The sequence below is a fragment of the Hominisplanchenecus faecis genome (assembly GCF_020687205.1).
Classification (GTDB): domain Bacteria; phylum Bacillota; class Clostridia; order Lachnospirales; family Lachnospiraceae; genus Hominisplanchenecus; species Hominisplanchenecus faecis.
The window spans coordinates 1-45580 of sequence record NZ_JAJEQE010000022.1; the positions used below are offsets into that span (position 1 = coordinate 1).

At 45.0% G+C, this 45580-nt stretch carries 49 protein-coding genes and 1 pseudogene; 7 read left to right on the top strand and 43 right to left on the bottom strand.

Features of this window, described 5'->3' with window-relative positions:
• Positions 1 to 141: 141 nt before the first annotated feature.
• From LKD42_RS07780 to LKD42_RS07855, 16 genes are all read right to left on the bottom strand, one after another.
• Positions 142 to 759 (bottom strand): hypothetical protein, encoded by a 618-nt coding sequence (locus tag LKD42_RS07780; protein WP_248835327.1) that lies wholly within the window; start codon positions 757 to 759, stop codon positions 142 to 144.
• Between the two features lie 193 nt (positions 760 to 952).
• Positions 953 to 1546 carry a hypothetical protein gene (locus LKD42_RS07785; RefSeq protein WP_248835328.1) on the bottom strand — a complete coding sequence of 198 codons (594 nt, stop codon included), beginning with the start codon at positions 1544 to 1546 and terminating at the stop codon, positions 953 to 955.
• 16 nt (positions 1547 to 1562) lie between these two features.
• Positions 1563 to 2855, bottom strand: a complete 1293-nt coding sequence (locus LKD42_RS07790) for a DUF3850 domain-containing protein (RefSeq protein ID WP_248835329.1) — start codon at positions 2853 to 2855, stop codon at positions 1563 to 1565.
• A 9-nt stretch (positions 2856 to 2864) separates the two neighbouring features.
• Positions 2865 to 4994: a PcfJ domain-containing protein gene (locus tag LKD42_RS07795; RefSeq protein ID WP_248835330.1), complete on the bottom strand. Its 2130-nt coding sequence runs from the start codon at positions 4992 to 4994 to the stop codon at positions 2865 to 2867.
• A gap of 9 nt (positions 4995 to 5003) precedes the next feature.
• Positions 5004 to 5492 carry a hypothetical protein gene (locus LKD42_RS07800; RefSeq protein WP_248835331.1) on the bottom strand — a complete coding sequence of 163 codons (489 nt, stop codon included), beginning with the start codon at positions 5490 to 5492 and terminating at the stop codon, positions 5004 to 5006.
• A gap of 39 nt (positions 5493 to 5531) precedes the next feature.
• Positions 5532 to 5966, bottom strand: coding sequence for a single-stranded DNA-binding protein (locus LKD42_RS07805; protein ID WP_248835332.1), 435 nt, complete (start codon positions 5964 to 5966; stop codon positions 5532 to 5534).
• A 131-nt stretch (positions 5967 to 6097) separates the two neighbouring features.
• Entirely contained in the window at positions 6098 to 6463 is a 366-nt protein-coding gene (locus LKD42_RS07810; RefSeq protein ID WP_248835333.1) for a hypothetical protein, read from the bottom strand.
• Positions 6460 to 6840, bottom strand: coding sequence for a ribonuclease H family protein (locus LKD42_RS07815; protein ID WP_248835334.1), 381 nt, complete (start codon positions 6838 to 6840; stop codon positions 6460 to 6462). The genes LKD42_RS07810 and LKD42_RS07815 overlap by 4 nt, the downstream gene beginning before the upstream one ends.
• A 140-nt stretch (positions 6841 to 6980) precedes the next feature.
• Positions 6981 to 7868 carry a rolling circle replication-associated protein gene (locus LKD42_RS07820; RefSeq protein WP_248835335.1) on the bottom strand — a complete coding sequence of 296 codons (888 nt, stop codon included), beginning with the start codon at positions 7866 to 7868 and terminating at the stop codon, positions 6981 to 6983.
• Between the two features lie 198 nt (positions 7869 to 8066).
• Positions 8067 to 8240 carry a hypothetical protein gene (locus LKD42_RS07825; protein WP_248835336.1) on the bottom strand — a complete coding sequence of 58 codons (174 nt, stop codon included), beginning with the start codon at positions 8238 to 8240 and terminating at the stop codon, positions 8067 to 8069.
• On the bottom strand, positions 8237 to 8443 hold the full coding sequence (locus LKD42_RS07830; RefSeq protein WP_248835337.1) for a hypothetical protein: 207 nt from the start codon (positions 8441 to 8443) through the stop codon (positions 8237 to 8239). The genes LKD42_RS07825 and LKD42_RS07830 overlap by 4 nt, the downstream gene beginning before the upstream one ends.
• Complete coding sequence (locus LKD42_RS07835; protein ID WP_248835338.1) at positions 8421 to 8558, bottom strand: hypothetical protein; 138 nt, start codon at positions 8556 to 8558, stop codon at positions 8421 to 8423. The genes LKD42_RS07830 and LKD42_RS07835 overlap by 23 nt, the downstream gene beginning before the upstream one ends.
• Entirely contained in the window at positions 8555 to 8788 is a 234-nt protein-coding gene (locus LKD42_RS07840) for a hypothetical protein (RefSeq protein ID WP_248835339.1), read from the bottom strand. Before LKD42_RS07840 ends, LKD42_RS07835 begins: the two co-directional genes overlap by 4 nt.
• Before the next feature lie 9 nt (positions 8789 to 8797).
• Positions 8798 to 8944, bottom strand: coding sequence for a hypothetical protein (locus LKD42_RS07845; RefSeq protein WP_248835340.1), 147 nt, complete (start codon positions 8942 to 8944; stop codon positions 8798 to 8800).
• A gap of 10 nt (positions 8945 to 8954) precedes the next feature.
• A complete protein-coding gene (locus LKD42_RS07850) occupies positions 8955 to 9143 on the bottom strand; it encodes a hypothetical protein (RefSeq protein ID WP_248835341.1) in 189 nt (62 codons plus the stop codon).
• Positions 9144 to 9156: 13 nt separating this feature from the next.
• Positions 9157 to 9315: a hypothetical protein gene (locus tag LKD42_RS07855; protein WP_248835342.1), complete on the bottom strand. Its 159-nt coding sequence runs from the start codon at positions 9313 to 9315 to the stop codon at positions 9157 to 9159.
• A 156-nt stretch (positions 9316 to 9471) separates the two neighbouring features.
• Here LKD42_RS07855 and LKD42_RS07860 point away from each other — a divergent pair, with 156 nt between their 5' ends.
• Positions 9472 to 9846 carry a helix-turn-helix domain-containing protein gene (locus tag LKD42_RS07860; protein WP_248835343.1) on the top strand — a complete coding sequence of 125 codons (375 nt, stop codon included), beginning with the start codon at positions 9472 to 9474 and terminating at the stop codon, positions 9844 to 9846.
• A gap of 298 nt (positions 9847 to 10144) precedes the next feature.
• Here the strand turns inward: LKD42_RS07860 and LKD42_RS07865 are convergent, their stop codons facing one another.
• Positions 10145 to 10318: a helix-turn-helix domain-containing protein gene (locus LKD42_RS07865; protein WP_248835344.1), complete on the bottom strand. Its 174-nt coding sequence runs from the start codon at positions 10316 to 10318 to the stop codon at positions 10145 to 10147.
• An 82-nt stretch (positions 10319 to 10400) separates the two neighbouring features.
• Between LKD42_RS07865 and LKD42_RS07870 the strand changes: the two genes are divergently transcribed.
• Together LKD42_RS07870 and LKD42_RS07875 are read left to right on the top strand one after the other, a co-directional pair.
• On the top strand, positions 10401 to 11183 hold the full coding sequence (locus LKD42_RS07870) for a 3'-5' exonuclease (protein WP_248835345.1): 783 nt from the start codon (positions 10401 to 10403) through the stop codon (positions 11181 to 11183).
• Between the two features lie 190 nt (positions 11184 to 11373).
• Positions 11374 to 12906, top strand: coding sequence for a recombinase family protein (locus tag LKD42_RS07875; RefSeq protein ID WP_248835346.1), 1533 nt, complete (start codon positions 11374 to 11376; stop codon positions 12904 to 12906).
• Here the strand turns inward: LKD42_RS07875 and LKD42_RS07880 are convergent.
• Positions 12903 to 13718 (bottom strand): exodeoxyribonuclease III, encoded by an 816-nt coding sequence (locus LKD42_RS07880; RefSeq protein WP_248835347.1) that lies wholly within the window; start codon positions 13716 to 13718, stop codon positions 12903 to 12905. The two genes, LKD42_RS07875 and LKD42_RS07880, sit on opposite strands and share 4 nt — an antisense overlap.
• A 179-nt stretch (positions 13719 to 13897) precedes the next feature.
• Between LKD42_RS07880 and LKD42_RS07885 the strand changes: the two genes are divergently transcribed.
• Positions 13898 to 14239: a DUF1292 domain-containing protein gene (locus LKD42_RS07885; RefSeq protein WP_022119471.1), complete on the top strand. Its 342-nt coding sequence runs from the start codon at positions 13898 to 13900 to the stop codon at positions 14237 to 14239.
• 123 nt (positions 14240 to 14362) lie between these two features.
• Here LKD42_RS07885 and LKD42_RS07890 read toward each other — a convergent pair whose 3' ends face one another.
• From LKD42_RS07890 to LKD42_RS07990, 21 genes are all read right to left on the bottom strand, one after another.
• Positions 14363 to 16531, bottom strand: coding sequence for a hypothetical protein (locus LKD42_RS07890; RefSeq protein ID WP_248835348.1), 2169 nt, complete (start codon positions 16529 to 16531; stop codon positions 14363 to 14365).
• A 122-nt stretch (positions 16532 to 16653) separates the two neighbouring features.
• Positions 16654 to 17415 carry a tRNA pseudouridine(38-40) synthase TruA gene (truA, locus tag LKD42_RS07895; protein ID WP_248835349.1) on the bottom strand — a complete coding sequence of 254 codons (762 nt, stop codon included), beginning with the start codon at positions 17413 to 17415 and terminating at the stop codon, positions 16654 to 16656.
• A 212-nt stretch (positions 17416 to 17627) separates the two neighbouring features.
• Entirely contained in the window at positions 17628 to 18434 is an 807-nt protein-coding gene (locus LKD42_RS07900) for an energy-coupling factor transporter transmembrane component T family protein (RefSeq protein WP_248835350.1), read from the bottom strand.
• Positions 18428 to 19291 (bottom strand): energy-coupling factor transporter ATPase, encoded by an 864-nt coding sequence (locus tag LKD42_RS07905; protein WP_022118616.1) that lies wholly within the window; start codon positions 19289 to 19291, stop codon positions 18428 to 18430. The genes LKD42_RS07900 and LKD42_RS07905 overlap by 7 nt, the downstream gene beginning before the upstream one ends.
• Positions 19282 to 20127 (bottom strand): energy-coupling factor transporter ATPase, encoded by an 846-nt coding sequence (locus LKD42_RS07910; protein ID WP_248835351.1) that lies wholly within the window; start codon positions 20125 to 20127, stop codon positions 19282 to 19284. The genes LKD42_RS07905 and LKD42_RS07910 overlap by 10 nt, the downstream gene beginning before the upstream one ends.
• A 94-nt stretch (positions 20128 to 20221) precedes the next feature.
• A complete protein-coding gene (locus LKD42_RS07915; RefSeq protein WP_331464836.1) occupies positions 20222 to 21997 on the bottom strand; it encodes a cobaltochelatase CobT-related protein in 1776 nt (591 codons plus the stop codon).
• The gene (locus LKD42_RS07920) at positions 21994 to 22950 is read right to left on the bottom strand and encodes an AAA family ATPase (RefSeq protein WP_248835352.1); all 957 of its coding nucleotides are present in this window, start codon (positions 22948 to 22950) and stop codon (positions 21994 to 21996) included. The genes LKD42_RS07915 and LKD42_RS07920 overlap by 4 nt, the downstream gene beginning before the upstream one ends.
• Positions 22947 to 24821, bottom strand: coding sequence for an ATP-dependent helicase (locus LKD42_RS07925; protein WP_248835353.1), 1875 nt, complete (start codon positions 24819 to 24821; stop codon positions 22947 to 22949). The genes LKD42_RS07920 and LKD42_RS07925 overlap by 4 nt, the downstream gene beginning before the upstream one ends.
• Positions 24822 to 24824: 3 nt before the next feature.
• On the bottom strand, positions 24825 to 26276 hold the full coding sequence (gltX, locus tag LKD42_RS07930; RefSeq protein ID WP_215659769.1) for a glutamate--tRNA ligase: 1452 nt from the start codon (positions 26274 to 26276) through the stop codon (positions 24825 to 24827).
• Positions 26277 to 26425: 149 nt separating this feature from the next.
• Positions 26426 to 27472 carry an NAD(P)H-dependent flavin oxidoreductase gene (locus LKD42_RS07935; RefSeq protein ID WP_248835354.1) on the bottom strand — a complete coding sequence of 349 codons (1047 nt, stop codon included), beginning with the start codon at positions 27470 to 27472 and terminating at the stop codon, positions 26426 to 26428.
• A 39-nt stretch (positions 27473 to 27511) separates the two neighbouring features.
• Positions 27512 to 29233 (bottom strand): acetyl-CoA carboxylase carboxyltransferase subunit alpha, encoded by a 1722-nt coding sequence (locus LKD42_RS07940; protein WP_248835355.1) that lies wholly within the window; start codon positions 29231 to 29233, stop codon positions 27512 to 27514.
• Positions 29234 to 29245: 12 nt separating this feature from the next.
• The gene (locus LKD42_RS07945) at positions 29246 to 30598 is read right to left on the bottom strand and encodes an acetyl-CoA carboxylase biotin carboxylase subunit (protein ID WP_022118608.1); all 1353 of its coding nucleotides are present in this window, start codon (positions 30596 to 30598) and stop codon (positions 29246 to 29248) included.
• A 13-nt stretch (positions 30599 to 30611) separates the two neighbouring features.
• A complete protein-coding gene (gene fabZ / locus LKD42_RS07950; protein WP_283094980.1) occupies positions 30612 to 31040 on the bottom strand; it encodes a 3-hydroxyacyl-ACP dehydratase FabZ in 429 nt (142 codons plus the stop codon).
• Positions 31041 to 31063: 23 nt separating this feature from the next.
• Positions 31064 to 31543 carry an acetyl-CoA carboxylase biotin carboxyl carrier protein gene (accB, locus tag LKD42_RS07955; RefSeq protein ID WP_147631602.1) on the bottom strand — a complete coding sequence of 160 codons (480 nt, stop codon included), beginning with the start codon at positions 31541 to 31543 and terminating at the stop codon, positions 31064 to 31066.
• A 12-nt stretch (positions 31544 to 31555) separates the two neighbouring features.
• Positions 31556 to 32788, bottom strand: coding sequence for a beta-ketoacyl-ACP synthase II (gene fabF / locus LKD42_RS07960; RefSeq protein WP_173897490.1), 1233 nt, complete (start codon positions 32786 to 32788; stop codon positions 31556 to 31558).
• A 21-nt stretch (positions 32789 to 32809) separates the two neighbouring features.
• A complete protein-coding gene (gene fabG / locus LKD42_RS07965) occupies positions 32810 to 33550 on the bottom strand; it encodes a 3-oxoacyl-[acyl-carrier-protein] reductase (RefSeq protein WP_147631604.1) in 741 nt (246 codons plus the stop codon).
• The gene (fabD, locus tag LKD42_RS07970; RefSeq protein WP_248835356.1) at positions 33547 to 34473 is read right to left on the bottom strand and encodes an ACP S-malonyltransferase; all 927 of its coding nucleotides are present in this window, start codon (positions 34471 to 34473) and stop codon (positions 33547 to 33549) included. Before fabD ends, fabG begins: the two co-directional genes overlap by 4 nt.
• Before the next feature lie 3 nt (positions 34474 to 34476).
• On the bottom strand, positions 34477 to 35403 hold the full coding sequence (gene fabK / locus LKD42_RS07975; RefSeq protein WP_173895801.1) for an enoyl-[acyl-carrier-protein] reductase FabK: 927 nt from the start codon (positions 35401 to 35403) through the stop codon (positions 34477 to 34479).
• A 67-nt stretch (positions 35404 to 35470) separates the two neighbouring features.
• Complete coding sequence (gene acpP, locus LKD42_RS07980; protein ID WP_022118600.1) at positions 35471 to 35704, bottom strand: acyl carrier protein; 234 nt, start codon at positions 35702 to 35704, stop codon at positions 35471 to 35473.
• Positions 35705 to 35950: 246 nt separating this feature from the next.
• The gene (locus LKD42_RS07985; protein ID WP_248835357.1) at positions 35951 to 41332 is read right to left on the bottom strand and encodes a glycoside hydrolase domain-containing protein; all 5382 of its coding nucleotides are present in this window, start codon (positions 41330 to 41332) and stop codon (positions 35951 to 35953) included.
• A gap of 64 nt (positions 41333 to 41396) precedes the next feature.
• Positions 41397 to 42059 (bottom strand): peptidoglycan recognition protein family protein, encoded by a 663-nt coding sequence (locus LKD42_RS07990; RefSeq protein WP_248835358.1) that lies wholly within the window; start codon positions 42057 to 42059, stop codon positions 41397 to 41399.
• A gap of 585 nt (positions 42060 to 42644) precedes the next feature.
• Here LKD42_RS07990 and LKD42_RS07995 point away from each other — a divergent pair.
• The 3 genes and pseudogenes from LKD42_RS07995 to LKD42_RS15375 form a co-directional block, all read left to right on the top strand.
• Entirely contained in the window at positions 42645 to 42767 is a 123-nt protein-coding gene (locus LKD42_RS07995) for a spore coat associated protein CotJA (protein WP_215659279.1), read from the top strand.
• Positions 42768 to 42853: 86 nt separating this feature from the next.
• The gene (locus LKD42_RS08000) at positions 42854 to 43153 is read left to right on the top strand and encodes a spore coat protein CotJB (RefSeq protein WP_248835363.1); all 300 of its coding nucleotides are present in this window, start codon (positions 42854 to 42856) and stop codon (positions 43151 to 43153) included.
• 1 nt (position 43154) lies between these two features.
• A pseudogene (locus LKD42_RS15375) lies at positions 43155 to 43349 on the top strand (manganese catalase family protein); the annotation flags it as partial.
• 26 nt (positions 43350 to 43375) lie between these two features.
• Here LKD42_RS15375 and LKD42_RS08010 read toward each other — a convergent pair.
• The 4 genes from LKD42_RS08010 to LKD42_RS08025 all read right to left on the bottom strand — a co-directional run bounded on the left by LKD42_RS08010 (position 43376) and on the right by LKD42_RS08025 (position 45562).
• Positions 43376 to 44260, bottom strand: coding sequence for a peptidoglycan recognition protein family protein (locus LKD42_RS08010; RefSeq protein ID WP_248835359.1), 885 nt, complete (start codon positions 44258 to 44260; stop codon positions 43376 to 43378).
• A gap of 71 nt (positions 44261 to 44331) precedes the next feature.
• Entirely contained in the window at positions 44332 to 44514 is a 183-nt protein-coding gene (locus LKD42_RS08015) for a hypothetical protein (protein ID WP_173896834.1), read from the bottom strand.
• A 91-nt stretch (positions 44515 to 44605) separates the two neighbouring features.
• Complete coding sequence (locus LKD42_RS08020; RefSeq protein WP_173896836.1) at positions 44606 to 44746, bottom strand: protein phosphatase; 141 nt, start codon at positions 44744 to 44746, stop codon at positions 44606 to 44608.
• A gap of 99 nt (positions 44747 to 44845) precedes the next feature.
• Positions 44846 to 45562, bottom strand: a complete 717-nt coding sequence (locus tag LKD42_RS08025; protein ID WP_248835360.1) for a phage antirepressor KilAC domain-containing protein — start codon at positions 45560 to 45562, stop codon at positions 44846 to 44848.
• Positions 45563 to 45580: the final 18 nt, after the last annotated feature.

Consider the following 45580-nt stretch of genomic DNA (forward strand, 5'->3'; position numbering starts at 1 on the left):
TGTCTCCTAATCGAACGGAAGCTCTTCTTCGATTCCGTCCGGTATGTTCATAAAGCCGTCTGCTCCTGGAACCGTTTGGCCGCCTCAGCGTCTACCGCACGCTCCAGATGATTGTAATGTGCCCGCCGCTTGGCGTTCTTCTCAGATGCTTTCATCGCACACATCACTCCAATCCTGTGCCTGTCCGCACAATGGACAGGTCGAGCTATTTTTTATAAGTACGACGCCGCAGTTTCGACATTCATATCCCACCACACCAAAATTTCCAAATACAGTCAGTGGTTTCCTGGGCAATAACTCATTCACTTCTGCACGCGACAGCCAGTGTATACCATGGTGGCTCTCTCGTCCAACTGCCACCAATCGCAGCGTCTCCTGGCTATATTCCGTTGTACTGTACTCAGTTACCTCCATTGTTGGGATATCCAGGAATTTTCCGCACAGAACAGCTGTAAATGCTTCCAGCATCTTCTGTTCAATACTTGCATTATCTTTTTCCGGATCCCGGTATATTCCTGTGCATTGTCTCAACGGTTCCCCACTAATCTGTTCGAACACCGCCCATACATCCGTACTACAGGTTATTCCTCTGGAATAATATTCCAAACGTTCCTCTGGGGATTTGGAATCGTCAAAGAAGCAGAATCCCACAGAGTCCGTCTTATCTCCTCTATCTTTCCAGACGGTATGATTTTTCAGCTTTTCTCCTCTCAAATACTTGCCCAGTTCTTCAATGCTCATAAATCTCACATATCTCATCTTCCCGCTCCTCTCATGAACCTGTCCAGCACCGACATTCTCCAGTCATATTCCATTTTCAACTGATAGCAATCACAACAATGTGTTCCTGTTGTTACATCACTGAATTCTTCGCTTCTTGTGCATCTGCATGTTCCATTCTCACTATGGTATCTGCATGTGTTACAGTTTTTATTATCGTTCATTCTTTTTCTCACCCTTCTATTTTTATATCCCGCAAATACTCCAGGATATCTTTTTCTTTCAGTTCGTCCTGATCGTACAAGATAGCTGTCAGTGTCGTTGCTTCGCTTTTCCAGTACACCTGCTTCGGAAATTCAGGATTAACGAACGGTCCTTGAACTTCATACTCATAATCTAAGTTCATCGATGTGGAATCAATTGCTTTTACGAATCTGTCATTTAACACTTCTACCCGTCCGTCTGCTGCCTGTAATACCCTCATGGCTTTTCCATTTGGATATCTTTCCAACACAATCGGCGTCACGGTTAATTTCTCCTCTTCCTCTCGGTTCTCTGTTCTGTCTATCATACCCCAGCGGACCTCGCCGATTTCGTACTGGTTCTCTTCCTTCGTTGCCTTAAAAGCTTCTCCTTTTCCAGGAAGCTCTCCCGTCAGTTCAATAACTGCTGCCAGCTGCTTTTTATCCATGGATTCTTTTTCTGTGGCAATTACCCAGCCAGGACCGCCAAGCAGCACATCATCCCCTCTTCGTGCCACGCACAAGCCTACACCTGTGTAGGCTTGTTTGAGCAGTCTTTTAAAATCTTTCAAATGTATAAACATCGTATCATCCTCTCCTTTACAACAATTCGCATCCCAGGATGCAGTATCCGTCTTCCAGTCCCTCAAAGTTTTCCATCATGTACACAATACGCTTACTACACTTTCGCCCGGTTTTCTTTCCGTCTTTTACTTCTTCCATCTCTAATACATCGCCTTCTTTGTAATTGCGATCGTTCTTTCTCAGCTCAAAGCTCTTTCTTCCTGCTGCTGCATCGTCGAAGAATTCCGCCACCAGTTTGATCTGATGGGTAACTTTCGCCTCTGTTTCAATTACGTTTTCGCTTATTTCCGGAACGTCTTTCTCAATTTCAACCACATCTTCCATGATTTTCGGAACGCTTTCCCCAGTTTCAACCACATTTTCCATGATTTTCGGAACTCTTTTCTCTGTTCTTTTCTCGGATTTTTTCGCCGGCGAAATTACTGTTTTTTCCGGCTCTTCGACTTTCGGATCTGGCTGTTCAATTCGCTCTGGTTCATGTTCCCCGCTTTCAGGATCTTCTCTCTCAACTCTGCTATCTCTTTGCGGTTCTGCTGCCAGTTCTTCCACTTCTCTTTCAGGTTCGCTATCCGTTCTTTCATGCCCAGCTTCTGTCACCTCTTCCATTGTCTCTTCTTCCGGTTCACCACCAAAAGCATCCAGGATCCGTTCAAAAAATTCACGGTACTCCATTCTCTGCGGTGTTTGTCCGTATTTCTTATATTTCAGGCAGTCTTCATGGAACATCAGGAAGAACAGCCCTTTGCGGTAGCTCCTGCTGCCGCCCGGGTTCACGATCTCAACCAATCGGTTGATATTGTCATACAGGTTATCTGCTATGCCGCACTGATAGAGTTTTTCCAGGGTCTCTGCGTTGTCCTCCCCAAAGTGCCGGATCAAATCCGTTACATCATCCGCAATGCCCTCCTGCGGTTCTGCCTGGTTGAATTTCTTAATGTCACGGATTTCTTTTCTTGCCGTGTCCGGTGTGACCATCTCCCGGTCTGCTTCCGGAAGCTTCAGCATCTCTTCCAGCTGGGAACGGTTAAAGTCTGCATATTCCGGCTTCAGGCGTTCGGAATAGCCGTCTATGGAATATTCCCGGTTGATGCTCATAAATCGTGATACCGTGGAACCTTCCAGTCCATATTCGGATTTCGCGAACTCTGCAATGCTCTTGTATCCGTCCTGTTCGTACAGTTTCGCATCATCGATCTTTCGAAGTGCGTACCCGATCCGGACAAAGGACTGTTTCACGCCAAGCAGTTCCTGTTTCAGCTTCTGTTTCATCTCCATCCAGTCATTCAGTGTGATCTGTGTGTACTCCATATTCCCTCCTTACGCCACGCTCTGTGCCCTCTGCTTTGCTTCTGCATCTTTCTGTTTCAGATGCCCCACATAATCATCCAGCCACTTCTGCATGTGCTTTTTATCTGGTTTGCGGTCGTGTGCCCCGTACCACTGGATGAGCTGGTGCGTATCCCTCTCGATCTCTACGGTTATGTACGGTATCTCCGGTTCTTTTGCGGACCGCAGCATCAGAATGTAGCTCTGTCCATCATTGTGTTTCCTAAGATAGCTGCCCCCGCCAACGCAATGGTGCAGGATCCTGCCTTCCATAACGATCTCTTCCGCTGACCTTGCCGGCCGGATGATATATCCATCATCTTCATAGAAATACCGGTTTCTGAGCTTCCGGTAGCTGTCCCGGATGCCTGCAAATTTCTTTTTTACTTCCTGCAGACGTTTGTCTGCCTCTTTCTTGTTTTGTTCTGCTGCCATCTTATTGTGTGCCGCTTCCAGGTCCCTCGGCTGTTGGTATACCGTGTTCGTCAGGTCGTACCCAAGTGACAACCGCATACTCAGATAATCCGTGTAGGTTACTGCCGTGTGTCTGATCCGTTCCTCTGCACGCAGGCAGGTGCTTTCGTATCTGCATCCGGCATATCGTTCTATCCGGTTCAGAAGCTTCTGTATGCCCATGTACTGTAATGCCTGTTCGACCTGTCCCCGTTTCAGTCCTGTCACTTCCAGATGTTCGATCTGTTCATCTGTCCAGTTCTGTTTCAGATTCTTTTCCATCTTCATAACTTCCAGGAGTGCACAGTTGCCCTTGCTTTTAATCAATTGCTGTGTCCGCTCTTTCCGGATCCCCAGGAATTTATCCAGCCGTTTTGCATTTGTGTCTGCTATGATGCCGCACTCACACCGGACGATGGACGCCGCGATCTCGCTTAATCCCATTTTTACAATCATTTCCAACTGTGGGATATACAGGCAGCGTTCCAGGTAGCTGACCGGGTTGACTTCCGGGACCATTTTTTCATATTCCTGCAGGGCACTGTACTGGAATATGGTTCCCTGCATTTCACGGTAGGTATGCGGCAGGATCCGCCCTGCATGGATCGTGATGTTGGCATTGCCGTACAGGTTGCAGTCATCCCAGTAATTTTTTCCGTCAATGCGGTTACACTTATGGTAATCAATCTGTGTTTTCTCTCCCGGTGCAAAATAGGCCCTTGCTATTTCGATACCGGAAATTTCTTCACTGGCATTATACATGGCCGTTTCTTCCCCGTCTTCTACCAGCCCGAGTTTCCATTCTTTTATCAGCTCTATGTAACGGAATACCATGCCTTTTTCTTTGTATTTCTGTCCAAGGAATGCATAGATCCTTTTGCTATGTGAACCTTTGACTTTGCCCTGACATTTGTACTCGCCTATTTCCCCACACATCGGGCATTGTGCAAGATCACCCTCTTTCGGCGGGTCCACCCATTTCTGGTACTGACTCTCGTAGCTTATTCCGCCTTTCCATCTCGCTTCTGTCACACCTCCGCATTTGGTACAGGCGATCCGCACCCAGCAGCCGCGTTTTTTATAGTACAGGAAATGTTTTTGGTAGAAATAGAACCTGTCTGCCATCTCCAGGATCTCCGCTTCCGGAAGTTCCGGTGTGTGCTCCTGGCGGTCTTTCAACGCCTGCTGCCGTCTTTCATACTTTCTGTTTTCCCGCCGTCTTCTTTCCTCATACACGATAGAACTCTGAAACCGGTATATGTGCTCCCACCATTCGCTTTTGTACCCATTTTCCCCGCAGAATTTTTCGATACGCTGCATGTCTTCTTCCGATGCAAGGATATTGGATTTTGCTCTGGCATTTCGTTCTGTTCGTCCTCCTGCCTTATCCCAGACTAGTGTCGCACCGTAATAATAGTCCTGTGCTATCTGTTCTCTGGTCCAGGTATCTTTGTCAGGGTAGTAAATGCCAAAGTCTTTCTTTGTCAGGGCGATCCGCACGACCGGAATATCCATGGATCCTTTTTCATTTCTGTACATTTCCAGGAACAGATGCTTTTCGTGTCCCACGGTTTTGACCGCCGTTACCCCGATATATTTCACATCCTGCCCTCTGCTGATCCGTTTCAGCCCCAGGTATGGGATCTTTTCGATTGCCTTCTTTTTCATTTCTGCCGCCTACTTTCCCATATAGTACTCTGTGATCAGTTTCTTTGCGGTTGCCATTCCCGGACACATGCCAAGTTTATAGCTCCCTTTGATTCCTGTTGCCTTCATCACATCCTTATGTACAGATACCCGGTTCGTATAGGACCATTGCAGTAACGTCCCGATGCATCCAGCCAGGCTCTTTCCTTTCTTTCGTACCTGAAACGCAAGCATCTCATTTTCCATACACTGTCCTCTCAGGTATTCCACCCAGTCCAGCATGATCTCCTGCGGCTTCAGCTCTCTGACCTCGACATCGATCTTTCCCAGTGCCGCATCCATCGCCTCGCAGAGCTGTGGGATCTCGCCCTGCAGGTACATTTCTGTCATATCTTCCGGAATCCCGTTCTCTGTTGCCATTTCTTTCAGGCTTTTGATATCGCCCTCGTTGAACAGGTTTTCCGCCAGTTCATTGATCTCCTTGTAGGAGTTCATTTCGCCAAATTTTGTGAACATCATATCTTCTTCCTTTCTCCTTGCCGTAATTCAGATCAGTTTCTATGCAAACGGCAGTTCTTCGTCAATACCGTCCGGTATGTTCATAAATCCATCTGCATCTACTTGCGGCTCTGGTTTCTGCTCAGATCTGCTGTTTTCTCCCTGTCCTGCTGCCGCTTTGCTTTCCGCAAATTCCTGTTTCTCTACGGCTACATCTGTCGTGTAAACCTTGTTGCCGTCCCGGTTGGTATAGCTTCCTGTCTGGATACGACCTGTGACGACTACTTTCAGCCCCTGGCGGAAATACTTCTGGGCAAACTCTGCACTGCGTCCGAACGCCACACAGCTGATAAAATCAGCACCTGTTTCGCCATCACGCTTGTATCTGCGATCCACTGCCAGTGTATAACGTGCAACTGCTGTACTGTTCTCGCCAGCAGAATGTCGGATATCCGGGTCTCTGGTTAATCTTCCCATCAAGATTACTTTGTTCATTCTGTTTGCCTTCCTTTCTCTTCAATGCTTTCATCACTTTTGCCGTTGTCTCCGGCCATTCTCTCAGCAGATCCCGCTTTCCGTATCGATTATGCAGGATGCCCCACTGCTCCTCGAACTGTTTCTGCCATTTATAGTTTGTAATTCCGCCCAATCCGCTCCATCCACTCCTCTCTGGTGTGTGTCTGTTCATACGTTTCCTGAGCGTCTGCCTGCAAAATTCGTGCCATTTCATGGTTCACGTGCACTGCGTCTGGTCCGTGTTCATGGTGCTGGTCACACAGGTAGACGGTCAATCCCAGCTCCTCTGATATCTGCCTGTTTCCCCACCCGAAGACTATGTGGTGCTTCTGCACAGGCTTTCGCCCATAGTCTCCGTAGAATCTGGCACACAGATAGCAGTATTTCCCTGCCTGCATGATGCTTCTGCCATGTTTTTTCCGCTTTTTCTTCCTGCCGTTTTTCGGCAGCAAGAAGCCGTCCCACTCGCCGCTCATGCCGGTATCTCCAAATCATGAACATATTCTGCTCTGAATGCATGCGGTTCAAAACGCACTTTTTTCCATTCTTCTGCGTATTTCACGCGTGCACCTCCTACAGTTTTCCATCCGTTCTGCTTCCACTTGCCCAGGAAACCCCGGTTAATATAATTGGCAATGTTTATTTCATTGATCTTCAGGTCAAACATCACGCCTCGTTTCATATGTCCCAACATGTCTGCCAGAGCTTCTATTGCTGTCAGCTTCCGATTTACGCTGCAACTGCTGCCTTCTCCATCGCCATAAAGCCGTCCCCCTCCACATTCCAGCATCCAGGCATATTTGTGACCGGTAACTTTTATATATGCTTTTACGTGTTCTTTCTGTTCTGCCACTGGTTTCTCCTTTCTATGGACTCTCTTTTATCTCATTTTTACCAATATTCTCGATAATTGTACACATTTTATGCACACTGTCCACATTTTTTGTCTTTATTTATTATTTTCATGGGTTATTCACCTATCTTATCGTGTCTTTATTCACGTCTGCACATCCGGATATATATGTAGAACAATCCATTAAAATCATTGAAATACACTTCTGACCGAGTGTATTCATAGTCCGGATGCCAGATTTTCACTGTTTCTTCTATACTGTCTCTGTTTTTGACCATCCCATGAACAAATGTTCCCACTTTCCGGTACCGTTTCGGTGCGGTCGGTTTATTATGGACTTTCTTCTCGATCGGCTTTTTCAGTCCTTTACTGCTCGCCCATCGTTTCTTTCCTTTCGGTGCCTTGGTCACATAGTTCGCCATTCCAGAAAGCCCGTCCTTGTCATACTCTAAGCGGCGAACCTGATTACGTTCCCCATGCTTCCAGATCTTCTCGACGGTATCCCGATCCAGAAGACCATCCATGATTATGTGATGGTGCCAGCGGATCTTTGCGTGTGGATCGTACTCGGTCACATAGATGTATTTCACATTTGGCAGTCCCATCTTTCTTCGGCGGTAGTTGAGCCTGTCTATGTAATTTCGCATGTTCCGCATGGCTTCTTCCATGCTCTGCGGCTCCTGCCCGCTCCGGTATACCAGCGTTGCCCATATATCACTTGTGTGGAAATTGGCATTGATCAGACGCTCCAGATACTTCCTGGCATTTTTATCATTCAGGTTGTCCTGAGCTTTCTTATTGCGTTTTTTCCTTCCAGCCTCTGGTATATCCTCTTTCCGGAAGAACTCCGGATACAGTTCAATCTCCAGCTGCCCTCCGGAATAGATCTCCTTACACGCATACAACCCTTTCCGGTTCTGCTTTGCGATCTGCTCCAGGAAGTACTCGTCCAGCATCTCTATACTGTTCTGATATGCTGCTTCATAGTCATACTCTAATGGACGCATCCCTCGTTTCTTTCTCTTCATAGCATGGTTCCCTTTTCCCTGAATTGTTAATATCTATTACAAGCCCGATAAATACCGCCTGCGGTGTTAAAAAAATAAGGCAAATGCCTTGAATGTCGTCTGCTGCCATGCTATACTATCCATGGTTGTGGTTCGTATGCATGGCATCGGACTTTTGGCACATCTCGGAATGAGGTGTGTCATTTTTTTATTGTCAATCTACATGATGCTCGCATCTGCCTTGCTGATCCTCACGGTTTCCCCTGTCTTCCAGTTCATAGCATCCAGATATGTTTCTTTGTTTGTTATTGCTATGTACTGTGCAGGGTTCAAACCTGCTTGTCTCATCAGTTTAATACCCGCTGGATCGCGTTCCGTGCTCACTCCGATCATTTCTCCTCTTCTCCTTTCTTTTCTGCCCACAGCATGATGCGGATCACCACCGCACACCATACAGCAATAACCGTTCCGGCTACGTCTCTCTCACACAGTACACTGTACATTGTCAGCCACCAGAACACGAACGCTGCGGCCGCTGTGGCTACGATCGGGGCAATCACGCTCCCGATCAGGCTATACAACTCTCTTTTTCTCATCTTTTTGCTTCCTTTTTACAGCTTTCAAAAATTTTGCCGTTGCTTCTTCCAGATTCTTCTGGTTCACATTTCCATGAATGTGAACCGTTATGTTGCCAATCTTGTATATGGTCATTTTCCCTCCTTAATTTCAATCTCTAATTCGTTAGTTGTGCCTCCGATGCCAACTCTATTGTTGCAGAATCTGATTACTTCTTTTTCTTTCAACTTCTCAAATTCTTCATTTTGATTTCCTTTCAGTCCTTCTGCTGCATAGCATGTTTCAAACATCAAGCCACATTTTTTTACTTTTATTCTGATATAAGCAAAGTCCTCTGCTGCTCTTAAAACTTCTCTTAATGTCACTGTATTTTCCTACCCTGCCTTTCTCACATCTTCCGCATCTCCGACCATAATCCCCAAATCAAGCGGCTTTTCCTTCTTAATCGCTTCGTTCAGATCCTTGATGCTATGGATTCCAATCTCTTTTAATGCTTCTTCGATTCTTTGCCGTTTCTCCATACTCTCTCCTCTACTTCAGATCCCCATTATAAATCGCCAGATGCAGCATTTTCTTTTTGGCATATTCTGCAATCTGCGGATTTATCCATCTTGCTTGTTCATAGAATTCCATGATTCCACTGTAGATTTTCCCAGTCTCTTTTATCCGCTGGTATTTCTTCTCTACTGCTTCATCTAATGCTTTAAGTAGATCTTCCAAGTTCTTTCACCTCCTACCCCACTTTCTGCTCTGCTTCGTCTGCGAACTTCTCTTTTTCCAGACGCTTCATTACTGCCATTCCTTCTGCGATACCAAGAATGTAATCTTTCTTTTCTTCCGGTACTGCCTCGATTGCTTCAGAAAGTCTTTTGATTCTCTCCTGCTTCGTCATCTAATCACCTGCCTCTCTTAGTTTTGATGTTTCACATCTTAGATGTATATTATCACTACTAATGCGTGATGTCAATAGCTTTCTACAACTTAGTTGTATTTTTCTGTTGACTTGCATTATTTTGTGGTATATACTAAGAATCACAGAAAGGAGGATATGATGCAAACAATTAACGATAGAATAGCTATTGTATTGGAAGAATCAGGTAAAACCAAAACCGCTTTCGGCGAGTCATTAAGTGTTTCGCAACAATACATTTCGAAATTGATTAGAACTGGTAATCCTAGTGCCTTATTAATAGATGATATATGCGAAAAGTACAGAATCCGTAAAGAATGGCTTACGGAGGGCAAGGGTGATATGAAAGCACCTATAGATAGAAATGACGAAATTGCCCGCCTGAGTGCTGATCTGTTTAAAAGCGAAAGCGGATCATTTAAAGAACGTCTGCTTTTTGCACTGGCTGCATTAGATGAAAGCGAGTGGCAAGTTCTTGAGGATATCGCAAATAAAATTACAAAAAAAGACTAGGCTTTCGCCTAGTCCAGAAGTCTCAGAATTATTTTCAATACAAAATCCAATTCTGACGGCTTCAACTTATCCAACAGACCTATAATTTTATTTTTTACCGTTTCCATCCTATGTACCTCCCGATTACGTTTTTTCAAACATTTGTTCGAAAATCTTTGGTTTTATATTATCACAAAAATATTTGTGATGCAACTGTTTTCGAACATTTGTTTTAGTAAAATTTTCCTTTCATCTTAACAAACGTTTCAGGAGGAAAAAAGTTGTGCGTTGTCCGGAATCCCGGACGCTTTTTGAAAAATCACTTATACTCAGACTCATAAAGATCTGAAATAGTGGTTTGTAGTCCCTTGGCAAGCTGTTCCATTGTTGCCAGAGTTGGACTTACATGGTCGGTCACTATGTCACCGATCGTAGACCGGGGAACACCGGTCATAATTGCCGCCTGCCTGATCGACAGGTGGTGCTGTTCCAAGAATTGAGATAATAATATTTTCATGGTGTTATTATCTCCCGTATTTTAGAACAATATACTAAGGATTAAAGGAAGTGATCTATTGAATATTATTTGCCTTGACATAGAAACGACAGGATTGGATCCAGATTCTGATGAAATTCTTCAGCTTTCGATTATTGATGGTGCCGGAGAAATTCTTTTCAACGAATACATCCTGCCAACTGAGCACGATTGTTGGCCAAGTGCTCAAAAAGTAAACCACATCAGTCCTGCTATGGTGCAGGATTGCAAACCGCTCCTGTATTATGCTGATACCATTCAACGCATCTTGGAAGATGCGGATGTAATCGTCGGATATAATATCCGCGGTTTCGATTTACCTTTTATTTTTAATGGCGGTATTGGATATGATGCGAAACCAGGTGCTATTGTTGTCGATGTTATGATTGCATTTGCGAGAATTTACGGTAAGCACGATGATTATCATGGTGGTTATAAATGGCAAAAACTACGAACCTGTGCAAGTTATTATTCATACTACAAGGGAAAAGCACATAACTCTCTTGATGATGCAAGGGCAACCTTATTTTGCTTTTACAAAATTTTTGGTGATCCACCTAAGTTATCCAGACGTTTGACCGGCGTTTACCGTTCAACCAGTAACTTCGTCAAACGTAAATCACCAAATCCTGTTAAAACTGTTTCAACTCCAAAAAGTGGAAATCTCATGATTGGTTTTGGATTCTTTGTACTTTTAGTTTTCTTCAGCAGTTTTGATCCTTTCTGGCTTGTAATTGCTGTTTTGCTTTTATATTTTGGTTTTAAACGTCACAAAATATATAAGATTTTCAAGCAGGATGAAGTTTCTAAACAAGCAGATTGATTTGTGCTGCTAATCTGTAATTTAACTTAATAACGCAAAAACCGCCCCGGTATTGGCGTACCGAAGCGGATCAGCGAATCTATACAGGTCTGAGAACCAGTATAATCCATCCTTGAACAAGATGATTATACCACAATCCTCCGGCACCTGTACAGGTGTATTTTTTGTACTCATTTTTAAGGAGGTACCTATGAAAATCGAAAATTATGCATTATATCTGCGAAAAAGCCGTGCGGATATGGAAGCGGAAAAACTTGGTGAAGGTGAAACGCTGGCAAGACACAAGAAGATCTTGACAGAACTTGCCGCACGCAAGGGGCTGCATGTCGGAAAGATCTACCATGAGATCGTATCCGGAGAAACGATTGCAGCACGCCCGCAGATCCAGCAGATGATCCAGGACTGTTACAACGGTCTGTACAGAGGAATTATCATCGTAGAGGTTACGAGGCTCTCACGCGGCAATCAGGGCGATGCACAGGCGATTCTCGACTGTCTGCGTTATGGTAATAACAATAACGGGATTCTGGTTGTTACGCCAACCAAAACTTACGACATCGCCCATAATCAGGACGATGAGGAATATATGGAATTTGAGCTGTTCATGTCCAGGCGTGAATACAAGATGATCCGGAAGCGTATGGAACGCGGACGCATCCAGGCAGTTGTTGAAGGAAACTATATGGGATCTTACCGTCCATATGGTTATGATATCTTGAAAAGCAAGACCGGAAGAACGCTCCTCCCGAATCCGGAAGAAGCCCCGGTTGTGCAAAATATCTTCACCTGGGCTATAGAAGAAAATCTGACTCCCGGCAAGATTGCAAAGCGTCTCAGCTCTTACGGTGTGCCTACTTACTCCGGTGATCCGGAATGGTCTGTTTCAACAGTCAAAACGATCCTGACTAACCCGACCTACACCGGAAAGGTACGATGGAACGACCGCATGCGTATCAAAACCATGGTTGACGGAAAACTGGTCAGCAGCCGTCCACGTTCACATCACGGTGATCAGTATATGTTATATGACGGAAAGCATCCGGCACTTGTTGATGATGCTACTTTCTTGGCAGCTTCCAAACGTTTCCATTCTGATAAGACTAAATCCGGCCTGAAGCTGATCAACCCGCTTGCCGGTATTCTGGTATGTGCAAAGTGTGGAAAAGCCATGTGCTACCAGTCTTACCCTGCTCGTCCTGAAACCGCTGCAAGGTATACGCATAAGTCTTCTCAGATCTGCAAAGTAAAGTCTGCTGTTGCAAGTGATGTAATGGATGCCGTTGCATATTCTCTTGAAAAATATATTTCTGATTTTGAGGTTAAAATCGATAATCTTCCAGAAGTGTCAGAAGATACGATTCTGAAGCAGATGGATGATCTGCAGAAAGAACTGATCCGCCAGGAAAAGAAACTGACCAGGCTTTTCGATGCCTGGGAAGACGGATTGATCGCCGACAATGAATTTGCCGACCGCAAAGCAATAAACAATGACCGGATCGCATCCATCAAGAATCAGATGGATCATCTGGAGGAAAGCATCCCGGTAAAAGAAGATTATGAAGAAAAGATCATGAGTTTCCATGATGCCCTCGGTTCCCTGCTGGATGCCGATCTGGATGCTGATATTAAAAATGCATACCTGAAAGGCATCCTGGACCGCATCGAGTTCAGCAGAGAATGTAATTCCGAGTTCATCCTGGATGTATTCCTGAAAGAAGATTAGAGGTCTATATCCAGTTCTACCGGGCAATGATCGGAACCCATGATTCCTGTATGGATCCTGGCATCCCGGATCTTGTCCTGCACAAAATCGGAAGTCAGGAAATAGTCTATTCTCCATCCGGCATTTCGTTCCCTGGCTTTAAAGCGATATGACCACCAGGAGTACTCGATCTGATCCGGATGCAGATAGCGGTACGTGTCTGTAAACCCGGAATCCAGAAGCGTTTTAAACTTTTCTCGCTCTTCCAGAGTAAATCCGGCGTTTTTTACGTTGGCCTTCGGATTTTTGATATCCAGCTCCGTTGCGGCAACGTTAAAGTCGCCACACACGATAACTGGTTTTTTCTTCATTTGTTTAGATGATGGCTGTGATTCTTTCAGATCTCCGCAAAATACAATCGGCTTTTTCTCTTCCAGCCCTTTCAGATAGGAAAGAAATGCATCTTCCCATCGCATACGGTAATCCAGTCTTGCAAGTTCACTCTGCGAATTTGGCGTGTAGACCGTCACCAGGTAAAATTCTGCAAATTCCAGGGTGATCACGCGGCCTTCCTGGTCATGTTCTTCGATACCGATGCCGTATGCCACGGACATTGGCTCTCTTCTGGTAAAGATGGCCGTTCCGGAATAGCCTTTTTTTATCGCATAATTCCAGTACTGATGATAACCTTCCAGTTCAAGGCTGATCTGCCCTTCCTGGAGTTTGCTTTCCTGAATACAGAACATATCCGCATCCAGCTCCTTAAAAATATCTAAAAATCCTTTCTGTACACAGGCACGCAGCCCGTTTACGTTCCACGATATCAGTTTCATCCATCATGCTCCTTCCTCTGCTTTCTTTTTATCATATCATCTTTTCTTTTACAAATCTACTTGCATTTCTTGTACTTGTCTGTTAAAGTGGAGGAAGTGTTACAGCGAATCCAAGAATGCCTGGGCATTCTTGCTGCAACGAACAGTAGCATAACTATAAAGAAATGAGGTAAATACGAATGAGCGATTTTGAAAACGGATGTGCTGGTTCCTGCGATGCATGCGGTTCCAAAAGTGACTGTGAAAAAGCAACCGTTACTCTGACACTGGACGATGGTTCCATGATGGAGTGTGCGATCCTGACGATCTTTGAAGCAGATGAAAAAGAATACATTGCACTGCTTCCGCTGGATGAAAAGGGCAATGCTTCCGAAGAAGGTGACGTGTATCTGTACCGTTTCCAGGAAGTAAACGGAAATCCGACACTGGATAACATCGAAAGTGACGAAGAATATGAAATGGTTGCGGATGCATTCGATGAATGGCTGGATAATGCAGAATTTGAAGATATGGAAAACTAATCTTTTTCATGGAGCAATTTTTCTGTGTATGTTAAAATCCCCTGCAGTTTTTTGTCTGCAGGGGATTTTTTAACTCCTTTAAAAATCATTTCTGCTGTTTTCCGTCACAGTTTGACAGATGGCTTATTTTCTGTTGTTTTTGCGTCGTATGCCGGATACAAACAATGCGATGAGTGCTGCAAGAGACGCTGCAAGCACGATTGAAAGTAAAACAATCGGGGAATTGTCACCGGTTACGGCTGCCACCCGGACATTCGAGTTTGAACCAGAAGCACCTTTGTTCGTGCTGTTGGTGATTGTATTGCCGGTCACATTCAGCTGTACTGTCTGTACATCGGCATCCCCTTTGGCAATCCACTTGCCGTCTTTATAGAGCTGACGCTCATATGTCACATTCAGTGTATAGGTTCCGGCTGTTGTAAACTGGAGTGTTCTGGCATAGGCGTTTGTTTCGTTCAGATCTCCTTTTCCTGTTCCGCAGGTCCAGGATACCGGAAGATAACGCACATCTCCTTCGATCGGTGCTTTGTTATCCATCCGGTCACCAACTGCCTTGAAGGTAATGTTGGCACCGGTCGCATAATTGCCACCATTTGTCAGTCCTTCAATCTTATTGTTGTCTGCTTCTCCGATCAAGTTGATCTTTGGCAGTGTCTTGGTCTCTTTCTTCTTGCATATGCCACACTTACGTTCTTTTTTCCCCTTCTTCTCATGCGTTGCTTCGGCTGTGACTTTCCATTTACTCCAGGTATGAGCAGCCAGTTTGCCTCGTGTGATCTTGCAGCGTTTGCAGGTGCTCTTTACTTTGCAGGTTGCTTTTGTCCAGTCATGCCCAAGAGCTGCTGATCCTTTGATGCCGCAGCGTTTGCAGATGGCCGCTTCTGTACAGGTTGCTTCCTTCCAGTCATGCCCAAGAGCCGCTTCTCCTGTTACCCCACAGAGCTTGCAGATGGCTGCCTCCGTACAGGTCGCTTCTTTCCAGTCATGTTTGCAGATGGTCGCCGTAACTTTATATTCTCTTGTCACGGTTTTTCCGTCTTCTGCGGTTCTGCTAAGTTTATAGATGACCGGTATTTTATCCGATGCAGAGAAATCTACTTCTTTTTCACTTGCCGGATCTACGGTCACACCTGCCGGAACCGTGATCTTCGGTGCCAGTTTTTTCAGATCTGTATCGCTCTTCTGCATAAGAACGGTGATTGTCTGTTTTTCCTCATCGATCGTCACTTTGGCATCTTTCACTTCAAAAGCAGTGATCTTCAGATTCGTATTTTCTGTTTCAGATTCTTTTGTTTCCGATTCTTTTGTTTCCGATTCTTTCGTCTCAGACTGTTTCGTTTCGGATTCCTTCGTCTCTGACTGTTTTGTTTCTGATTCTTTTTCAGACTCCGTTGACTTCGCATCTTTTGCTTTTGCATCTGCTTTTGTCTCCGGCTGCTTCTGTTCTGCTGCCTTTGTTTCCGGCTGATTCTCACTGATCTTCGTCTCAGGCTTCTTTTCCGTTGCCTTTGTTTCCGGTTTCCTGACTTCTGTTTCTTTTTCGGTTACCTTTGTTTCCGGTTTCTTCACTTCTGGCGTTTTTTCGGTTGTTTTCGTCTCAGGCTTCTTTGCTTCGGTTGCCTTTGTCTCTGGCTGATTCTCACTGATCTTCGTCTCAGGCTTCTTTTCCGTTGCCTTTGTTTCCGGTTTCCTGACTTCTGTTTCTTTTTCGGTTACCTTTGTTTCCGGTTTCTTCACTTCTGGCGTTTTTTCGGTTGTTTTCATCTCAGGCTTCTTTGCTTCGGTTGCCTTTGTCTCTGGCTGTTTTGTCTCTGCAGCTTTTGTCTCCGGCTGTTTTTCGGTTGTCTTTGTCTGAGCTTCTGTGATCTCAATCGTCAGTTTCGGAAGCACCACATCTTTTGCCAGCTTATAATCATCCGTAATCTGTGCGGTAAAGGTATACTTACCTGCTGTGGAATCCTCTTTATAGTCTGTTTTCCATGTAACATCTTTGATCTTGATATCCTCTGCTTTTTTGCTGTCTTTCTCTTTATAGCCTCTGGCAGAAAGCTTATCCGGAAGTTTCATATCTTTGACCTTTGTTCCCCTGGCAAAAGAACCTTTTTCCAGTTTCGGATCCGTAATGCTGATTACACGGATCTGCTCTTTTTTCTCTGCTTTTTCTGTTCCGGCTTTGGCAGAGACTTCCGTTGTCTGTCCGTCCACCGGTGCTGCTATCGCACTGCCCGGCATCGCAGTTGCCATAACTGTGACTGCCAGTAGCACTGCCAGTATGTTTTTCCTTCTCTTCATAATATCCACCTCCTGATTCTTGATCACGGTTTTTATTCTACAATATCCCTGATATTTCGCTGTGATTTTTCTCACATCTGCGGTAACTTCACAAACCCCCTGTAATCATTTATTGTCAGGTCTCACATGCGTTCGCCCTGAATATTCCCACCATAGCGAATCCCGATCAGTGTCAGTCCTTCCGGTCTCGCTGTCTCCCCTGCGAGCGTCCGGTCTTTTGCCTCAAGGATTTTTTTGATCTGCTGCGGCTCGATGAATCCGCCTCCCACGCGGATCAGTGTGCCGGCAATGATGCGGACCATGTTGTAAAGAAATCCATTGCCTGTGACACGTATTATAATCATATCACCTTCTTTTATCACATTCAGAGAATAGATTGTGCGAACTGTATTTGTTACTTCCGGTTTCTCGGTACAGAAGCTTTTAAAATCATGTTCTCCTACCAGATACAACGATGCTTCCTGCATCTTCACTACATCTAATGGATAATAATAAAAAAAAGAATTTAATCTTCTGGTCGGATCCGGAAATCGGCGGTTCAGGATGCGATATTCATAGGTTTTGGTGGTTTTCTGAAAACGCGGATGAAAATCAGACGGCACTTCGCAGGAGTCCTGGATACGGATGTCTTCCGGCATCCTTGTATTTAATGCATAAGAAATCTTGTCGGCAGGCATGCGTGCACTGGTATCAAAAACAGCCACGTTTCCCAGAGCATGCACACCTGCATCGGTGCGGCTCGCCCCGATTACTTTGATTTCTTCTTTTAACAGTTCTGATAAATGATGATTTAAGACTTCTTCTATGGTAACTGCATTTGGCTGTGTCTGCCAGCCATGATAATTTGTTCCGTCGTATGCTACAATGAGTTTCACTCGTTTCATATTTTTCTCCATTCTGCCATCTGATATGGCTTTTATTTTAGATGTATATCAGCCGAGCTGACCAGAATCGCATACCGCATCTTATATGCGTTCGACTTGAATTCTGTTCTTTTCTTTATTAAAAAGCCCTGTTTCACGAAATAATTTTCATGAAGCAGGGCTTCTTGTCAAGCGGATATTCGCGATTGAAGCAGAGGACTTCCTTGATTTGGTTAAAATGCTATGATATTGCCCGTTGCAATAATACATACCAGATAAGTCAGCAGTATCACATATGCAACATGGTCTCTTTTTTTATAGATCAGCGGCTTCATCTTCGTTCTTCCCTCACCGCCGCGGTACCCTCTGGCTTCCATCGCCATCGCAAGGTCATTTGCCCGTCGAAATGCCGAAATAAAAAGCGGAACAAGCAGCGGTACCAGGCTTTTTGCTTTCTTGATCAGTCCGCCGCTCTCAAAATCGGCACATCTTGCCATCTGAGCTTTCATGATCTTGTCTGTCTCATCGAGCAAGATTGGGATAAAACGAAGTGCGATGGACATCATCATGGATATCTCATGCACCGGAACTTTGATGACTTTCAGCGGGGAAAGGGCTTTTTCCAGTCCGTCCGTCAGATTATTCGGTGTCGTAGTCAGCGTCAGCACTGAAGATCCAAGGATCAGATAGGTCAGGCGCACAGCCATAAAAGCAGCCTGCCGGATACCTTCCCAGGTAACTTTTAATTTCCGGATCGCAAATGCTGTCGTTCCCGGTGTCAGAAACAGATTAAACACAACGGTGATCATCATCAGCACAAAAATCCCCTTCAATCCCTTGACCATAAAAGAAAACGGCACTTTTGAGATCATGATCACAGCAGCCAGAAACAGTGTTGCCACAACATAGACACTGATCTTCTGAAACAAAAACAGTGAAATAATAAATACGATCGTCCCAAACAGTTTGACGCGGGGATCCATTTTGTGGATTACGGAATCAGACGGATAGTATTGTCCTAATGTAATATCTCTTAACATATCTTTTCCCTTTTCTTGATTGCCAAAAGAATGGCTTCTTTTGCCTCTTCTACCGTGGTTGCTGTCGTGTCAATATCCCAGCCTTTTTCTTTCAGAGCCTTTACCACATAAGTGACCTGAGGTGCTGCAAGTCCGACGCTTTCCAGCTCTTTATAATGCTGAAAGACCTGTTTTGGTGTATCATCAAACAAAATCTTTCCGTCATTTACTACAATAATACGATCTACATATCTGGCAACATCTTCCATGCTGTGCGACACCAGTATAACTGTGATCTTACGTTCTTTCTGAAGCAGTGCTACCTGATCCAGGATCTCATCGCGTCCTTTCGGATCAAGGCCTGCGGTCGGCTCATCCAGGATCAACACCTGCGGATGCATCGCAAGGATACCTGCAATCGCCACACGCCTTTTTTGCCCGCCTGAAAGTTCAAACGGTGATTTCTTATAATAGCTTTCATCCAGGCCAACCTGTGTCAGTGCTTTTTTTGCCCGCTCTTCCACTTCTTCTTTGGATAATCCCAGATTTTTCGGTCCAAAGCAGACATCAGAAAAAACATCGACTTCAAAAAGCTGGTGCTCCGGATACTGGAAGACCAGACCGACCTTACTTCGCAGGGTACGCATGTCGTAACCTTCCTGATAAATATTTTCTCCATCATAATAAATCGCACCGGAAGTTGCCCGAAGCAGTCCGTTTAAATGCTGGATCAGCGTAGATTTCCCGGAGCCGGTATGACCGATGATCCCGATAAACTGTCCGTCCGGAATTTCCAGACTGATCTCATCGAGTGCTTTTTTCTCAAACGCATCGCCCTCACTGTAAACGTAGCTTACTTTTTTTAATTTCATTGACATAATGCTTTTACTAACTCCTCCGTACTTAGTACACATTCCGGCAGATCAACACCGGCTTTTCTCAGTTCGTGTGCCAGAAGAGTCACCTGTGGCACATCCAGACGGTATTTTTTCAGAGTGTCCACCTGAGCAAAAATCTCGAACGGTGTCCCCTGCATAACGATTTTTCCATCATCCATCACGATTACTTTATCTGCATAGATAACTTCTTCCATATAATGCGTGATCAAAATGGCAGTTACTTTTTCTACCTGATTTAACGCACGCACGGCACGAATCACTTCTTTTCGGCCGTTCGGATCCAGCATCGCGGTCGGCTCATCCAGAACGATGCATTTCGGATGCATTGCAACCACGCCGGCGATCGCCACACGCTGTTTTTGTCCGCCTGAAAGTTTGTTTGGAGAATTTTTGCGATATTCCCACATGCCGACACTTTTGAGACTCTCTTCAACTCTCTCCCAGATCTCCTCGGTCGGTATTCCCATGTTTTCCGGTCCAAATCCGACATCTTCTTCGACCACCGTACCGATGATCTGGTTGTCCGGATTCTGAAATACCATCCCGGCCGTTTTACGTACGTCCCAGATATTCTTTTCATCCCGCACATCCATACCGTCCACATATAAGGTACCGTCTGTCGGTGTCAAAATGGCATTGATCTGCTTGGCAAGCGTGGACTTTCCGGAACCATTATGCCCCAGAACTGCCACAAAATCGCCTTTTTTCACATCCAGATCCACACCGTCCACGGCACGGATCGTCTCTTCGACTTCCCCATTTTCGTCATACTTTTTATATTCAAATGCCAGCTTCGCCGCCTCAATGATTCCCATGGTCCACCATACTTTCCTGTATTTTTAAGATACTTTTATGCAAGTTTTCGGAGTGCTTTTTTGCACTCGCATTTTATTGTAAAGGATTTAGATGTTAATTACAAGTCTCTTCCAGCTGTTTTTTTAAATATCTTCCGACTACTGCCGAAAAATTATCAATTCTGCGGATATAGGCAAAATCTTTGCCGAAAATTCTCCGCTCCGCCTGAAGATCCCCTTCCTCCCCAGTAAAAACACCGAGTACGGATACACCCGCATTTCGCAGATGCCGTACTTCCATTGCCGTATCTTTTGTGCCATAATCACCGAAATAAGGCCTGGGATTGCGGCTGTTCGGGCGATTGACTACAATATCATTTGGTCTTCCGTCACTTAACACGATCAGGATTTTGTTTTCTTCGTCTCTTTTCAGAAGCCCTGCGGCTGCAGCACGCACAGCCAGTCCGTCCCGGTTGTTGGAAGAGCCGTAAAATTCAAAAATACGCAGGTTTGCTTCTCTTCCATCCTCGTATTCCCGAAATCTCCGCATGACCGTATAATCCCAGAACGTGCAGAAACTCATAACCCGGTGTGGGATTCCAACATTGGTGAGTGCCTCACTGAGCATAAAAGCCTGCAGTGCCACATGGCTCTGTCTGCTTCTCTGGGAACCGCTGCCGTCGATCAGCACTTCAACCACAAAATCGGTATTATAACGCCTGCTCTCCTGCAGAAACAATTTTCTGTTCTCTGTCCGTCCGATATTCCAGAGGCGATTTGGCAGGATTCTACCAGATTCTCCCACATAGGTTTCTTTTTCGTTCCTGGCTACCAGTGCACGTTTTAAAACATTAGTCAGCATATCAATATTCTGTTTTGCCATTCTGCGGTTCTGCTCGTATACACGCCAGTTGACTTCTTTCGTCCTTCTGGCATACTCTGACTGGGCGTTGACTTTCACCATATTTGCAAGGATCCCATCTGTAAAATATAAAGTACAGTCTGCATGTGCCCCTGTGCAGATCTGATGGTTGATGCGTTCTGCCTCCAGCGGTGTCAGGTAACTCCTGCCATAATTGAGTTCAATGTAACTGTTCATTTTTGCAATTGCTTCATCATCCAGCCCGATCACCTGCGTACCGCCCTTTTGCTCCTGTTCCTTTTTTTGCTTTTCCTTCTCAGAAAAAGAAGTCATGGCATCTGCCAGCTGATGCTGCATCCTCCGATAAGCATCTTCCGCCGCTTCTTCTTCCAGAAAATCCTGCCAGTCAAAGCCAGATAATTCTTCTGTGCTGACGGAAAGGACTTTTTCCAGATCTCCGACTCTCTTTTCAAACGTCGGATCCACCATCTGATTGTAAAACCAATCAACCGCCTGCACCAGTTCTTCCGTTTTCTGTGCCTGTTCCAGCCTTTTCAGCTGTTCAAACGGGCGGATCACGCGGCTGTCCGCCGGAGCACTCCCGGTCAGTGCTTCTCTCATATAGGCAAGTTTGACTTTTCCGGTATACGTGTCCAGCATTTTTTCAAAATCGTGGTCCATGATCGCCTCAAAGGCTTTTTTGCGGATATCCGGGACACCGGGCCGCTCCTTTGCGATCTTGTCATGGCATGCCGCCTCCACACAGATCTGTCCCAATGTCACAAGCTGACTTTCATCTGCCCCGAGATACACTTTTTTCAGAAGATAGAGTGCAAAAGCATCCTTGTCAAAAAACCTGGAAAAAGCTCCCTGCTTGATGGCATCGTAAATAGAAATGTATTTTGATTTGTAAAAAGATGTCACATCCGGCTTCGTATCCAGATCATAATCTTCGCTGATCGTCCACATCAGGTTGCGGATGCGGTTCTCAATCTCAAAACTGCCATGTTCCAGCTCTTCGTTTGTCAATCTTCAAACACCTCCGCTGCTTCAAGCGATGACGGGATTCTGGTCATAATGATATCTTCTACCATCTCCCTTTCGAACAGGTCAAAGCTTTTGTTGCCCACGCCCATATGGATTGCCCGGATCGGAGAAAGTCCGATCTTCATCAGCCCGATCGCCGCCAGAAGCCCTCGAAGATCCAGTGCTTTGGCAGAAATCTCGCTGTTCTGAGCTTTTGTCTGAAGATCCAGAAACAGACCGACAAACTGCTCTGCCGCAGATTCTTTTAAGGTTGGATACATGCTCTTTAAAATATGATTCAGAGTTTCCTCATCCGGTGACGGCATATTGATAACCACAAATCTGGAAACAAGTGCTTCGTTTAACTCTTTTGTGCCGGCATAGCCATAGTTCATTGTACCGATAAAACGCGTAGCCGGATGAAGTACAACTCTTTCGTATCCCGGCACATCAATTGCTCTGCGGTAATCCAAAGTTGCATGCAACACCGATACGGCATCGTTTTTTGCCATGTTGATTTCATCAAGGATCCCAAAACCTCCGGTTTTTGCACACTGGATAATCGGACCTTCCCGCAGCTGGACTTCGTTGTTGCGGAACGTATCCGTACCGATCAGTGTACTGCTGTCTGTATTGACATGAAAAGAAATATTATAAGTTGGCCTTCTAAAAAGCCAGGCAAGATTTTCTGCAAGAATATTTTTCCCGGTGGCCTTTCCGCCGCAAAGCAGCACGTTTTCGCCCGCTAACAGAGCCGCGATCGCCATTTCCAGAACCTCTTTTCCGAAAAACGGGATCTGCGGACGGATGCAGCGTTCTTCTGCCGCATCGCCCGTATCATTTTCTCTTCGAAATTCCATAAGTTCTTCTAAAATATGCCCGGAAATGCCCTGTTCTTCCAGCCTTTGTATCTCTTCTTTTAAAATCTGCAAACTTTTCTCTGTATTTGATGTCATATCGTCTGTCTCCTTTTTTCTCCCTGTCCGGGTTTTGGTGTGCCGTCTCCTCGCAGTTCTTCAATAAATCTGGAACAGGACAGCTCCTGCCCATAGCGTTCTTTTGCATAATACAGATAGAGCTTGTCTTTTGCCCGCGTCATGCCCACATAAAACAGACGGCGTTCTTCCTGGATATCTGCATCCATCACTGCTTTCCGGTGCGGCATATTGCCTTCCACTGCATCCACAAGAAATACCACCGGAAACTCCAGACCTTTGGCACTGTGCAGTGTTGTAAAAACAACCGCCTTTGCTTCTTCTTTCTGCTCACTGCTTTTTTTCTGCAAAGCTTCTTTATATTCTTCCATATGGACACACCAGGCATCAAAAGTATCAAAACTTCTGGCTGCTTCCTGAAGTTCATCTAAAACCTCATACAGCTCTTCCGGCTTGATCCTGCGAAACTGTGCATATTCTCTCAAATATTCTTCATATCCTACCGCATGCCTGATATAATTAATCGCCGCATAAGGCTTCATTTTCGCAATACAGGAAAGATCATATTCCAGGCGGTCGATCCGATCTTCCATCCAGTCCCGCCCCTGACATTTCTGCCGCAGTCCTTCCAGTGTAACCGTCTGGGAATCCAGATAATCACGGCTGATATAACGGTTCGGACGGTTTATGATCTGCAGAAAATCTTTCCGGCTGCGATTTCCGTTTGCAATGCGTATGTAGGTAAACAGATCGTTTGCGATCCAGTGTTCGTAAATATTCGGCAGTCCGTCCCGCATCCGGAACGGGAGGTTGTATTCCATGAATTTTTCCAGATAAATACGTGCTCCGGTATTCGTCCGGAACAGAACTGCGATCTCCTGCGGCTCTCTTCCGTCTCGCAGCATATCCTGCACTTTTTTGACAACCGCCAGAGCCTCCATTGCCTGATTCTGAAAGAAAGAGATTGTGATCTTCTCTCCGTTTCCGCGGATGCCATGTGTGCTTTTCTGAAAACGGTTGGTGTTGTGAGCGATCACCCTGCCGGCTCCTTTGATGATGCACTCCGTCGAACGGTAATTCTCTGCAAGCTGGATCATCACAGCTTTCGGAAAATCTTTCTGAAAATTCAGCATGATCTCCGGCTTTGCACCGCGAAAACGATAGATGGACTGGTCATCATCGCCGACGATAAACAGATTGTTTCCAGGCTGTGCCAGAAGTTTGACCGTCTCATACTGGATCGCATTGATATCCTGAAATTCATCGATCAGAATATAGCGGAAACGTTTCTGCCATCCCCTGCAGATATCCGGTCTTGCTTTTAACAGTTCGTAAGTGCAGACCAGCATATCATCAAAATCCAGTTTCCGTTTCCGTATCAGAGCCTGCCGATATTCTCTGAAAATACTGCGGAACACATCTTCCGGGCAATTAGAAGAATAATAATGTTCAAGCGATATCCGCTCGTTTTTGATCAGACTGATCTCCTCTGTGACACCCAAAAGAAACTCCTTCTCATCTTCGATCTCCAGATCCATCGGTTCCAAAATATCACGCAGGATCGTATATTTCTCTTCTTCTCTTAAAATATTTTCTGCCGTATAGTGATAGGCAGCTTTGAGGATCGTAAAAAAGACCGCATGAAAGGTACCAAAAGTAACCGGTGCATAACGTCCCTTCATTGCATTGTGAAAACGCTCCCGCATCTCGATGGATGCTGCTTTGGTAAACGTGATGACCAGGATTTCCGATGGGCTGATCCCCTGCTTTTCGATCAGGTATTTTGTTCTCTCGGTGATAACGGTGGTTTTTCCGGAGCCAGGCCCTGCAAGACAGATGCAGGGACCTGCTCCATGGGCGACTGCCCTGGACTGAGTTTCACTCAAACTCATAGATTATTTCTCCAATTTCTCTATTGCCGCATGGATGCGTTTGATGGATTCTTCTTTTCCAAGAATCTCCAGGATCTCGGTTGCACCTGCCGGTGTTGTCTGTTTACCGGAAAGAGCAGTACGAATCGGCCACATGATATACCCGGTCTTATATCCATGTTCTTTACCGAATGCTACCAGTGCCTCAAACAGTGCATCGTTGCTGTAATCATCCTGTGCCTCAAGCAGAGGAAGTACTTCTTTTAACAGGTTCAGAGAAGTTTCCTCTGTTGTTTTCATTTTTTTGTGGCAATACATCTGTGTATCATACTCCGGAACTTCTTCATAAAAATCGATCAGCTCTTTGATCTCCGGGAATACTTCGATACGTGTCTTAACCTGAGATGCGATCTTTTTCAGATCCAGATCTTTGTGGATCGCTTCTTTCAGATATGGCAGTGCACGCTCGTAGAATTTATCAAAATCCATCGCCTTGATATATTCACCGTTCATCCATCTTAATTTGCCCATATCAAAAACAGCCGGTGATTTATTCATATGATGATAATCAAAAGCTTCTACCAGCTCCTCCAGAGAGAAGATCTCACGGTTGTCAGACGGACACCATCCAAGCAGTGCCACATAGTTTACAACTGCTTCTGTCACAAATCCCTGCTCGATCAGGTCTTCGTAAGAAGAATGACCGCAGCGTTTGCTCAGCTTTTTATGCTCTTCGTTTGTGATCAGCGGGCAGTGCACATAAACCGGAACATCCCAGCCAAATGCCGCATACAGACGATTGTATTTCGGTGAAGATGACAGATATTCATTTCCTCTTACCACATGAGTGATGCCCATCAGGTGGTCATCAACTACATTTGCAAAATTGTAGGTCGGATATCCATCAGATTTAATCAGAATCATATCATCCAGCTCTGAGTTCGGAACTTCAATCTTTCCGTAAATCTCATCTTCGAAAGAAGTCGTTCCTTCATTCGGGATGTTCTGACGGATAACATACGGAACGCCTGCTGCCAGTTTGGCTTCTACTTCTTCTTTGGAAAGATGCAGACAGTGTTTGTCATAAACAATAATTTCTTTTCCGGCAACTTCCTGTTTTAAAGATTCCAGACGCTCTTTGCCGCAGAAACAGTAATATGCTTCCCCTTTTTCAACCAGCTCTTTGGCATATTTCAGGTAAATGCCCTGTGCCTGACGCTCGCTCTGTACATACGGACCAACGCCGCCATCCAGATCCGGACCTTCATCATGAACCAGACCTGTTTCTTTGAGTGTATGGTAAATAATATCCAATGCACCTTCCACGTAACGCTCCTGGTCGGTGTCCTCTATACGGAGAATAAAGTCTCCTCCTTCATGTTTTGCAATCAGATATGCATATAATGCAGTTCTTAAATTTCCTACGTGCATCCTTCCTGTCGGACTTGGTGCAAAACGTGTTCTGACTTTGCTCATATCTTTCCTCCTCATCCTTGGGCTTTTCTATGCTTCCCAAAACGTCATTTCACTTCATTATATACTCTGTTTTGTAATTTGTACAGAGAAAAAAATCCCCGGAATTCTGAAAACAGACAGATATCTGCATTTCCAGAATTCCGGAGATTTTACTTTAGTTCTTCCATAATGTCCGCCACATGCTCCAATTTTTCTGCCTTCCAGGCATTTGCCCCACAGAACAGCAGTGCTTCGTCCAGATTTCCTTTCGCCGCCGCGATCAATGCACGTGTGATACAGTAAGGGATTTCTTTTGGATTACAGTGCTCCAGGCAATGGAGACATTTTTTATCAATTTTATGCGAACCATGTTTGATAAAGGTATTGAAAATAGCACGACCCGGCATGCCGACAGGGCTTTTGACAATACCGATCTGTTCTTTTTTACAGTCGATGTACGCCTGTTTATAAGACAGATCTGCGTCACACTCGTATGTCGTGACAAAGCGTGTCCCCATCTGTACGCCATCCACGCCAAGTGCCAGAGCCCGATCCATATCGGCACGGTCATAGATCCCGCCTGCCAGCACGACCGGTATATTTTTGTGGCTGTCCGCTTCGATTTCTCTTACCACGGCCAGGATTTTTTTTACTTCCTGTGCATAGGTCTCATCCGTAAACATTTCCAGCTGTTCCCGGTGAAAGCCCAGATGTCCACCTGCTTTTGGCCCTTCGATCACCAACAGATCCGGCACAACATTGTATTTTCTTTTCCAGATCCGCAGCATCACTTTGGCCGCTTTTTCTGTGGAAACGATCGGTGCGATCTTCGTGTTGCTGCCTTTTACATATTCCGGGAGTTTTTCCGGAAGCCCTGCCCCGGAAATGATCAGATCCGCCCCGGCTTTTACAGCAGCCTTCACGTAATCTGCATAATCTTTTGTGGCAACCATGATATTAAATCCGACGATTCCGCCGCCTGCAAGTGCTCTTGCCTTTGCAAGCTGGGACTGTATGGCACGCAGATTCGCTTCTTTTGGATGTTCTTCAAAATCTGGCTCGCGAAATCCGATCTGTGCGGCAGAAAGGATACCGACACCGCCATTTGCCGCCACACTGCCTGCCAGATGCGAAAGACTGATCCCAACACCCATTCCGCCCTGGATCACCGGAATCCTTGCAGTTAAGTCTCCGATTTTTAATGGTTTTCTGTCCATATATATTCCGTCCTTTTGTACGATGTCAAAGTCAGACATCTAATACCTGCGAAAACGCTCGTAGCGTTCTATGGCAAGCTGATCTTCGCTTTTTTCTTCCTGTTTTTCCAGGAAACAGAGCATATGTTCTTTCATGTTTCCTGTAATCGTTTCCAGATTTTTCTTCTGTGCCGGCTCGACTTCCGGAACGATCCACTCGATCACACCAAGTTCTTTTAAATCTTTTGCCGTGATCTTCATGATCCCTGCCGCTTCTTTTGCACGTTTTCCGTCTTTCCAGAGAATCGATGCAAATCCTTCCGGCGAAAGGATCGAGTAGGTAGCATTTTCCATCATCCAGACTTCATTTGCCACGGCAAGGGCAAGTGCCCCTCCGCTTCCGCCTTCTCCGATCACAATGCTGAGTACCGGAACTTTCAGACCTGACATCTCACTGAGATTTTCTGCGATCGCTCTGCCCTGTCCGCGTTCTTCTGCTCCGATCCCGCAGGCAGCCCCCGGCGTATCTACAAAACAGATGATCGGACGATGGAATTTTTCTGCCTGTTTCATCAGACGAAGGGCCTTACGATAGCCTTCCGGAGATGCCATGCCAAAATTGCAGCGGATATTTTCCCTGGTATTTTTCCCCTTCTGCTGTCCGATGACTGTAACCGGAATACCCGAAAGTGTGGCGATCCCGCCGATCACAGCTCCATCATCTCCAAAGCAGCGATCCCCGTGAAGTTCAGTAAAATCTTCAAAAATCTGATCGATATAATCTCCCACCGTGCATCTTGCCGGACTGCGTGACAGTTCCACCCGCTCCCAGGCACTTTTCTCCTTTTTATTTTCTTTATCAGAGTGCTTTTCTTCTATAGGATCTGTCTGGAACATGCTTGCTTTTGATGCAAAGGTTTCTGCTGCTTTCTGATTGTGAAGCCTAAGTAATTTTCCAAGTTCTTCTCTCATACTTTTACGCTCAATAATCGCATCGATCATGCCTTTTTCCAGCAAAAACTCCGCTCTCTGGAATCCGTCCGGCAGTTTTTCTCCGGTTGTCTGACGGATCACACGCGGACCCGCAAATCCAATCAGGGCTCCTGGCTCTGCAAGGATCACATCGCCAAGCATGGCAAAACTTGCCGTCACACCACCCGTTGTCGGATCCGTCAGCACCGGAATGTAAAGAAGGCCTGCATCGCTGTGACGTCTGATTGCCGCTGCTGTTTTTGCCATCTGCATCAGAGAAATAATCCCTTCCTGCATTCTCGCCCCACCGGAACAACAAAACAGGATCACTGGCAGTTTTTCCTCTGTCGCTTGTTCAAATGCCTGCGTGATACGCTCTCCTACTACATATCCCATGCTGCTCATCAGAAATCTGGCATCGCACACACCGATTACCGTTTCCCATCCACAGATGCTTCCTTTTCCGATCGTAACGGCTTCCTTTAATCCTGTTTTTCTTCTTGTATCAGAAAGTTTTTCTTCGTATTCCGGAAAATCAATCGGATTTTTCTCTTCGATATCCGTTCCCCATTCCTGAAAGCTTCCTTTATCAAGCAGCAGGCGAAGTCTGGTCTTTGCCTTGATTCGAAAATAGTCACCGCATTTCGGACAGGTGTAAAACTTTTCTTTTACATCTTCCCGATAGACCATTTTTTTACATTTTGAGCACTTCAGCCACATACCATCCGGTACAGACGGTCCCTTCTCTTCTGGCTGCGATCCAATTTTTATATAGCCTGTCTTTTTAAACATGGATTTGAAAATTGCCATGCTTTGGCCTCCTTATTCTTTTTCCATCTGAAACTTTTTCTCTATAAAAGAAGTATCAAAATTTCCATTGATAAAATCCTCATCATCCAGAATCTGAAACTGAAAATCAAGATTTGTTGTGATCCCTTCCAGAACCAGTTCGCCAAGGGCACTTCTCATTTTCTGGATCGCCCCCTGTCTTGTCCTGTCATGAACAATCACTTTTGCCGCCATTGAATCATAGTAAGGCGATATCTCACATCCACCGTAAATAGCAGTATCAACCCTCACGCCAAAGCCACCCGGCAAATGTATCTGACCGAGCTTTCCAGGACACGGCATAAAATTCTTCTTTGGATCTTCGGCGTTGATGCGACATTCCAGTGCATGACCGCGTAACGTGATCTCTTCCTGCGTCAGATCAAGCGGCAAACCGGCTGCAATATAAATCTGTTCCTTGATCAGATCCACGCCAGATACCATTTCGGTCACCGGATGTTCTACCTGGATCCGGGTGTTCATCTCCATAAAATAATAACGCTTCTGCTTATCCAGAAGAAATTCAATCGTTCCGGCATTTTCGTAAGCTGCCGCTTTTGCGGCACGCACTGCCACCGCTCCCATTTCTTTTCGCAGTGTTTCATCCAGCACGCTGCTTGGAGATTCTTCAATCACTTTCTGATGATTTCTCTGAATGGAACAGTCACGCTCCCCAAGTTGAATGACGTTGCCGAATTTATCGGCAAGAATCTGAAACTCAATATGTTTCGGCTCTTCGATATATTTCTCGATATACATGGAATCGTCTCCGAAACCGCGGATTGCTTCCAGCTGTGCTACCTTGAAATTTTCCAGAAAATCTTCCGCTGTCTGCGAAAGCCGCATGCCTTTTCCTCCGCCTCCAAGTGCCGCTTTTATCATGACCGGATAGCCAATCTGATCTGCCGCCTCTTTTGCTTTCCCGGCATCGGTGAGTGGTCTTTCGGTTCCCGGCACAACCGGGATGCCGGCTTTTATCATGGTATTTCTGGCTTCGGATTTGTTTCCCATGCGTTCGATCACCTCTGCGGACGGACCGATAAAGGTGATCCCGCATTTTCTGCACATATCTGCAAATTTACTGTTTTCCGACAAAAATCCAAATCCCGGATGAATGGCATCTGCTTTTGCTGCAATACAGGCACTTAAAATACGTTCCATATCAAGATAACTCTCCGCTGCGGCAGATGGTCCGATACAGATGGCTTCGTCTGCCAGTTGAGCGTGCAGTGCTTCCGCATCCGCCTGTGAATAGATGGCAACGGTACGAATGCCAAGTTCTCTGCACGCACGTATGATCCGAAGTGCAATCTCCCCCCGGTTGGCGATCAATATTTTCTGAAACATCTTTCTCTCCTTTTTATCCGATTGCAAAGGTCAGCTCTGCAGATACGGCTACTTCCCCTTCAACCATTGCCACGGCTTTTCCGATCCCGATCGGACCTTTCTTCTTGATCATTTCCACTTCCAGCATCAGGACATCCCCCGGAACCACTTTCCGTTTGAATTTTGCCTGGTTGATGGCACCAAAATAAGCTGTTTTCCCTTTATATTCCGGACACGATAACATCACAACTGCACCGACCTGAGCCAGAGCCTCAATCATCAGTACACCAGGCATAACTGGTTCCTGTGGAAAATGACCTGCAAAATAGGGCTCGTTGTAACTGACACACTTCTTGCCAATTCCATGCTCGCCCGGTGTCAGTTCTTCAATCGTATCGATCAGAAGCATCGGCTGTCTGTGTGGGATCACTTCCATGATTTCTTTTGCTTTCATCACTGACATTTTTTCTTCCTCCAAAGACGATATTATTTAATACAGAATAGTGGCTGTCCATATTCTACCATCTCACCGTTTTCCGCAAGTACTTTTTCTACGGTACCGTCACACTCTGCCACAATTTCATTCATCAGTTTCATTGCTTCAATGATGCCGATTGTCTGACCTTTTGTCACCGTATCTCCCGGTTTTACAAATGGATCTTCTTCCGGAGACGGTGCCAGATAGAACGTGCCGACCAGCGGTGAGCAGACGAGATTTTCCTCATTTTCGATATTCCCTGTAAAAGATTCTTCCGAATCATGGTTTGCAGGATTATGGGATGCGACGCTGTTTTTCCCTGCTTCCATAAAAACCTCGCCCTGCTCTGCTGCGGTATCTTCCGTGCAGATCTTTACGACTTTTTCTTTTTTCATGCAAAGCTGAAGATTGCCTTCTTCTAAAGTAAATTCAGTCAGCCCGGATGCAGAAACTTTATCGATCAGCGTAAGAATTTTTTCGATCTCCATATCTGATTCCTCCTAGCGATACTTTTTGATCAGAATACTTGCATTGTGTCCGCCAAATCCGAAGGAATTGCTTAAGGCATAATCAAACGATTCCCTGATTTCTGTATCTGGCACATAATTTAAATCCATCTCTTCTTCTGCTTCCAGAAATCCGACGGTCGGATGGATATAACCTTCTTCCAGTTCTTTGACGCAGGTGATAAATTCCACCGCACCGGCTGCACCGAGCATATGACCGACCATGGATTTCGTGGAATTGATGCGGATGTTGTACGCATGCTCTCCAAAGGCTTTTTTGATCGCTCTGGTCTCAAAGAGGTCGTTGTGATGTGTGCTGGTTCCGTGTGCATTGATATAGGTCAGCTCTGTTTTATCAATGTTTGCCTCTGCAACGGCATCACTCATCGCTCTTGCCGCACCCTCACCGTCTTCCGCCGGTGATGTAATATGGTAAGCATCGCTGGTACAGCCATAGCCGACCACTTCCGCCAGAATATTGGCGTTTCTTGCCTGTGCATGAGAAAGTTCTTCTAAAATAACAACACCTGCACCTTCCCCCATCACAAATCCGCTGCGGTCCTTGTCAAACGGGATGGAACAACGTTTCGGATCTGTCGCAGAAGACAGTGCCGTCAGAGCGGAAAAGCCTCCGACACCCATCGGACAGATGGCTGCTTCTGTACCGCCTGCCACGATCACATCGGCATCTCCGATCTGAATACTGCGGAACGCTTCGCCGATGGAATGGGTTCCGGTCGCACAGGCAGTCACCACATTCAGGCTTTTGCCTTTCAGTCCCAGCTGAATGGAAACATTTCCGCATGCCATGTTAGAGATCATCAGCGGAACAAGAAGCGGATTGATCCTGGATGCTCCACGCTCCAGCAGTCTTTTATGCTCCCGTTCCATTGCCTGCAGACTTCCGATACCGGAACCGACATAACAGCCCACACGGTAAGGATCTTCTTTTTCCATATCAATGCCCGCATTCTTCATTGCTTCCGCTGCAGCCGCCACTGCATACTGACAGAACAACTCCATACGTCTTGCTGCCTTGAAATCCATAAATTCTTTCGGATCAAAATCTTTGATCTCTGCCGCCAGGCTTGCCTTGAACCCTGTGGTGTCAAATTTGGTGATCTTATCAAATCCGGTTCTTTTTTCTTTGACACTGTTCCAGAAATTCTCAACACCGATGCCAATTGGTGTCACGGCTCCCATACCGGTCACTACAACTCGTCTCATATCTTGCCTCCTGTTTTTACATTACATCGCCATGCCGCCATCCACACAGAGCACCTGACCTGTGATATAGGATGCCGCATCAGATGTAAGAAATGCCACTGCTTCCGCTACATCTTCCGGATGCCCGAATTTTTTCATCGGAATCTGCTGTGTTGCCTGTTCTCTTATAGTATCAGAAAGTTTTTCTGTCATATCTGTCTCAATAAATCCTGGTGCAACGGCATTTACCTGAATATTTCTGCCTGCAAATTCGCGGGCTATGGTTTTGGTAAGGCCGATGATCCCTGCTTTTGCAGCTGCATAATTTGCCTGACCGGCATTTCCAAGCACACCGGATACGGATGCGATGTTTACGATTTTTCCGCTTTTCTGGCGGATCATCTGTCTTGCCGCTGCATGGATCGTATTAAATGCACCTTTTAAATTGACTTCAATCACACGGTCAAAATCTGCTTCGCTCATCCGCATGATCAGATTGTCTTTTGTAATTCCGGCATTATTGATGAGAATATCCAGCCGTCCATATTGCTTTACGATTTCTTTGACCATATCTTCTGTGGCATAAAAATCTGAAATATCACAGCCATAAACCACGGCTTTTCCTCCCGCATTTATGATCTCTTCTGCCGTCTGCTCTGCTTTCTCTTTTGAACCGCTGTAATTTACCACAACAAAAATATTTTTCTTTGCCAGTGTTTTTGCGATCTGAGAACCGATCCCTCTGGATGCACCGGTCACCAGTGCGATTTTTTCTTCCATTATCGATTACCTCTGCTTTCCAGTACTTTTTCCAGATCTTCCGGTTTTTCAATGGAAAATCCCTTGACACTGCAGTCGATCTTTCGAAGAAAACCAGTTAGCGTTTTCCCAGGTCCGATCTCCACAAATGTATCAACGCCATCTGCGATCATACGCTCCACACTCTGTTGCCATAACACAGAAGATGCTACCTGCTTTGCAAGAAGTTCTTTGATTGCTTCCTCTTCTGTCACATATTCTGCTGTGACATTTGTCACATATGGGATCACCGGTGCCTGTACTGTTACCGTTTTTAAGACTTCTGCCAGTTTTTTTCCTGCCCCTTCCAGCATTGGAGAATGAAACGGACCGCTGACCTTGAGCGGCAGCACCCTTCTTGCACCGGCTTCTTTTAAAGCCATGCCCGCTCTCTCAACAGCAGTATCTTCTCCTGTGATTACGACCTGCCCCGGACAGTTATAATTCGCCACCGAAACTCTGCCTTCTGTTTCCTGACAGATTTTCCGGATCTGTTCTCCATCCATACCGATCACAGCCGCCATCGCTCCGCCTGTCGGAACTGCTTCCTGCATAAAAATGCCTCTCTGACGCACCACGCGAAATGCTGTTTCCATATCCAGCACACCGCTCGTGATCAGTGCACCATATTCTCCGAGGCTGAGCCCCGCACTGACATCCGCAGCAAGCCCTGCTTCCCACACTGCTCCAAGGATCGCTGCTTCACAGGCGAGAATTGCAATCTGCGTGTACTGCGTTTCGTTCAGTTTTTCATTTTCTTCAAAACAGAGTGCCGGAATGTCCAGCCCGGTCGCTTTCGAAGCGAGGTCAAAAATCTCTCTTGCCTTTTCACTTCTCTCATAAAATTCTTTTCCCATGCCGGCATGCTGTGCACCCTGCCCCGGGAATACAAATGCAATTTTGCCCATCTTCTATGCCTCTTTCAGAAGTTTTTTTGCCTGATCCATGATCTCTTCGATCATCTCACTGCAAGTCTGTTCCTGTTTCACCAGACCTGCACTCTGACCTGCCATAACGGTTCCTCTTGTCACATCTCCCTCCACAACTGCCTTACGCAGTGTGCCGAGCGTCATCAGCTCCAGTTCTTCAAACGAAGCCCCTTCTTTTTCCAGTTTCAGATATTCTCTGGTCATCTGATTTCTCAGACAGCGGACAGGATGTCCGGTGCTCATGCCGGTAACTTCCGAATCGATATCTCTTGCTTTCAGCACACGTTCTTTATAAGCTTCGTGAACAATGGATTCTTTTGAAACGATAAAACGTGTCCCCATCTGAACGGCATCTGCTCCAAGCATCCTTGCTGCTGCAAATCCTCTGCCATCAGCGATGCCTCCGGCTGCGATAACCGGAATGTTTACCGCATCCACAATCTGCGGAACCAGTGTCATCGTCGTCTGAGCACCGATGTGTCCGCCGGATTCCATTCCTTCTGCAACCAGTGCATCGGCTCCGACGCGTTCCATTCTTCTTGCAAGTGCCACGGAAGCTACCACCGGAATGACGAGAATACCCGCCTCTTTCCACATCTTCATATATTTTTCCGGACTTCCGGCACCGGTCGTAACCGCTTTTACGCCTTCTTCTGCAACTGCCTGTGCCACTTCATCCGCATGCTGACTCAGCAGCATGACATTGACACCAAACGGTTTGTCCGTCAGTTCTTTTGCCTTGCGGATCTCATCACGCACCCATTCGGCTGGTGCATTTGCAGCTCCGATAATACCAAACCCTCCGGCATTTGACACCGCTGCCGCAAGATTATGTTCTGCCACCCATGCCATACCGCCCTGAATGATCGGATATTTTATTCCAAGAAGTTCTGTCACTTCTGATTTCATGTTATACTCCTCCATCTGTTGTTACGGATTCCAAAACAGGCTTTTATGCTTTTCCTGCTATTTATGCTTACGCTTCTACGCCCTTCTGTTTCAGGTAATCCACAACACTTTCAACCGTCGTCAGCTGTTCCAGTTCTTCAGATGGAATTTCCACACCGTAAGTATCTTCCAGGGACATCACAAGTTCAAACAAATCCAGGGAATCTGCACCCAGATCCTCTTTAAAAGAACTTTCCATTTTAATCTCCTCTGCCGGACAATTTAACTGTTCTGCGATTAATTCTTTCATTTTTTCAAACATTTTGATTTCTCCTTTATTTTTCATGGTTTTATTTGCATCATGCCAGGGACTTGCATGCAAAGCATCCTTCTTGCCCACAAGATAAGATTATTTCCCTGACATCTTGTATTTTATTATGCATCTCAAATATTTTGACTTTCAAAGTATAATGCAAGAAAAATCATTTGTCAAGAAAAATATTTTGATAATCAAAGTTTTGTTTCAACCGGCAAAGATTCTTTCTCTATATGTGGTAAGCAACTGTTCTTATTTTGTAATTTTTACGCTTGCTTTCTGGCCTTTTTTCTTCAGCAGTCGCTTATAAGCTGTTAACTTTGTTTTCGGAACTTTAATCGTGCATTTTTTATGGATACCTTTCAATGCATTTTTTCCGACGCTCTTCAACAATTTTGATTTTATCGTGATCGCTTTCAGATTTTTCGCCCCGCTAAATGCACCGGCACCAATCTTGGTTACTTTATTTCCAATCGTAACTTTCTTCAGCTTTCTGTTGTTTTTAAATGCATTCTTGTCAATTGCGGTTACTTTATAACGTCCATCCGCAAGTTTTACACTTGCAGGCACGTTAAAAGATGTATTTTTATCATTCATCGGTTTTACAAATGTGACTGTTTTCCTGGTTCCGGTGATGCGGTAAATGCCTTTTCCTGACTTTTGTTCACTGCCAACCGTCATTGTGGAACCCGTTGTCGATTCCTGGTTATCCGGAACAGACGGTTTCGGTGCCGGTGTTGGATCTGGTTTTGGATCTGGATCTGGCGTTGGATCTTTTGGAATTTCTACCGTAACGCTGCAGATTGCCGTCTTATTTCCGTCTACCGTTGTAACCGTTACAACAGCTGTTCCGTCTGCTTTTGCGGTAACTTTCCCTTCTTCATCCACGGTTGCCACCTCTTCCCTGTCACTCGAAAAGCTTACCTGCTTATTCGTTGCATTCTTCGGTGCTACCGTTGCTGTAAGCTGTACGGTCTGTCCCCTTTCTGTCAGTTTTACTTCGGATAGATCCAGCGTGACATCCTTAACTGCAATCGCAGACTCACCGATCACATCTGCCAGTTTAAATTTTGCCTGTTTGATGTAGCACAGGTCTGTCTTGACATTATAGCCGCTGCCGTCACTTCCCTGCCAGCTCTGTGAAAATTCTTTATCCCAGTGTCCGTAAGAATCCATGACAAAGGTTCCGTCCGATAAGACAACAAATCCGGTGTATCCGGTATCTCCGGAGTAACGGTTGTTGGCCCAGTCCTCACAGAGCAGGATATGACACTGTCCGTCATTTTGTTCCATCAGATCTTCATAAGTTCCTACCCATGCAACCCAGTCACCTGCCATCCAGTCGTTTGCACCGTCGAACTGATTGTTGTTATTGAGATCAAACTGTATTTCACGGAAGGTGATCACCAGCTTGCCGCTGATCGGATCGTACATTGCTTTATGGCGTTCTCCGGCAAGAGATCCCGGAAGATCCATCGGTTCAGACCAGTTTTTTCCTTCGTCATCTGAGTAAATCAATGTGGACGGATTGTTATGGGACTGACTTCTTGCCAGACCGACAATACGTTTGCCGTCCGGCGAGCGGAACATTCCGATCTCACACATCTGATATTTGCTCTCTGTTGTGCGATATGCACTCAGATAAGGTTCCGGCTCTGACCACTGTTCCTTTCCGTTTTCGTCAAAAGTCAGATATGTTTTATAATTGACATAATTTGCATCATGATAAACGCCCATCCATTTCTGGATATCTTTTCCGTTTTCATCTTTTAACTGCACAAGACTTGCCATCGCAACGATAGTGTAGTTTGTGGTTCCGTCTTTTTTCTTTTCATGCCAGTTTTTGTATTCGGTCCATGTCTTGCCGCCGTCATCTGAATAGGAAGTATTCCATCCGCCGATGTGACCATTCGCATCTGCCTCCCCGGATCCCCAGTTTGGCAGACCGGTGATCAGCATCAGCCTCGTCGTTCCATTCTCCAGATGCAGTTTGTAAATCGTCGGTGTTTCCAGTGATTTTGCCCAGGAAGACGGAATATCCGTCTTTTCCGTCCAAGTCTCTCCGGCATCCTCACTTACCTTCATAACCAATTTACCATGTCCGTGTCCGACCGGATAGACAGTGATCAGGGTACGATTGTCATCCAGCATAACCATATCTGGCTGTCCAAGGTAACGTCTTCCTTTTTCATTGCTTTCGTCTTTATCAATATCAGACAGTTTGGATTCATTCAGCTTATAAACCGGAACTGTGTTGTGGATCGTAATCTCTTTGATAACACGGATCTCTACCGTTTCTTCATACCCGGACGCTGCATTTTTCACAAGGATCTGTGTCGTACCGCGTTTCTTTGCCTGTACCATTCCATCTTCGCTTACGGTTGCAATCTCCGGATCTGAAGAGGTATAAGTGATTGTTTTATCTTCCTGATCACTGATCAGATTTGTCACGACCTGCCAGCTCTCACCAACTTTTAATTCTTTTTTCATTTCCTGAATATTCAGGCCTTTTCCCATCATACCAGCCAGAATTTCATTTTCCGTGAGTACGCGGTTATAAATTTTCAGTTCGTCAATCTTACCTTCAAATCCACTGCCGCCGAAAAGATCAGCCGGGCAAGGAAAAGCATTTGTTTTTGTCCAGGCATTTGTCTGAACCACTGTTCCGTTGACATAAAGAGACAGACCGTTTGTCTTATCCTGTGTCCATGTCATATGTACCCATGTTTCTGCCGGAAGTGTATACTGGAAAGTCAGAACATCACCGCTTCCCGTCCCTACATGTACACCGGTTTTCAGATTGGAGGAACTGATCGCAGCATCAAACGAATATTTTCCATCACTGCTCATCAGAACAGAGCTTCTCTCTGAAAGAGCTTTGCTGTATATCCAGTAACTGACTGTCCATGCATCTTCTGTAACAAGTGCGTTCGAAACAGAAGCTCCTGTTATATTTTTCTCAATCTCAAGTGCACTGCCGAATTTTCCGCTACTGATCTTTCCACCGGAAAGCACTGCATTTCTGCTGCCCCATTCATCTGCAATCTGATCATCGCTTACATGATCAAAAGAATAATAAGATATTTTATCTGTACTCGGTACTTCGGCAAGTTTTACCTGTACTTTTATGATTGCCTTCTTTGAGCTGTCCAGTTTTGAAACTGCTGTTATGGATGCCTTACCAACTTTTTTCGCCGTCACAAGCCCCTGGCCAGAGACGGATACCACATTTTCATCATCAGATGTATAGGTAAGGCTGGTATTTAATACATTTTCCGGTGTAAAGACCGGCGTCAGTTTTTTCGTCTCACCTAAGGACAATATGATCTCACTTCCTTCTGCAAAGGTAAGCTTTGTGATCTGATCGGTTCCACCCGCTCGCTTTGTCACATATTTTTCTGTGATTTCTGCGATTCCCTGTTTAAATGCAGTCATCTCTGCAGACAGTTTTGTCTTTTCGGTATCTGTCAGATATCTTCTTCCTGTTCCTGCTGTTGTTGTTACCTTGGCATAAAGTGCATCGATATCCTCTGCAAGAGACGGAATTTCCTGCTCCATCAAACGAAGTTTATTGACATCTCTTACTCCTTCTGCCATCCGCTCCAGACGTACAGAACTTTTTACTTCTTTTGCTGTTGCATTTTTTTCAGACGGATAAAGCAGGAAACAGTCTCCCGGTTCAAATGCATTGTGTGTGGCATCTTCCAGTGGATTTTCTATCCATGCATCGTATGCCCAGCGTAAGAATCCTGCTGTCTCCAACTTTCCTGCATTGATGACTGACCAGTAACTTTCTGCCGGCATACTCAAAGAGAAATTACCGGGGATATGCTCCGTACAGGAATAAAGGGTAGTACGAAATCCTTTCTGTTCTCTTTCCTGCAGCAATTTTGCAAATTCTGTCGGATGTGCCGCTGCCGCAGAATCTCCGACATTCAAATCCGTCACCCGCATTGCCAGATCTTTTTTGTCAATAAAATGATCCATCGCTCCGGCTGTTTTAAGACTCTGTCCATGAATATTTTTCACAGAATCAACCAAATCAAAGGCTGCCGCTGAAAAACCACGCTCATCAATACCAATATAAGCATCGTCAAACCATCCTTTTGTTTCCAGATGTGCAACTAGGTCTGTCAGAAAATTTGTCCAGGTCTTTGTATATTCTGCACTTCCTGCTGTAAAGGACTGATATTTTAAAGTGGCATTCTCCCAGTATGCAAAAGAATTATGCCACGGTGCAATGCTGTACAGCACAATTTTGTCACCAATTCCAAGATTTTTATTAAATGTCACCCATTTGTCAAAATTGGTGTAATCATAAGAAAAAGTGCCATCTGCATTTTTCGTCCATTTCACCATAGATGGATAATGAACTGCGTTTTTACTGTAAGTCTGGCCATTCCATGCCTCTTCGACAATAGATGTAGTAATTGCATGACCGCCGATCTCTTTGTACTTTTTCATGATCGGCTCCAGGATTTTCAGATGCTCTTCCGAAAACGGTGTCACTCCATAGTATTCTGCACTGGTATACGGGTACTGCCACAGTTCAATATCAAATGTATTCTCGAATTCATCTGCATCCGGCAGAACTGCATCCTGTACTTTTACGGTATAATGAAATACCAGCGGCGTTTCGATTCCGTCTGCTGTTGCTGTCACTGTCCCTGTATAAGTTCCTGCTTTCGCATCTTTTGGGATATTGAATGTCACCCATACCGGCTGTAGTTGATTCCATGAAATATTGACCGGATCTTTTCCATAAAGAATATCCGAAGATTCACTGCGGTTGCTTCCGTTATCTGCCGGAACTGCACGATCCTTGCTTCCATATCCCAGATAACTTCCGTTATAAGCTTTTGTTGATTTTACAAAAAGAGTCTGCACATGATCTGCTGTGATTTTTGACGTTCCGTTTGTAAGATCACTTGCCGTAACTCTGACATTCTCAAGGCTGCAATTTTTGGAAAACAGAACCAGTTCACTGTTTGCTTTGTCATTTTTCCAGGCTGTCACTTCTGTTTCTGTCGCAGTTTCTTTTGAAACAGCTGCATACTGATCCTGCGTATACTGATCGTCTGTGCTCTTAACCGTACCTCCAAGATCCGGTGTCCCGATATATGGCTGATGTGTCACTTTTGCATATGCAACCTGATTGACCACCTTTGATCCTGTTTTTTCATTTAATGTCACTGCTTTTAATGTATGACTGCCTTCGGAAAGCCCCGTGATCCGATATACACTGACTGCACCGGATCTGGATGACTGATACAGATCCACCGTCTGGCTGTATTCTCCGTCAACCATATACAGAACCTTTCCATGTGCAGGTGCTTTTACGGCATAGATTTCAACCGCACTTCCATTGAACATCAGTTCATAATAACACTGCCCGGCATTTGCATCCGATGTACCAAGATCAATATATGCCTCTTGTTCCTGATTCACGATCCAGCTTTTTCCGGAATAAGCAGTATATTTAAAATAATTCATCTGATTCGTATCCGTCACGTTTACTTTTACTTCTTCTGTCACTTCGCTGCCTGTATCATTTGCTTCGACCCGCAGTGTCTGTGTCATAAACGGACAGATCAGCAAAATTGCCAAAAGCAAGCCAAATATTGACTTTTTCATGTTCTTTTTCATTCATTTCCTCCATTTTTTCTTTTTCATAGTGCTCTCTGATTGTCTGTTATTTTTATAGTCTTATCCGATATACACATCCTTTCTTGGTAATTTCGAACAATATTTCTCGCTTATAATAATCTTTTTTGAAGAAAATGTAAATATTTTTTATTCTTCCCAAACATTTTCTGACTGAAGAAGTGACGCAGAAATCAAATCCATTTTTTTCCTCGGTAATCTCAAAAGTACCCTTCGAAATCTGTTTCATACTGCGACAGGTTTTGGCCGGTCCTTTTCTGACCGGAATGCTGCCGGTTTTTACCTGTACTCTATATGGTAATTTTACAGATACGTAAACTTTTTTCCCTGAAGTATTGTATACACGATACCCGACATACTGATCCGCATTTTTCTCCGAAATTCCTTTCTGAAAGGTTTCCCAGGTATTTTTTCCTTCATTATATACATAAGGGTTTGGACAGATTTTTCCGGTCACATCATAATGACGTATCACATGATCTGCCGAGACATGATATTTTTTCATCAGATACCGGACCAGCTCAATGGTCGACCGCAGCGTCTTATTTTCAAAATACCAGTCCCGGTCGGTCGCTCCAAGTGTTTGTGTTCCCCTTTTTCGCACGCACATTTCAATCCCGATACTGTTGGCATTTCTGCATTCCAGATGTTTATAGCTGCTCGCCCCGCAATGCCAGGCAATGTTCTGGTCTTCCACACACTGCCAGATCTCACTGTCAATCCCGACAAAATAATGTGCCGATGATCCACGATCCCGCCGCCATAATAAATGCAGTTCTCCTTTGCCCCTCCCAGTGCACCAACATAGTGAATAACAATATATTTAATCCTGGAACTGTTCCCTGGAGTATAATTATATTTTGAGATCATGCGATTGATTTTGTTCATATTACATATACAATTCCTTTTTCTTTAGTGTATGCAGCTTTTTTGTAAAAGCTTATTTGGATGTTTATATGCATAAAAATTCTTGGAATCCAATTTTTGTATACAAAAAGAGAGTCTGTTTCCAAGCCTTATAACATCTGATTTCGTTTTCTTAATTTCCCGCAACTCGGGTAGTATTTAACCAAATCAAGGAAGTCCCATGCTTCAATTGCGAAAAGCAATAAGATATCCTATATTACAGAACAGTTAAAAAACTGCAAGGAACTATTTATAGCATTTTTCATAAACTTATATTGAACTGATTATTTAATAGGAGGAAAAACAGTTGCAGTATCAAAATTTTTGCTGTCAGAAATCAGAAAAAGAATCTTGCCTGGAACAGTATCCACTTGCTATGGCATATGTTCCATGGCAAAAATTTGATAAATCGTTTTCTTTATGTCATGCTTTAAAGGCCGGTACCATATTTCCATGTCTTGAAAAACCATTTTGCGGAAAAGGAGGCAGATGTCAATGAATGGCTGCAATCATTACAGAATGAACAATTCCTGTATGCGAAATACAAACAACCGACAACCGATGCCTAATCGGCAGCAGATGGATATGCAGCCGGACAAAAATACGGAATGCGGAAGAAGACGGCAGCCGGACAAAAAAAGTTTACTGAATGAAATCAATGAATGTAGTTTTGCTGTCAATGATATGCTCCTTTATCTAGATACCCATCCGTGTGATGAAGCAGCCCTTTCCTATTTTATGGAACACAAAAATCGTCGAGTTGCCGCATTGAAAGAATATGCAAAGTATTATGGACCGCTTACCATTGATACCGCAGACGATGAAGCAAGTGAAAGCTTTTTATGGGTAGAAACACCTTGGCCATGGGAAGGAGGCGGCTGCTGATATGTGGAATTATGAAAAAAGATTACAGTATCCGGTTAATATTAAAAACCCGAATGGAAAAATCGCCCAGATTATCATGAGTCAGTACGGAGGTCCGGATGGCGAGATCGGTGCTTCTATGCGTTATCTGTCCCAGCGTTTTACCATGCCGAATCGAAAAATCATGGGAATCTTAAATGATATCGGAACGGAAGATTCTGTTCCACCATGTTGTCATTTAGTCTATACCCTCTCCACTTTCTTAAGATACACCCAGCCGGCACCGCTTTTCAGCTTGCCGAATCCGTTCTTTTCTTCTACGATCTCGTACTTACCTGGCTGCAAAAATGTTCTGGCAGCACTGTATGTTTTGGCCGGTCCTGTCCTGATTGGAACATTTGCGGTTTTCGGCCGCACCTTGTATGGGAGTTTACTTGATGTGTAGACTTTCTTTCCTGCATCGTTGTATACATGATACCAGGCGTGCTGATCCGCACACTGCTTTGCTTTCTTCATCGTTTTAAATGCCCCGATCTGACTGCTGGCGTTTTTCCAGGTCTTGCGGACACGGTACCATGGTTTGTCAGTCGCTGGCAGAATGTCGCCATTCTGTCCGGAAATAGCTTTCTTGAACGCATCCCAAGTGTACGTACCTGTATTGTATACATACGGATTCGGGCAAATCTTTCCAGTTACATCATAGTGGCGAATGACATGATCTGCAAGGATGTTATATTTCTTCATCAGGTATCTGGTCAGCTCAATAGCCGACTGTACTGTTGTCTCTTCGAAGTACCAGTCCTTGTCGGTTGCCCCAAGACTCGCCGTATTCTTCTTTCGCACACACATCTCAATCCCAATGCTATTAGCGTTTCTGCATTCCGGATGTTTGTAACTGCTCGCCCCACAATGCCAGGCGATATTCCGATCTTCCACGCACTGCCAAATTTCGCCGGCGAAACCGACAAAATAGTGTGCAGATGCCTCACGGTTGCCACCACCATAGTATGCACAATTTTCCTGTGCTCCGCCCAATGCTCCGACGTAGTGGATCACGATGTATTTGATTCTGGAGATATTGCCGGGATTATAATTGTAATTTGAGATCATGCGGTTGATTTTGTTCATAGTTTCTACCTGCCTTTCTTTTTTTGTATACAAAAAGAGAGCCTGTTTCCAAGCTCTCTCGTTATATCTGTTTACTGATTCAATTCTTTATATAATGCCTCTATTCCCATTCTGACGACATCCGTTTTACTTGCCCCTGTTTTCTCCATGCAAAAGCGTATTTTCTCCATGTCATTTTCTGACAACCGGAAGCTTTCACGGTAGCTTTTGGGTGCATCTGTCGGACGTCCCATTTTCTTTTCTATTTTTATCACCTCTTGACTCTTGCCATTTTCCCTGAACTGTGTTATGTTCTTATTGGGTGCAGGCGGTGGCAAGTACCGCCTGCTTTAATTACTGCCTTGCTTATTTATTAAGCAGGGCTTTTACTTTTTCCTTTGCTTCCTCAAGTGTTTCGCAAGTATTGAGGATTTCAAGGATTTTTCTTGTCTGGTTTTCTTCCGCCAGATCTCTGAGCTGTTCGCCTAAGTTCATATCTTCTTCCATTTGTTTCTCCTTTCCGGCACCTGCCACCTTATTCGTTAAGTCTTCCTTAACTGTCTTTATTATAACTTATGTCATGACATAAGTCAAGGATTATTTTCATTATTTCAGAAATTTATTCACAAAATACTGCTGCCCTTTCCCTGTCACCAGCACGGTCTTTGTGATCCGCACACTGCCGTCCGGATTGTTGATTGTCCGTTCTTTGATTTCAAACAAACCGGCTTCCATGCTTCTCTGTGTTGGCATATTGTAATCTGTCCCTTTTCTGCTGATCAGGAACCTGTTTTCACGCATCCATGTGAACAGCCTGTTCTGTCCGATATCCACACCGTTCTGTTTCAGGATCTTTGCCAGTTCCCCGATCAGGATACAGGTGTTCGACACGCTGACGGCATCCGCAAACACTTCTTTCGGTCTCATCCGCTGTATATTTTCCACAAGGCTTGCATTGTTTGCTTTGAGTTTCTCAATCTGCTGATCTGCCATCTTCAGGGCACGTGCAAAGATCTGTTCCGGTGTGTTCCATGCTTTTTCCAGGTCAAGGAAGTACTGGCGGTACTGTCTGCCTTTTTCGTTTCGCTGGATCATGCAGATCTGTTTTGCCATGTCGATGGAAATTTGATAGTCAACGGCTGGTCTGCCTCCTGTACTTTTGCTCATTTCTGAGCTAAAGTCTTTTCCTGCCTCGAAACCGTATTCTGTCATTCGAGGAAACCAATCTTTAAAAGCTGTTTTTATTTCTAAAGCTTCGTGCAAGTCTCTCGCCGATACGGTCGGCTGTTCTGTCTCATAATTGATTTTTAATAATCCGTTCATCCTACTTTCCTCCGTTCA

Coding starts and splice junctions, on each gene's coding strand:
- LKD42_RS07780 (WP_248835327.1), bottom strand. CDS start 759: ATGAGATATGTGAGATTTATGAGCATTGAAGAACTGGGCAAGTATTTG.
- LKD42_RS07785 (WP_248835328.1), bottom strand. CDS start 1,546: ATGTTTATACATTTGAAAGATTTTAAAAGACTGCTCAAACAAGCCTAC.
- LKD42_RS07790 (WP_248835329.1), bottom strand. CDS start 2,855: ATGGAGTACACACAGATCACACTGAATGACTGGATGGAGATGAAACAG.
- LKD42_RS07795 (WP_248835330.1), bottom strand. CDS start 4,994: ATGAAAAAGAAGGCAATCGAAAAGATCCCATACCTGGGGCTGAAACGG.
- LKD42_RS07800 (WP_248835331.1), bottom strand. CDS start 5,492: ATGATGTTCACAAAATTTGGCGAAATGAACTCCTACAAGGAGATCAAT.
- LKD42_RS07805 (WP_248835332.1), bottom strand. CDS start 5,966: ATGAACAAAGTAATCTTGATGGGAAGATTAACCAGAGACCCGGATATC.
- LKD42_RS07810 (WP_248835333.1), bottom strand. CDS start 6,463: ATGAGCGGCGAGTGGGACGGCTTCTTGCTGCCGAAAAACGGCAGGAAG.
- LKD42_RS07820 (WP_248835335.1), bottom strand. CDS start 7,868: ATGAAGAGAAAGAAACGAGGGATGCGTCCATTAGAGTATGACTATGAA.
- LKD42_RS07825 (WP_248835336.1), bottom strand. CDS start 8,240: ATGATCGGAGTGAGCACGGAACGCGATCCAGCGGGTATTAAACTGATG.
- LKD42_RS07830 (WP_248835337.1), bottom strand. CDS start 8,443: ATGAGAAAAAGAGAGTTGTATAGCCTGATCGGGAGCGTGATTGCCCCG.
- LKD42_RS07835 (WP_248835338.1), bottom strand. CDS start 8,558: ATGACCATATACAAGATTGGCAACATAACGGTTCACATTCATGGAAAT.
- LKD42_RS07845 (WP_248835340.1), bottom strand. CDS start 8,944: ATGGAGAAACGGCAAAGAATCGAAGAAGCATTAAAAGAGATTGGAATC.
- LKD42_RS07855 (WP_248835342.1), bottom strand. CDS start 9,315: ATGACGAAGCAGGAGAGAATCAAAAGACTTTCTGAAGCAATCGAGGCA.
- LKD42_RS07860 (WP_248835343.1), top strand. CDS start 9,472: ATGATGCAAACAATTAACGATAGAATAGCTATTGTATTGGAAGAATCA.
- LKD42_RS07875 (WP_248835346.1), top strand. CDS start 11,374: ATGAAAATCGAAAATTATGCATTATATCTGCGAAAAAGCCGTGCGGAT.
- LKD42_RS07880 (WP_248835347.1), bottom strand. CDS start 13,718: ATGAAACTGATATCGTGGAACGTAAACGGGCTGCGTGCCTGTGTACAG.
- LKD42_RS07885 (WP_022119471.1), top strand. CDS start 13,898: ATGAGCGATTTTGAAAACGGATGTGCTGGTTCCTGCGATGCATGCGGT.
- LKD42_RS07890 (WP_248835348.1), bottom strand. CDS start 16,531: ATGAAGAGAAGGAAAAACATACTGGCAGTGCTACTGGCAGTCACAGTT.
- truA (WP_248835349.1), bottom strand. CDS start 17,415: ATGAAACGAGTGAAACTCATTGTAGCATACGACGGAACAAATTATCAT.
- LKD42_RS07900 (WP_248835350.1), bottom strand. CDS start 18,434: ATGTTAAGAGATATTACATTAGGACAATACTATCCGTCTGATTCCGTA.
- LKD42_RS07905 (WP_022118616.1), bottom strand. CDS start 19,291: ATGTCAATGAAATTAAAAAAAGTAAGCTACGTTTACAGTGAGGGCGAT.
- LKD42_RS07910 (WP_248835351.1), bottom strand. CDS start 20,127: ATGGGAATCATTGAGGCGGCGAAGCTGGCATTTGAATATAAAAAGTAT.
- LKD42_RS07920 (WP_248835352.1), bottom strand. CDS start 22,950: ATGACATCAAATACAGAGAAAAGTTTGCAGATTTTAAAAGAAGAGATA.
- LKD42_RS07925 (WP_248835353.1), bottom strand. CDS start 24,821: ATGAGTTTGAGTGAAACTCAGTCCAGGGCAGTCGCCCATGGAGCAGGT.
- gltX (WP_215659769.1), bottom strand. CDS start 26,276: ATGAGCAAAGTCAGAACACGTTTTGCACCAAGTCCGACAGGAAGGATG.
- LKD42_RS07935 (WP_248835354.1), bottom strand. CDS start 27,472: ATGGACAGAAAACCATTAAAAATCGGAGACTTAACTGCAAGGATTCCG.
- LKD42_RS07940 (WP_248835355.1), bottom strand. CDS start 29,233: ATGGCAATTTTCAAATCCATGTTTAAAAAGACAGGCTATATAAAAATT.
- LKD42_RS07945 (WP_022118608.1), bottom strand. CDS start 30,598: ATGTTTCAGAAAATATTGATCGCCAACCGGGGGGAGATTGCACTTCGG.
- fabZ (WP_283094980.1), bottom strand. CDS start 31,040: ATGTCAGTGATGAAAGCAAAAGAAATCATGGAAGTGATCCCACACAGA.
- accB (WP_147631602.1), bottom strand. CDS start 31,543: ATGGAGATCGAAAAAATTCTTACGCTGATCGATAAAGTTTCTGCATCC.
- fabF (WP_173897490.1), bottom strand. CDS start 32,788: ATGAGACGAGTTGTAGTGACCGGTATGGGAGCCGTGACACCAATTGGC.
- fabD (WP_248835356.1), bottom strand. CDS start 34,473: ATGGGCAAAATTGCATTTGTATTCCCGGGGCAGGGTGCACAGCATGCC.
- fabK (WP_173895801.1), bottom strand. CDS start 35,403: ATGAAATCAGAAGTGACAGAACTTCTTGGAATAAAATATCCGATCATT.
- acpP (WP_022118600.1), bottom strand. CDS start 35,704: ATGTTTGAAAAAATGAAAGAATTAATCGCAGAACAGTTAAATTGTCCG.
- LKD42_RS07985 (WP_248835357.1), bottom strand. CDS start 41,332: ATGAAAAAGTCAATATTTGGCTTGCTTTTGGCAATTTTGCTGATCTGT.
- LKD42_RS07995 (WP_215659279.1), top strand. CDS start 42,645: ATGGCATATGTTCCATGGCAAAAATTTGATAAATCGTTTTCTTTATGT.
- LKD42_RS08000 (WP_248835363.1), top strand. CDS start 42,854: ATGCAGCCGGACAAAAATACGGAATGCGGAAGAAGACGGCAGCCGGAC.
- LKD42_RS08010 (WP_248835359.1), bottom strand. CDS start 44,260: ATGAACAAAATCAACCGCATGATCTCAAATTACAATTATAATCCCGGC.
- LKD42_RS08020 (WP_173896836.1), bottom strand. CDS start 44,746: ATGGAAGAAGATATGAACTTAGGCGAACAGCTCAGAGATCTGGCGGAA.
- LKD42_RS08025 (WP_248835360.1), bottom strand. CDS start 45,562: ATGAACGGATTATTAAAAATCAATTATGAGACAGAACAGCCGACCGTA.